The 57,671-nt window shown below is 69.8% G+C and carries 50 protein-coding genes, 1 pseudogene and 3 riboswitches (2 of these 54 cut by a window edge); of the genes and pseudogenes, 17 read left to right on the top strand and 34 right to left on the bottom strand.

Annotated elements, in window-relative coordinates; genetic code table 11:
* Positions 1-842, bottom strand: the 5' portion of a protein-coding gene (locus G6N56_RS03575; RefSeq protein WP_085257143.1) for an acetyl-CoA acetyltransferase. The gene continues 652 nt to the left of window position 1, outside the view; the window shows 842 of its 1,494 coding nt (coding positions 1-842); its start codon is at positions 840-842; its stop codon lies off the left edge, out of view.
* An 18-nt stretch (positions 843-860) separates the two neighbouring features.
* Entirely contained in the window at positions 861-3,278 is a 2,418-nt protein-coding gene (locus G6N56_RS03570; RefSeq protein ID WP_408632659.1) for a CoA transferase, read from the bottom strand.
* A 147-nt stretch (positions 3,279-3,425) separates the two neighbouring features.
* Between G6N56_RS03570 and G6N56_RS03565 the strand changes: the two genes are divergently transcribed.
* Complete coding sequence (locus tag G6N56_RS03565) at positions 3,426-4,340, top strand: undecaprenyl-diphosphate phosphatase (RefSeq protein WP_085257142.1); 915 nt, start codon at positions 3,426-3,428, stop codon at positions 4,338-4,340.
* 146 nt (positions 4,341-4,486) lie between these two features.
* On the opposite strand, the gene G6N56_RS03560 is transcribed toward G6N56_RS03565, so the two are convergent.
* Together G6N56_RS03560 and G6N56_RS03555 are read right to left on the bottom strand one after the other, a co-directional pair.
* Positions 4,487-5,704 carry a sodium-dependent bicarbonate transport family permease gene (locus G6N56_RS03560; protein ID WP_085257141.1) on the bottom strand — a complete coding sequence of 406 codons (1,218 nt, stop codon included), beginning with the start codon at positions 5,702-5,704 and terminating at the stop codon, positions 4,487-4,489.
* 650 nt (positions 5,705-6,354) lie between these two features.
* Positions 6,355-6,858 carry a GNAT family N-acetyltransferase gene (locus tag G6N56_RS03555; protein WP_085257140.1) on the bottom strand — a complete coding sequence of 168 codons (504 nt, stop codon included), beginning with the start codon at positions 6,856-6,858 and terminating at the stop codon, positions 6,355-6,357.
* A gap of 113 nt (positions 6,859-6,971) precedes the next feature.
* Here G6N56_RS03555 and G6N56_RS03550 point away from each other — a divergent pair, with 113 nt between their 5' ends.
* From G6N56_RS03550 to G6N56_RS03540, 3 genes are all read left to right on the top strand, one after another.
* Positions 6,972-7,820, top strand: a complete 849-nt coding sequence (locus tag G6N56_RS03550; protein WP_085257139.1) for an SDR family oxidoreductase — start codon at positions 6,972-6,974, stop codon at positions 7,818-7,820.
* A 46-nt stretch (positions 7,821-7,866) separates the two neighbouring features.
* Entirely contained in the window at positions 7,867-10,281 is a 2,415-nt protein-coding gene (locus G6N56_RS03545; protein ID WP_085257138.1) for a phosphoketolase family protein, read from the top strand.
* A gap of 111 nt (positions 10,282-10,392) precedes the next feature.
* Positions 10,393-11,151 (top strand): CPBP family intramembrane glutamic endopeptidase, encoded by a 759-nt coding sequence (locus G6N56_RS03540; RefSeq protein ID WP_085257137.1) that lies wholly within the window; start codon positions 10,393-10,395, stop codon positions 11,149-11,151.
* A 6-nt stretch (positions 11,152-11,157) separates the two neighbouring features.
* Here the strand turns inward: G6N56_RS03540 and G6N56_RS03535 are convergent, their stop codons facing one another.
* From G6N56_RS03535 to modA, 6 genes are all read right to left on the bottom strand, one after another.
* On the bottom strand, positions 11,158-12,186 hold the full coding sequence (locus tag G6N56_RS03535) for a zinc-binding alcohol dehydrogenase family protein (protein WP_085257136.1): 1,029 nt from the start codon (positions 12,184-12,186) through the stop codon (positions 11,158-11,160).
* Positions 12,187-12,241: 55 nt separating this feature from the next.
* Positions 12,242-12,544, bottom strand: coding sequence for a GlsB/YeaQ/YmgE family stress response membrane protein (locus G6N56_RS03530; RefSeq protein ID WP_085257135.1), 303 nt, complete (start codon positions 12,542-12,544; stop codon positions 12,242-12,244).
* 112 nt (positions 12,545-12,656) lie between these two features.
* Positions 12,657-13,676, bottom strand: a complete 1,020-nt coding sequence (locus G6N56_RS03525) for an alanine and proline-rich secreted protein Apa (RefSeq protein ID WP_163645079.1) — start codon at positions 13,674-13,676, stop codon at positions 12,657-12,659.
* A 96-nt stretch (positions 13,677-13,772) separates the two neighbouring features.
* Positions 13,773-14,867, bottom strand: coding sequence for a sulfate/molybdate ABC transporter ATP-binding protein (locus G6N56_RS03520; RefSeq protein ID WP_085256671.1), 1,095 nt, complete (start codon positions 14,865-14,867; stop codon positions 13,773-13,775).
* Between the two features lie 6 nt (positions 14,868-14,873).
* Positions 14,874-15,668, bottom strand: a complete 795-nt coding sequence (locus tag G6N56_RS03515) for an ABC transporter permease (RefSeq protein WP_085256672.1) — start codon at positions 15,666-15,668, stop codon at positions 14,874-14,876.
* Between the two features lie 8 nt (positions 15,669-15,676).
* Entirely contained in the window at positions 15,677-16,444 is a 768-nt protein-coding gene (modA, locus tag G6N56_RS03510; RefSeq protein ID WP_085256673.1) for a molybdate ABC transporter substrate-binding protein, read from the bottom strand.
* A gap of 231 nt (positions 16,445-16,675) precedes the next feature.
* On the opposite strand from modA, the gene G6N56_RS03505 reads away from it, so the two are divergent.
* The 3 genes from G6N56_RS03505 to G6N56_RS03495 all read left to right on the top strand — a co-directional run bounded on the left by G6N56_RS03505 (position 16,676) and on the right by G6N56_RS03495 (position 19,868).
* Entirely contained in the window at positions 16,676-17,353 is a 678-nt protein-coding gene (locus G6N56_RS03505; RefSeq protein ID WP_085256895.1) for an SDR family oxidoreductase, read from the top strand.
* A 35-nt stretch (positions 17,354-17,388) separates the two neighbouring features.
* Positions 17,389-18,306 carry an LLM class F420-dependent oxidoreductase gene (locus G6N56_RS03500; protein WP_085256674.1) on the top strand — a complete coding sequence of 306 codons (918 nt, stop codon included), beginning with the start codon at positions 17,389-17,391 and terminating at the stop codon, positions 18,304-18,306.
* 173 nt (positions 18,307-18,479) lie between these two features.
* Complete coding sequence (locus G6N56_RS03495) at positions 18,480-19,868, top strand: NAD(P)/FAD-dependent oxidoreductase (protein WP_085256675.1); 1,389 nt, start codon at positions 18,480-18,482, stop codon at positions 19,866-19,868.
* On the opposite strand, the gene G6N56_RS03490 is transcribed toward G6N56_RS03495, so the two are convergent.
* The 8 genes and pseudogenes from G6N56_RS03490 to G6N56_RS03455 form a co-directional block, all read right to left on the bottom strand.
* Positions 19,865-20,509, bottom strand: coding sequence for an urease accessory protein UreD (locus G6N56_RS03490; RefSeq protein WP_085256676.1), 645 nt, complete (start codon positions 20,507-20,509; stop codon positions 19,865-19,867). The genes G6N56_RS03495 and G6N56_RS03490 overlap by 4 nt on opposite strands.
* Entirely contained in the window at positions 20,499-21,188 is a 690-nt protein-coding gene (gene ureG / locus G6N56_RS03485) for an urease accessory protein UreG (RefSeq protein ID WP_085256677.1), read from the bottom strand. Before ureG ends, G6N56_RS03490 begins: the two co-directional genes overlap by 11 nt.
* 10 nt (positions 21,189-21,198) lie before the next feature.
* The gene (locus tag G6N56_RS03480; protein WP_085256896.1) at positions 21,199-21,840 is read right to left on the bottom strand and encodes an urease accessory protein UreF; all 642 of its coding nucleotides are present in this window, start codon (positions 21,838-21,840) and stop codon (positions 21,199-21,201) included.
* A 17-nt stretch (positions 21,841-21,857) separates the two neighbouring features.
* A complete protein-coding gene (locus G6N56_RS03475) occupies positions 21,858-23,579 on the bottom strand; it encodes an urease subunit alpha (protein WP_085256678.1) in 1,722 nt (573 codons plus the stop codon).
* The gene (locus G6N56_RS03470) at positions 23,576-23,890 is read right to left on the bottom strand and encodes an urease subunit beta (protein WP_085256679.1); all 315 of its coding nucleotides are present in this window, start codon (positions 23,888-23,890) and stop codon (positions 23,576-23,578) included. Before G6N56_RS03470 ends, G6N56_RS03475 begins: the two co-directional genes overlap by 4 nt.
* The gene (locus G6N56_RS03465; RefSeq protein ID WP_085256680.1) at positions 23,887-24,189 is read right to left on the bottom strand and encodes an urease subunit gamma; all 303 of its coding nucleotides are present in this window, start codon (positions 24,187-24,189) and stop codon (positions 23,887-23,889) included. The genes G6N56_RS03470 and G6N56_RS03465 overlap by 4 nt, the downstream gene beginning before the upstream one ends.
* A 463-nt stretch (positions 24,190-24,652) precedes the next feature.
* A pseudogene (locus G6N56_RS28750) lies at positions 24,653-24,718 on the bottom strand (hypothetical protein); the annotation flags it as partial.
* Between the two features lie 330 nt (positions 24,719-25,048).
* Positions 25,049-25,113: riboswitch (guanidine-III (ykkC-III) riboswitch) on the bottom strand.
* Positions 25,114-25,429: 316 nt separating this feature from the next.
* The gene (locus tag G6N56_RS03455; protein WP_142280683.1) at positions 25,430-25,852 is read right to left on the bottom strand and encodes a PaaI family thioesterase; all 423 of its coding nucleotides are present in this window, start codon (positions 25,850-25,852) and stop codon (positions 25,430-25,432) included.
* A 354-nt stretch (positions 25,853-26,206) separates the two neighbouring features.
* Here G6N56_RS03455 and G6N56_RS03450 point away from each other — a divergent pair, with 354 nt between their 5' ends.
* From G6N56_RS03450 to G6N56_RS03415, 8 genes are all read left to right on the top strand, one after another.
* Positions 26,207-26,626, top strand: a complete 420-nt coding sequence (locus G6N56_RS03450; RefSeq protein WP_085256898.1) for a BlaI/MecI/CopY family transcriptional regulator — start codon at positions 26,207-26,209, stop codon at positions 26,624-26,626.
* Between the two features lie 14 nt (positions 26,627-26,640).
* Positions 26,641-27,591 (top strand): M56 family metallopeptidase, encoded by a 951-nt coding sequence (locus tag G6N56_RS03445; protein ID WP_085256681.1) that lies wholly within the window; start codon positions 26,641-26,643, stop codon positions 27,589-27,591.
* A 97-nt stretch (positions 27,592-27,688) separates the two neighbouring features.
* Entirely contained in the window at positions 27,689-29,137 is a 1,449-nt protein-coding gene (gene gndA, locus G6N56_RS03440; protein WP_085256682.1) for an NADP-dependent phosphogluconate dehydrogenase, read from the top strand.
* 30 nt (positions 29,138-29,167) lie between these two features.
* Entirely contained in the window at positions 29,168-30,604 is a 1,437-nt protein-coding gene (locus G6N56_RS03435) for a GuaB1 family IMP dehydrogenase-related protein (protein WP_085256683.1), read from the top strand.
* A 187-nt stretch (positions 30,605-30,791) separates the two neighbouring features.
* A complete protein-coding gene (locus G6N56_RS03430) occupies positions 30,792-32,147 on the top strand; it encodes a hemolysin family protein (RefSeq protein WP_085256684.1) in 1,356 nt (451 codons plus the stop codon).
* Complete coding sequence (locus G6N56_RS03425) at positions 32,147-33,205, top strand: hemolysin family protein (protein ID WP_085256685.1); 1,059 nt, start codon at positions 32,147-32,149, stop codon at positions 33,203-33,205. Before G6N56_RS03430 ends, G6N56_RS03425 begins: the two co-directional genes overlap by 1 nt.
* Positions 33,206-33,495: 290 nt before the next feature.
* Positions 33,496-35,691 carry a malate synthase G gene (locus G6N56_RS03420; RefSeq protein WP_085256686.1) on the top strand — a complete coding sequence of 732 codons (2,196 nt, stop codon included), beginning with the start codon at positions 33,496-33,498 and terminating at the stop codon, positions 35,689-35,691.
* Positions 35,692-35,824: 133 nt separating this feature from the next.
* Positions 35,825-37,939: a substrate-binding domain-containing protein gene (locus G6N56_RS03415; protein WP_085256687.1), complete on the top strand. Its 2,115-nt coding sequence runs from the start codon at positions 35,825-35,827 to the stop codon at positions 37,937-37,939.
* A gap of 35 nt (positions 37,940-37,974) precedes the next feature.
* Here G6N56_RS03415 and gcvP read toward each other — a convergent pair whose 3' ends face one another.
* The 12 genes from gcvP to G6N56_RS03355 form a co-directional block, all read right to left on the bottom strand.
* Positions 37,975-40,800, bottom strand: a complete 2,826-nt coding sequence (gcvP, locus tag G6N56_RS03410) for an aminomethyl-transferring glycine dehydrogenase (protein ID WP_085256688.1) — start codon at positions 40,798-40,800, stop codon at positions 37,975-37,977.
* 43 nt (positions 40,801-40,843) lie between these two features.
* Positions 40,844-40,955: riboswitch (glycine riboswitch) on the bottom strand.
* A riboswitch (glycine riboswitch) is annotated at positions 40,956-41,053 on the bottom strand.
* A gap of 139 nt (positions 41,054-41,192) precedes the next feature.
* Positions 41,193-41,819 (bottom strand): MerR family transcriptional regulator, encoded by a 627-nt coding sequence (locus G6N56_RS03405; protein WP_085256689.1) that lies wholly within the window; start codon positions 41,817-41,819, stop codon positions 41,193-41,195.
* Positions 41,820-42,245: 426 nt separating this feature from the next.
* Entirely contained in the window at positions 42,246-42,740 is a 495-nt protein-coding gene (locus tag G6N56_RS03400; RefSeq protein ID WP_085256899.1) for a bifunctional nuclease family protein, read from the bottom strand.
* A gap of 116 nt (positions 42,741-42,856) precedes the next feature.
* Entirely contained in the window at positions 42,857-43,606 is a 750-nt protein-coding gene (gene ftsR / locus G6N56_RS03395; protein ID WP_085256690.1) for a transcriptional regulator FtsR, read from the bottom strand.
* Complete coding sequence (gene garA / locus G6N56_RS03390) at positions 43,606-44,091, bottom strand: glycogen accumulation regulator GarA (protein ID WP_085256691.1); 486 nt, start codon at positions 44,089-44,091, stop codon at positions 43,606-43,608. Before garA ends, ftsR begins: the two co-directional genes overlap by 1 nt.
* 334 nt (positions 44,092-44,425) lie before the next feature.
* Positions 44,426-44,824: a glycine cleavage system protein GcvH gene (gcvH, locus tag G6N56_RS03385; protein WP_085256692.1), complete on the bottom strand. Its 399-nt coding sequence runs from the start codon at positions 44,822-44,824 to the stop codon at positions 44,426-44,428.
* A gap of 26 nt (positions 44,825-44,850) precedes the next feature.
* Positions 44,851-45,681 (bottom strand): DUF881 domain-containing protein, encoded by an 831-nt coding sequence (locus tag G6N56_RS03380; protein ID WP_085256693.1) that lies wholly within the window; start codon positions 45,679-45,681, stop codon positions 44,851-44,853.
* A gap of 28 nt (positions 45,682-45,709) precedes the next feature.
* Positions 45,710-46,042: a small basic family protein gene (locus tag G6N56_RS03375; RefSeq protein WP_085256694.1), complete on the bottom strand. Its 333-nt coding sequence runs from the start codon at positions 46,040-46,042 to the stop codon at positions 45,710-45,712.
* A 31-nt stretch (positions 46,043-46,073) separates the two neighbouring features.
* Positions 46,074-46,988, bottom strand: a complete 915-nt coding sequence (locus G6N56_RS03370; protein ID WP_085256695.1) for a DUF881 domain-containing protein — start codon at positions 46,986-46,988, stop codon at positions 46,074-46,076.
* Positions 46,981-47,607, bottom strand: a complete 627-nt coding sequence (locus G6N56_RS03365) for a CDP-alcohol phosphatidyltransferase family protein (RefSeq protein ID WP_085256696.1) — start codon at positions 47,605-47,607, stop codon at positions 46,981-46,983. The genes G6N56_RS03370 and G6N56_RS03365 overlap by 8 nt, the downstream gene beginning before the upstream one ends.
* Before the next feature lie 104 nt (positions 47,608-47,711).
* Complete coding sequence (gene secA2 / locus G6N56_RS03360) at positions 47,712-50,036, bottom strand: accessory Sec system translocase SecA2 (protein ID WP_142280685.1); 2,325 nt, start codon at positions 50,034-50,036, stop codon at positions 47,712-47,714.
* A gap of 51 nt (positions 50,037-50,087) precedes the next feature.
* Entirely contained in the window at positions 50,088-51,731 is a 1,644-nt protein-coding gene (locus G6N56_RS03355) for an acetolactate synthase (protein ID WP_142280686.1), read from the bottom strand.
* A gap of 104 nt (positions 51,732-51,835) precedes the next feature.
* On the opposite strand from G6N56_RS03355, the gene G6N56_RS03350 reads away from it, so the two are divergent.
* Complete coding sequence (locus G6N56_RS03350) at positions 51,836-53,761, top strand: vitamin B12 ABC transporter pemease/ATP-binding protein BacA (protein WP_085256697.1); 1,926 nt, start codon at positions 51,836-51,838, stop codon at positions 53,759-53,761.
* Positions 53,762-54,120: 359 nt separating this feature from the next.
* Here G6N56_RS03350 and G6N56_RS03345 read toward each other — a convergent pair whose 3' ends face one another.
* From G6N56_RS03345 to G6N56_RS03335, 3 genes are all read right to left on the bottom strand, one after another.
* Positions 54,121-55,581 carry an FAD-binding protein gene (locus G6N56_RS03345; protein ID WP_085256698.1) on the bottom strand — a complete coding sequence of 487 codons (1,461 nt, stop codon included), beginning with the start codon at positions 55,579-55,581 and terminating at the stop codon, positions 54,121-54,123.
* A 49-nt stretch (positions 55,582-55,630) separates the two neighbouring features.
* Positions 55,631-56,131, bottom strand: a complete 501-nt coding sequence (locus G6N56_RS03340; RefSeq protein ID WP_085256699.1) for a VOC family protein — start codon at positions 56,129-56,131, stop codon at positions 55,631-55,633.
* A gap of 100 nt (positions 56,132-56,231) precedes the next feature.
* Positions 56,232-56,930 (bottom strand): TetR/AcrR family transcriptional regulator, encoded by a 699-nt coding sequence (locus G6N56_RS03335; RefSeq protein ID WP_085256700.1) that lies wholly within the window; start codon positions 56,928-56,930, stop codon positions 56,232-56,234.
* Positions 56,931-57,046: 116 nt separating this feature from the next.
* On the opposite strand from G6N56_RS03335, the gene G6N56_RS03330 reads away from it, so the two are divergent.
* Entirely contained in the window at positions 57,047-57,487 is a 441-nt protein-coding gene (locus tag G6N56_RS03330; protein WP_085256701.1) for a nitroreductase family deazaflavin-dependent oxidoreductase, read from the top strand.
* 9 nt (positions 57,488-57,496) lie between these two features.
* On the opposite strand, the gene G6N56_RS03325 is transcribed toward G6N56_RS03330, so the two are convergent.
* Positions 57,497-57,671: the final stretch of an Rv1815 family serine proteinase gene (locus tag G6N56_RS03325; RefSeq protein WP_085256900.1), read on the bottom strand. 497 nt of this gene lie beyond the right edge of the window; 175 of the gene's 672 nt are visible here — the last part of the coding sequence; its start codon lies off the right edge, out of view — the gene reads right to left on this strand; its stop codon occupies positions 57,497-57,499.

The following is a 57,671-nucleotide window of genomic DNA, read 5'->3' as shown; positions in this document are numbered from 1 at the left end:
GGGGTGTCGTGGGCGTCCGCGCCGGCGTGCGGGAAGACCCAGCGCTCCTGCGGCACCCGCAGGCGCGTGGCCTGCTCGACCGACGTCAGCACCAGGGCGGCGCCCTGGTCCACCATGTTGTTCGAGTTCATCAGCTTGGTGTAGGGCCAGCTGATCATCCGGTTCCGGGGGCCGGCTTGCCGGATCTCCTCGGCCGTGACGGGCTTGCGGATCCAGGCGTGCGGGTTGTCGACGGCGACGGCGCTGAAGCGCGCCCACAGCGCGGCGATCCGGTTGAGATGGTCCTCGATCGACTCGCCGCGGGCGATGCGAAGCGCCTCTTCGAACAGCGGGTACACGTACGCCGGCCGGTCGAGCCCGATCCTGATCTCGGCGTCGCCCGCCATCGGGACGTCATCGCCGCTGACCTCCGCCATCGGCACCGACTGATCCTGGGCCGTCCACACCAGCTTCGCGCCGCGTGCCCGCAGGCCCCGCCGCGTGCGCCATGTCTCGGCGCCCGCCAGCAGCACGACGCCCGCCCGTCCCCGCTGAATGTCCAGGCAGGCCTGGTTGACCAGGGACTGCGGGACGTTGCCGCCGACGGGACTGTACAGCGTGGTGAAGTCGGCGGCGCCGAGGCGCTGCCCGAGCAGCAGGCCCGGGTCGCGGTACTGGGCGGACAGGATGTTGACGACGCGGATGGAGTCCACGGCCTCAATGACGCGGCCGTCCGCGGCCTCCCGCGCCGCGGCTTCCATCAGGTCGACCGGTTCCACCGACCGCGCCGCCGGGTCGATGTCGTCGCGGTGGTTGACCTGGCCGCAGCCGATCAGCACCGGCGTCCTGGGGTCGACTGTCATGGGACGAATTTAGCGTGGCTATGAATCAGAACCGGCCCGCGGGGGACCGAACAGCACGCGGTCGGCGAGGAGCCGCTCGGTTTCCGCGGGGCTCATGCCCAGCACGTCTCGGCATATCTGCCGGGTGTCCTGGCCGGGCAGCGGCGCCGGGCGCTGCGGGGCCGGCGGGATGTGCCGAAAGGGCGCCGGGCCGGTCTCGGCGGGGAGCGGCCGCTCGATCAAGGGATGCGTCATGTCGCTGAACAGCCTTCGCCCCAGCAGCTGCGGGTCCTCGAGAATGTCCGGCGGCCGGTTCATCGGCCCGGCCGGGACGCCGACCGCCTGCAGCAGTTCGGCGGTCCGCACGGGCGTGCGCGTCCGGGTCCACGCGGACACCAGGCCGACCAGGTCGCGCCGGTGGGCCAGCCGGGCCTCGCCGGTGGCGAAGCGAGGGTCGTCGGCCCACTGCGGGTGATCGAGCAACCCGGCGACGTGCCGCCAGTCGTCATCCGACGGGATCGAGATGACGCACCACTCGTCGTCGCCGGCGCACGGGTAGACGGCGTGCAGGGCGGTGTCGTCGCGGATGCGGCTCAGGCCGGCGGCGACCGCGGCCTGGGTGACGTACAGGGTGTCGAGCTGGTTGACCACGGCTTCGGCCTGGGAGATGTGGACGTGGGCTCCCCTGCCGGTATGGTCGCGGCGGATCAGCGCGGCCAGCGCGGCGATCGCGGTGATCCGCCCAACCACGTGGTCGGGAAAGATCGTCGTCGCGTCGTAGAAGGCGTGCCGCGCGTCGTCGGCCCGATCGTTCCCGTCGTCCGGGTCTGCCGGCGTCCACAGCCGGGTGACGCCGGTGGCGGCGCGGACCAGCGGGCCGTAGCCCATCCGGGTGCTCCACGGCCCCCGGTCGCCGTAGGCGCTGCTCTCGGCCAACACGATGCGCGGGTTCGCGGCTCGCAGCGCGTCGTAGGAAAACCCAAGCGAGGCAAGGGTTCCCGGTTTGAAGTTGGCGAAGACGGCGTCGGCCTCGGCGACCAGCCGGCCGAAGACCCGCCTGCCCTCGGCGCTGCGCAGGTCGAGCCCGAAACCGAGCTGGTTGCGGTGTGTCCAGGCAAACGACTCGCTCATCGCGTCGCCGGCGCGGGCCTGCCGCAGGCCGTCGGGATAGTCCGGGCTCTCCACCTTGATGACCTCGGCGCCCAGGTCGCCGAACAGCCGGCCCAGCTCGCCGCCGGCCACAATGATGCCGAGGTCGAGGATGCGCAGCCCACGGAAGGGGTAGTCGCCGACCTTGCCCGGTGTGGCCGGCGCGACCGGCGGGCCGCCGAGCCAGTACGGCTGGTCCTCCCCGATGGCGGGCGCCGGGGTGCGGAAGCCCAAGCGCTGTCCGTCGACGACGAAATAGCCGGTAGGGATGCGGGTGCGCACGCCCGGGACGAGCTCGGCCTCGGTGATCGCGCCGACGGCCTGGAAGTGCTCGGAGTCCAGCACCCAGGACGGCGGCAGCACCGCGGCGATCGGCACGCCGTGCGCCTGGCCGGCGGCCACCAGGTCCTTCATCGTCTGCCCGGCGAACAACTCCCGGACCAGCGCGCCGATCTCGGGCCACGCCGCCATGCGCGCGCCGATCACGTCGTACTTCGGATCCTGGAACTCCTCCGGCTCCCCCAGCCACCGCCGCAGCCCGCGCCACTGCCGCGGCGCCATGACACACAACCGCACGAAGCCGTCCCGGCACGGCAGGATCGGGTAGGCGTCCTGATTCTTCGGCCGCCCCCGCCAGCGCGCGGCGCTGCGGGCGCCGGCGGCGGCCTGCCCGTGCGACCCGAACGCCGGGTCGAGTGCCATCACGACGGCGTCGTACCGCGAGAAGTCGATGAAATCTCCTGTGCCGCAACGTAACCGGTTGTAGTAAGCGGCCAGCGCGGCCCACGCCGCCTGAACCGCGGCGGTCGCCGACGCGATGCCGTCGGGCGGCAGCACGGGTGTGCCCGTGGTGGGGCCGGACCGCGACAGGGCCCCGCACATCGCGTACAGCACGGGGTCGGTCGCGCACCACGACGCCCGCGGGCCGGTCGCACCGAAGTCGGTGACCGACAGCACCACCAGGTGCGGGTAGCGGGCGGCCAACTCCTCGCCCGACGTCCCGAAGGCGATCACACCGTCGGCTCCGCTGTCCACCACGATGTCGGCCTCCCCGGCGAGGTCGAAGAAGCGGACGCAGTCGTCCTCGTCGAACGGGTCCAGCACCGTCGCGCGCTTGTTGGCGTTGTGGACGGCGAACGGGATGCCGGCACCGGCGAGGGTCGGCGGAGCCGCGCGCGCGGGGCTTCCACCCGGAAACTCCACCTTGAGCACGTCGGCGCCCAGGTCGGCGAACAGGCGGGTCACGGCGTCGGCGTTGCCCGTCGACAGGTCGAGGACGCGGACGGCGTCGAGCAACCGGTCGGGCATCAGCACACCGTACCCGGCGGGCCGGCGGCAAACCCGCCACGCCGAGCCGTCGGCCAAATGCGCAGGCCCGCAAGCCGGTTCGCGCCCGGATCGGGACCCGTTACGCTCGGTACTTCGTTGTCCCGAAGGGAAGGAACTTCAAGACCCGTGAGCGCGCACTTGAGCTACGTGGAGGCCGTGGTCGTCGGCGCGTTCCAGGGCGTCACCGAGCTGTTCCCGGTGTCCAGCCTGGGCCACTCGGTGCTGGTGCCGGCGCTCATCGGCGGGCAGTGGGCCCGGGACCTCGACGTGTCCGCGCCAAAATCGCCCTACCTGGCGTTCATCGTCGGCCTGCACGTCGCCACCGCCGCCGCCCTGCTGCTGTTCTTCTGGCGCGACTGGTCGCGCGTGCTGGCCGGCTTCGTCTCCTCGGCCCGGTACCGCCGCGTCGAGACGCCCGACGAGCGGCTGGCCTGGCTGCTGGTGGCGGCCACCATTCCCGTCGGGCTGGCCGGGCTGGCGCTCGAACAGCTGTTCCGCACCACCCTCGGCAAGCCTGTCCCGGCCGCGGCCTTCCTGCTGCTCAACGGGATCGCGCTCTACGCCGGGGAGGTGCTGCGCCGGCGGGTCGCGCCGGCGGGCGCCGAAGCGGTTCCCGACGGGCACCCCGACCACTCCGACGAGGCCATCGACCACCGGCTCGCCCAGCTGCCCGTTGGCCGCGGGGTGCTGATCGGCGCGGCGCAGATCCTCGCCCTGCTGCCTGGCATCAGCCGCTCGGGCATCGCGATCGTGGCCGGCCTGTGGCGCGGCCTGTCCCACGAGGACGCCGCCCGCTTCTCCTTCCTGCTGGCGACGCCCATCATCCTGGCCGCCGGGCTCTACAAGATCCCGGAGCTGTTCGGCCCCCTCGGGGCGGGGATCGGCGGCCAGGTGTTGGCCGGGAGCGTCGCCTCGTTCGTCAGCGCCTACCTCGCCGTCCGGTACCTCACCCGGTATTTCCAGACCCGCACGCTGACGCCGTTCGCCGTCTACTGCGCGCTGATCGGGGCCGGCAGCCTGCTGTGGCTGACGCTGCGCTAACTTTCGCGCTGGCTCCGGGCCCGGCCGCGACGCCTCCACGCGAAGCGCAGCTTCGGGCTGTGAGTCGTCGAACCGTCGTCGAGCTCGGCCGGGCGGTTCGGATTCACGGCGATGTGGCGAGTCGGTTGTGGCTGCCCAACGGTGGATCAACTGAACAGACGCGCAATTTCGATGTAGACCGGAATCCCGATGGTGACGTTGTAGGAAAAGGTCAGGCCCAGCGATGCGGCCAGAGGCAACGTCGGACTCGCTTCCGGAATCGCCAGCCGCTGCACCGCCGGCACGGCGATGTACGACGCCGCGGCACACAGGACGGCGAACAGGACGTATGTGCCCGGCTTGAAATCGGCGTGCGTGAGCAACTGATAGCCGTGGGCAGCGGCGATCCCGAGCGTGGCAAAGACGTTGGGCATGAGCAGTGCGAAGACGACAAAGCCGCGACCGGCCGACCTGAGGTCCCTCAGCTTACGGGAGGCGGTCATTCCCATCTCGAGCAAGAACAGGCACAGCGCACCCTGGAACGCCGAGATGAAAAAGGTGTCGTCGTCGTGAACGACCTTCTGGCCCTGCAATCCACTCACGAAGCCGACGATGATGCCGCCGATCAGGAGCGCCAGCCCAGGGTTGAGGAAGACCTCCTGCAGCAGCGCCCGGACCGAGAGCGGCTTCTTACCGCCCTGGCCTGGGTTTGGCGCGGACGTCCATTGCGGATGAGCCCTTTTCTCCAGGGAGAACTCCAACTCCTGCTCGACGCCGCGCTCGGCGTCGTCGAGGCTCGCGCCGACCGCCGGCCGGGCGGCCGTGCCGGGCCCCGCCGCGGCCCTTGCGGGCAAGGCATACCCCGGCTCGTCGGGCATGAGCCCCGCCGCATCCATTTCCCTGCGACGCAGCCGGCCGACGAGGTACAGCGCTACCAGACAGCCCGGAATTTCCATGACGGCCAACATGACTGGCATGTAGGCGTTGAACGCGATGCCGAGGCTGGTCAGGACGCCCACGCAGGTGGCGAAGGTGCCTGCCGAGTCGGATCCGTAATAGCCGGCCACCGTGGCCCTGTCGATGCGGCGCATTTTCGTCATGCGGTCGAGTAGGAAATAGGCGAGTATTCCGATGCAGAAGTTCACCACAAAGCCCAGGACCATGAATCCGACGGTGCTCCCGATGTCCGCCGCGTTGACCCGAGCGAGCTCCTCGCCGCCATGCCAGCCGATCGCCAGCAGCAGGTACATGGTCAGGCCCTGATAGATCACGTACGGAAACTCGAACCTCACCTTCAAGATCGGAATCAAGAACCCGAGGTAGAAGAACAACAACAACGGCTTGAAGAGGTTGTGAGTAAAGTTCTGCCAGAACTCCTGCAGCATTGAGCACTCCTTGACCAGACGCCGAAGGCCGAGCCGTCGAATCGTCCCGGCGCCGCAACGATTACCTGCGACCAAGCCCTGTCCGGCACGCTGCGCCATTGCACCGGCCGGGAACACACCGCAACGCACCAAACCCGGACCAGGCAGTTAGGACCTGCCCGCATCGGTGTTGGACCGGTGGTTCATAAGCAGTTGTCATGTTGCTCTCGTGGCGCGGGTGCCGGCGAGAGCCCTAAGGCCGGGAAGTGTGCGCCATTGGCACAATGATTAGATGTCCAAAGTCCCTCGTAATCTCGCACCCGACTCGCTTGCGTTGGATCCGCGCGGTGGGCGCAGATCCTCGACTTCAGCGGGAGTCGCCGCGGACCGCCACGTCGATTGGCATGGCCTTCGTGCTTAAGTCCTTGTGGCAAAGCCTGACTGAGCGATCTGGCTGCTTCGATGACGGCCGATCTGGCCAAAGGCGTTGAGGGTCAGTAGTTCCCGCCGATTCGGCCGTGCAGACGGCGGAAGTCGGTCATCGCACGAAGGGGCCGGCAATCGCCGATGAACTGCGGAGTGCATCGCGCGAGAGTCTCTCACCGGAGTGAGGGGACGGAATCACTTTGCGGGAACGACCTTTTCGGGTTTCGGGGTTCCTGCGCCGCGACTCAGACGGGCGCGCACCGGTAGCGCAGCAGCTGCGCCTGACTGTCGCCGTAGCTCTCGGTGCGGCGCGCCCCGTCGAACCGCCACCCGTCGCGCTCGTAGAACCGCCGGGCGCGGGTGTTAAGGTCCAGCACCCACAGCAGGGCCTCCGCCACCCCGAGGCCCCGCAGCCGCTCCCGCGCCGCGGCCATCAGGAGCCGCCCGACACCGGTCCCGGTGCACGCCGGGTCGACGTAGAGCGCCATCAGCTCCCCCGCGTTCGGCCGCTCGCGGCTCAGCCCGGTGGTGACCAGCCCGCGGATCACGGCGCCGTCGACCGCCACCAGCGTCGACGGCAGCCCCAGCCCCACCCGCTCGAAGGCGTAGCGGGCCGCCCACGCTTCGGGCCTCAGGCCGTCGAGGTAGTCCGGCGCGAGCAGCCCGCGATAGGCCGACTGCCACGCACGGACGTGGACCCGGGCCACGGCGTGCGCGTCGGCCGCTACGGCCGGCCGCACGTGCGTCATCGCTGCAGTATCGACGGAGTGGGCCCGCGCAGGCCACCCGGTTATTGCGCCGCCCGGCCCCGAGTGCTGTGCTTACCCGAGTTGACACCCGTCAAGAAACCGGAGGGACGGCAATGGCAGACACGGCATCGATCGGGCTGAAGGTCCGCGGCAAGGTAATCGTGATCACCGGCGGCGCGCGCGGGATCGGCCTGGCGACCGCGACCGCGCTGCACAACCTCGGCGCGAAGGTGACGATCGGCGACATCGACGAGGTGAAGGTCAAGGAGTCGGGCGCGGCCCTGGGGCTCGACGTCTACCGGAAGCTTGACGTCACTGATCCGCACTCGTTCGCGGACTTCCTCGACGAGGTCGAACGCCAACTCGGCCCGATCGACGTGCTGGTCAACAACGCCGGCATCATGCCGCTCGGCCGGGTCGTCGACGAACCCGACGTCGTCACCCGGCGCATCCTCGACATCAACGTCTACGGCGTCATCCTGGGCAGCAAGCTGGCGGCGCAACGCATGGTGCCGCGCGGATCCGGGCACGTCATCAACATTGCCTCTCTCGCCGGGGAGACCTACATCGCCGGGGCGGCCACCTACTGCGCCAGCAAGCACGCCGTGATCGGCTTCACCGATGCCGCCAGGATCGAATACCGCACGACCGGCGTGAAGTTCTCGGTCGTCATGCCCACGTTCGTGAACACCGAGCTGATCGCAGGCACCACCGGGGCCAAGGGCATCAAGAACGCCGAACCGACCGACATCGCCGACGCCATCGTGGGACTGGTGGCGCATCCCCGGCCACGGGTCCGCGTAACGAAAATGGCCGGCGCCATCATCGCGTCGCAGAAGTTTCTGCCGCGCGCGCTGTCCGAGGGGATGAATCGCCTGCTCGGCGGCGAACACGTCTTCACCGACCAGGTCGACCCCGCGCAACGCCGGGCCTACGAATCCCGGGCCCGCGGCGAAGAGTGACCTTCGTTTCTGGCGACGTTCACCCGCGCACCGGAGAATCGGCGGGGTGACCGCAGAAACCGCAGCGACCCCGACAACCGCGACCCTCTCCGACGACGAACTCGACCTGCTCAACGCCTACTGGCGCGCAGCCAACTACCTGTCCGTGGGACAGATCTACCTGCTGGACAACCCGCTGCTGCGCGAACCGCTCTCGTCCGACCACGTCAAACCCCGGCTGTTGGGACACTGGGGCACCACGCCCGCGCTCAATCTGATCTACGCGCATTTGAACCGGATCATCCGCCGCCGCGACGCCAACGTCATCTACGTCACCGGCCCGGGCCACGGCGGCCCCGCCCTGGTCGCCAACGCCTACCTCGAGGGCACCTACAGCGAGGTCTACACGGGCATCGAGGAGGACGCCGAGGGGCTGCGAAAGCTGTTCCGGCAGTTCTCCTTTCCCGGTGGCATCCCCAGCCACGTCGCCGCCCAGACGCCCGGCTCGATCCACGAGGGCGGCGAGCTCGGCTACGCGCTGGTGCACGCCTACGGCGCGGCGTTCGACAACCCGGACCTGGTGGTGGCCTGCGTGGTGGGCGACGGCGAGGCCGAGACCGGCCCGCTGGCGGCCAGCTGGCACTCCAACAAGTTCCTCAACCCCGCGACCGACGGCGCGGTGCTGCCAATCCTCCAGCTCAACGGCTACAAGATCGCCAACCCGACGGTGCTGGCGCGCATCCCGCACCAGGAGCTGGAGTCGCTGCTGCGCGGATACGGCTACCGGCCCATCACGGTCGCCGGGGACGACCCGGCCCACGTCCACCGGCAGCTGGCCGCCGCGCTGGACGACGCCTTCGACGACATCGCGGCCATCCAGGACGCGGCGCGCCGTGGCGACCGGGCGCAACGGCCGGTGTGGCCGATGATCGTGCTGCGCACCCCCAAGGGCTGGACCGGGCCGAAGGTGGTCGACGGCAAGAAGGTCGAGGGCACCTGGCGGGCGCACCAGGTGCCGCTGGCCGAGACGCACGACAATCCCGAGCACCGCGCCCAGCTCGAGGAATGGCTGCGCAGCTATCGGGCCGAGGAGTTGTTCGACGGCGACGGCGCCCTGCGGCCCGAATTGCGGGCGCTGGCGCCCGCCGGCGATCGCCGGATGAGCGCGAACCCGCATGCCAATGGCGGGCTGCTGCTTCACGATCTGGACCTGCCGGACTTCCGCGACTACGCGGTGCAGGTGGCGCGGCCGGCCGCAGAGATGCACGAGGCCACCCGGGTGCTCGGCACGTTCCTGCGGGACGTGATCGCCCGCAACGCGGATCGGTTCCGGCTCATGGGTCCCGACGAGACCGCGTCCAACCGGCTGGACGCCGTCTACGGGTCGACGGCCAAGGTATGGCTTTCGGAGATCGGCCCCGATGACGAGAACCTCGCACCGGACGGGCGCGTGATGGAGGTGCTCTCCGAGCACCTGTGCCAGGGCTGGCTGGAAGGCTACCTGCTGACGGGCCGGCACGGCCTGTTCAATTGCTACGAGGCGTTCGTGCACATTGTCGACTCGATGTTCAATCAACACACGAAATGGCTGTCCATCAGCCGCGACCTGCCGTGGCGGCGGCCGATCGCCTCGCTGAACTACCTGCTGAGCTCCCACGTCTGGCGCCAGGACCACAACGGCGCGTCGCATCAGGATCCCGGGTTCATCGACCTGGTCGCCAACAAGCGGCCCGAAGTGACGCGGGTATACCTGCCGCCGGACGGCAACACGTTGCTGTCGGTCGCCGACCACTGCCTGCGCAGCCGCGACTATGTCAACGTCATCGTGGCCGGCAAGCAGCCCGCGCTGGCCTACCTCGACATGGATCAGGCCATCGCGCACTGCGCCCGCGGCGTGGGCGTGTGGCAGTGGGCGAGCACGGCCACCGCCGAACCCGATGTGGTCTTGGCCTGCGCCGGGGACGTCCCGACGCTGGAGACCCTTGCCGCCGCCGACATCCTGCGTCGCGAGCTGCCCGACCTGGCCGTCCGGGTGGTCAACGTTGTCGATCTGATGCGGTTACAGCCGGAGTCGGAGCACCCGCACGGCCTGCCGGACCGGGAATTCGACGCGCTGTTTACGCGCGACAAGCCCGTCATCTTCGCCTACCACGGCTACCCCTGGCTGATCCACCGGCTCACCTACCGCCGCACCAACCATGGGCACATCCACGTGCGCGGCTTCAAGGAGCGCGGCACCACGACCACGCCGTTCGACATGGTGATGCTCAACGACCTGGATCGGTTCCACCTCGTCACGGACGTGATCGACCGGGTCGACGGGCTGGGCAGCCGGGCGGCCGTGCTGCGCCAGCGCATGGTCGACGCCCGGCTGGCCGCGCGCAGCTACACCCGCGAGCACGGCGAGGACGATCCGCAGATCGCCGGCTGGACCTGGGAGTTGAGTGATGCGAGCGAGGCAACCCATGTGAGTGGGAGCTGAGGGAGCAGCGGCGCCGAGATTGCCGCGACGGCTGTGCTTCGGGCGAGGATGCGACCGCGGCGGCGATTTCGGCGAACCGGCGGCGGCCGGGTCCACGGGTAAACTGGTCGGATGCCCGACGCGCTCGCTGCCGCTGACACCCACCACGTGGTCGCGCAGCTTTCGGCGCTGCACCGGTTCCGGGTCCGCCTCGATATCGCCGTCGTCGTCGTCGTGCTCGTGCTCACCAACCTCGTCGCGCACTTCACCACACCGTGGGCGAGCATCGCGATCGTTCCGGCCGCCGCGCTCGGCCTGGTGGCATTGATGCGCGCCAACGGCCTGGACTGGGTCGACCTCGGCCTGGGGCGGGAGCACTGGAAGTCCGGGGCGGGCTACGCGCTGGCCGCCGTGGCGGTCGTGGCGTCGGTGATCGCCGTCGGCGTGCTGCTGCCGATGACCCGGCCCATGTTCCTGAACCACCGGTACGCCACCGTCTCGGGAGCGCTGATCGCCTCGATGGTCGTCATCCCGCTGCAGACCGTCATCCCCGAGGAGCTGGCCTTCCGCGGCGTGCTGCACGGCGCGCTGCACCGGGCGTGGGGCTTCCGCGGCGTCGCGCTGGCCGGCTCGCTGTTGTTCGGGCTCTGGCACGTGGCCACGTCGCTGGGGCTCACCAGCAGCAACGTTGGCTTCACTCACATACTCGGCGGCGGGATCGCCGGGATGCTGGCCGGCGTGGTTGGCGCGGTGCTGGCCACTGGCGCCGCCGGGTTCGTCTTCAGCTGGCTGCGCCGCCGCAGCGGCAGCCTGATCGCCCCGATCGCGCTGCACTGGTCCCTCAACGGGCTCGGCGCCCTGGCGGCGGCGCTGGTCTGGCACCTGTCGTAGGGCCGATCACACCAGCAGCACGGCCGCCCCGGCGATGCGCCCGGCGCTCAGATCGCCCAGGGCCTTGTCGGCCTGGTCGAGCGAGTATTCGGGCGTCGTCACCTCGATGTGGTGCTCCCGCGCGAAATCCAGGAACGCGCGCGCGTCGGCCCGCGTGTTCGAGGTGACCGAGCGGACCTGGCGTTCCTGGAAGAGGTGGCGCTGGTAGTTCAGCGGCGGGATGTCGGAGAGGTGAATGCCCGCGATGGACAGGGTGCCGCCGCGGTCCAGCCCCTCGAGCGCGGGCAGCACCAGTTCGCCGACCGGGGCGAAGAGGATCGCCGCGTCCAGCGGCACCGGCGGCGGGTCGGCGGCCCCCTGGGCCGACGCCGCGCCCAGCTCGAGCGCCAGCTTGCGGGCGTCCTCCCCCCGGGTCATGACGTGCACCTCGGCGCCCTGCGCCAGCGCGACCTGGGCGGTGATGTGGGCGCTGCCGCCGAAGCCGTAGAGGCCCAGCCGGCCGCCCGGCGGCAGGTCGGCGCGCAGTAGCGACCGGTACCCGATGATGCCGGCACACAGCAACGGCGCCAGCTCGCTGTCGCTGTAACCGCTCGGCAGGTGATGCGCGAAGGCCGCGGGGACCGTCGCGAACTCGGCGTAACCGCCGTCGGCGTCCCAGCCGGTGTAGCGGGAGTGCGGGCACAGGTTCTCGTCGCCGCGCCGGCAGTACTTGCACACCCCGCAGGTGTGGCGCAGCCAGGCGATGCCCACCCGGTCGCCGACCCGGAAGCCGTCACCGGCTTCCGAACCCACCTCGACAACCTCCCCCACTACCTCGTGGCCGGGCGTGACCCGGTCGCGGTGGACGGGGAGATCGCCTTCGGTGACGTGGAGGTCGGTGCGGCACACCCCGCACGCGCGCACGGCCACCAGCAACTCCGACGGCGCGGGTCGCGGAACCTCCGCGGTGACCCGCTCGAGCGGCTCGGTGGCCATCGGCCCGGGCTGGCGCACGCGCCAGGCGCGCATTGTCGTGGCGGTCACCGTTGCGGCCATCACTACATCATGCCGCGCGTGCAGCGGTCGGGCACCGCCACAACGGATCAGGCGGTCAGGTGCGTCGCACCATCCCGACGACCCACAGCAGCAGCAGCAGCGAGCCCAGCAGCGCCGTGAAGAAGGTGAAGATGTAACCGCCGCTGCCCGTCTTGAGGAAGAAGCTCAGGATGAAGCCCCCGATCAGGGCGCCGACAACGCCGATGACGATATCCATGAGGATTCCGGCTCCGCTGCCGCTCATGATCTTGCTGGCGAGCGCGCCCGCCAAACCGCCGATGATGATGTATCCGATCCAGCCGACGCTGGTCAACGTGGAGGAGCGGGCGAGGAATTCGGTCGCTGCCATGACGTCCATGCGGGTCTCCTTGCAATCGCTGGCAAAGCCCGGCGGGGCCGCCGGGCATGAATTCCGTATACCCGCTTTGTTTAATTAATCGCGTGTCAAATTGACGACGATTGCGCAGCCGTCAGGCCGGCACGGTTCGCTGCGGCGCCGGCGACGGCGTGGGTGTCACCTCGCCTGCGGGCGCCTGACCCGGGACCGGGGCGGGCGCCGGGGCCGGAGCCCCGGGGGCGGGGGCCGGAGCCCCGGGGGCGCCCGGGGCCGGCGGCGCCGCGGGTGCCGGCTGTCCCGACCAGGGCTGGATCGACTCGGCCAGCGCCTTGGCGGCGCCCTTGTCCACCGGGTCGTTCCCGGTACCCAGCCACACCACGAACCAGCGCTGGGGAGGCGTCCCGGTGGACGCGTTCGCCGGCGTGCCGACCACGCCCGTCCAGATCTGGCCGTTCGGCTTGCTCGCGTCGGTGAACTTCACCTCGTAGAACGACGCGCTGCCGGTGATCCCGTTGGCCCCGGTGAGGGGCGTGGCTTCCTGGTTGATTCGGGTCCCGGGATACGGCATGAAGAACTCGCCCATGTCCGAGCCGAGCCGCAGCGCGGCCTTGGCGTTGTCCGGTTCGGCGCTGGCGTAGAGCTTCTGGTCCAGCCGGCCCATCACGATCCGCGTGTCGTTGGCGACCGGCGGCGCCTGCCCCGGCAACGGCGGCTGTCCGGTGGTCTTGCTGAGCAACTCCGAGCCGTAGTCCAAGTGGGAGGCGTCCGACTGCACCCAGCCGGCGGGTAGCACATAGCTGAAGCCGCCGACGGCGTTGCCGATTCGGCCGGCGTTCGGGTCCGCCACCGGCGGCGGCGGGGCGTTGGGGTCGACGGGAGGGGGCGGCGGGGCGTTCGGGTCGACCGGTGGGGGCGGGGTCGCGTTGGGATCGCCCGGCTGGGGGCTCGGCGACGCCGCGGGCGGAGCCGTCGTGGTCGCGGGGGCGGGCGGCGGCGCCGTCGTCGTCGCCGGCGCCGGGGGCGCGGGCTCGGGGTCGGCGCTCGAGGTCGCCGGCAGTGCGATCGTGGCGGCGAAGGCGCCGGCCACGGCGGCGATCGACAGCGTCGCCCACGGTCGTTTGCGACGTGTCGAGTTCGGGTCCAGCTGGGCCATGGCGACGAACCTACCGTGTTAAAGCTGTGACGCAAGGGTGCCGTGCTGACGGTGCGCCGGGGATTTTCCGATGTTGCCGATGTGTAACCCGCCTGCTCACGGCGGGGCCGGGTAGAGCTTGACCTCGTGGGCCTTGACGGTGAACCAGACCCGCTCGCCGGGGGTGATACGGAGTTCCCGGGCGGCCTCCACGGTGATCTCCGCGACCAGGCCGGGTGCGCCATCCGGCTGCTCGTGACCCCGCACCAGGACCGCCGAACCGCGGACGTCCAGCTCGGCGACCGTCACCTCGATGGTGTTGCGGGGGCTGCCGTGCGGCCGCTGGCGATACACGGCCACCGCCGCGGGTGAGAACACCGCGACCGCGTGCTGCCCGGCCGCCGGCTGCGCGCCCGGGGCGGCGTGCCAGCGAACCCCGGACCGCGTGGTCAACGAGCCGTCCGGGTTGGTCGCCCCGGCGACGAGGTTGATGCCGGCGATCCGCGCACCGAAGTGGCTGCGGGGCGCGGTGAGCACGTCGGGCACCCGCCCGATCTCGGCGCACTTTCCGGCTTCCAGCACCAGCACCCGGTCGGCGAGTGTGAAGACGTCGAGCAGGTCGTGGGTCACCAGCACCACCGCGCAGCCGGTGCGCGAGACGGTCGCGCGCAGCACGGTGCGGATGGCCGCGGCCGCGGCGACGTCGAGGCCGGTGAGCGGCTCGTCCAGCAGCAACACCTCGGGCTCGGCCGCCAGCGCGCGGGCGATCGCGACGCGCTGGGCCTGGCCGCCGGAGAGCTGCCGCGGTTTGCGATCGGCGAAGCGCTCGGCGTCCACCTCGCGCAACCACCGCAGCGCCGTCGCGCGCGCCGAACCGCGCCGCGCGCCGAATCGCGCCCCACGGCTGTGGGGGCCGAAGGCGACGTTGGCGGCGACGCTCAGGTGCGGGAACAGCAGGGGATCCTGCAGGAGCAGTCCCACGCGGCGGTCGTGCGTCGCCACGTTCACTCCCGCCGCCGTATCGGTGAGGGTCCGGTCGCCCAGCCGCACCACGCCCTCGTCGGGAAACAGAAGCCCGGCGACGACGTGTAGGGCCGTCGACTTGCCGGCCCCGTTGGGGCCCAGCACCGCCAGCACCTCGCCCGCGGACACCGAGAACGCCACGTCCAGGTCGCGGTCCGCGACGACGGCACGAAGCTGTAACTGGCTCACGACGGGCTACCTGGCGTCGGGGCCGGCGAGCCGGCGCGCACCCAGGCCGAGCACCACGAGCGCCGCCACGGCCACGAGCAAGAGCGACAACGCCACCGCGGCGTCCGGATCGTCGACCCGCTGCAGGTAGATCTCCAGCGGCAGGGTTCGCGTCACGCCCTGCCGGGACCCGGCGAACGTCAGCGTCGCCCCGAACTCCCCCAGGGAGCGGGCGAAGGCCAGCACGGCTCCCGACACCATGCCCGGCAGCAGCAGCGGTAGGGTCACCCGCCACCACACCCGGCCGGGCCGCGCCCCGAGGGTCGCCGCGACAATCTCGAAGTCGGCTCCGGCGGTGCGGGCCGCCCCCTCGAGCGAGATGACCAGGAACGGCAGCGAGACGAAGGTCTGCGCCAACACCACCGCGGTCGTGGTGAACGCGACGCTGATGCCGGCGGCCTCCAGGTAGCGCCCGATCAGCCCCAACCTGCCGAAGGCGTAGAGCAGCGCGATGCCGCCGACCACCGGCGGGAGGACCAGCGGCAGCAGGATGAGCGGTCGCAGCAACCGCAGCGCGCGGGCCCGCCCGCGCGCCAGCACCAGCGCCATCGGGACACCCAGCAGCACGCACAGGGCGGTGCTGGCGGCGGCGGTCCGCAGGCTGAGCATCAGCGCGGTCCGCGACGACGGGCTGGCGACTAGGGACCAGAAGTCCGGCCAGTCGACCTTGAGCGCCACCGCCAGCAGGGGCAGCGCGACGAAAGCCGCGCCCGCGGCGGCGGGGAGGTACACCCAGCGGGGTAGGTCCGTCGGACGGTACACGTCGCGGCTCAGGGTTTGGCGAAGCCGGACTGGGCCAGGATTTTTCGGCCGGCGTCCGACACCACCAGGGCGACGAATTTCTGGGCCAGCTCCGGCCGCGGCGCCCGCTTCAGCACCGCGATGGGATAGACGTTCACCGCGGCGGCGGCCTCGGGGAAGTTCACGGTGGTCACCTTGTTGCCCGCGCTGATCGCGTCCGTGACGTAGACGAGGGCGGCGTCGGCCTGCCCGCTGGTCACCTTGTTCAGGACATCCGTCACGCTGGGTTCCTCGCTGACCGGGCTGAGACGCACTCCCGTGCTGTCCTCGATTCGCAGGGTCGCCGCCCCGCACGGGACCGGCTTCTGGCAGGTCACCACGCTCAGCCCGGGCCTGGCCAGATCGCGGAACGACCCGACGTTCTTCGGGTTGCCCGGCGTCGTGACGATCACCAAGGTGTTGGAGGCGAAGTTCGTGGGATCGGCGGCCAGCAGCCCGGCCTTCGCGACGGCGTCCATCTGCGCGGTGTCCGCCGACGCGAACACGTCGGCCGTGGCGCCCTGCGTCAGTTGCGTCGCCAGCTCCGAGGAGCCCGCGTACTCCACATCGACTCCGCTGCCGGGGTTCTCGACCTTGAACTCCTGGCCGATCTGGGTGAAGGCGGTCTTGAGCGAGGCCGCGGCGAACACGACGAGCGATCCTGAACCCGGGGCCGGTTTGGGACCGCACGCGACCAGCGTCGCGGCGACCACGCACACAGCGGACAGCAGAGCGGCCAGGACCCCGATCCGACGCATGGGTGAACCGTAGCGTGTGTCGCCCGCGTGCGCGGACCGCCGTCGGGTGTTTGAGCCGCAGACGAGAAATCGTCGACCGAATAGTTACGCAAATCGTCCGCGCGTCGCGCCGTTTGCAATTTCGCCGAATAGCTACTCTCCAGTAACATTGATGCGGCTGAGTGCTTGGGCGTCGGTGCGGTGCCAGGTCCGGATGCACTCGCTGATTACGGCGCCGATTACGAGGAGGTCATGGCCGTGGAAGTGCTGGTCACCGGCGGAGACACGGAGTTGGGACGCACGGTGGCCGAGGGCTTCCGCGATGACGGTCACAAGGTGACCCTCGTCGGTGCGCGCCGCAGCGACTTGGAGATCGCCGCCAAGGAACTCGACGCAGACGCGATCGTTTGCGACACCACCGACGCGGCCAGTCTCGACGAGGCCCGCGGGCTGTTCCCCCACCACCTCGACACCATCGTCAACGTGCCCGCCCCGTCCTGGGACGCCGGCGACCCCCGCACCTACTCGATGTCCGACACGGCCAAGGCGTGGCGCAACGCGCTGGATGCGACGCTGCTGTCGGCGGTGCTGACGGTGCAGGCCGTCGGCGACCATCTCCGCTCGGGCGGGTCGATCATCGGCGTGGTCACGGAGAACCCGCCGGCGGGCAGCGCCGACGCCGCGATCAAGGCGGCGCTGTCGAATTGGGTGGTCGGCCAGGCCGCCGCGTTCGGCACCCGAGGGATCACGGTCAACACCATTGCGACCGGGCGCAGCGTCCAACCCGGCTACGAGGGCCTGTCCCGCACGCCGCCCACGGTGGCGGCGGAGGTCGCGCGCCTGGCGCTGTTCCTGACCACGCCCGCCGCTCGTCACATCACCGGCCAGACGCTGCACGTGAGTCACGGGGCCCTCGCGCACTTCGGCTGAGCGTCTGCGCCGTAGCCGCACTACGGTGGATAGCCGTGGCTATTCGACTCGGTTACCAAATCCCCAACTTCTCCTACGGCACCGGGGTGGAGCAGCTCTTCCCCACCGTCACCGCCCAGGCCCGCGAGGCCGAATCGGCGGGATTCGACTCGGTTTTCCTGATGGACCACTTCTATCAACTGCCGGTGCTGGGCTCGCCCGACCAGCCGATGCTGGAGGCCTACACCGCCCTGGGTGCGCTGGCGACCGCGACCGAGCGGGTGCAGCTGGGCACCCTGGTGACCGGCAACACCTACCGGAACCCCGCGCTGCTCGCCAAGATCATCACCACGCTCGACGTGGTCAGCCAGGGCCGGGCGATCCTCGGCATCGGCACGGGCTGGTTCGAGCTCGAGCACGATCAGCTCGGCTTTGATTTCGGGACCTTCACCGATCGGTTCAACCGGCTCGACGAGGCGCTTCAGATCATCCTGCCGATGATCAAGGGAGAGCGGGCGACCTTCTCGGGCAAGTGGTATCACACCACCGATGCGATCGCGAATCCCCGCTTCCGCGAACATATTCCGCTGATGATCGGCGGCAGCGGCGAGAAGAAGACCATCCCGCTGGCGGCCCGGCACTTCGATCACCTCAACGTGATCGCCGGGTTCGACGAGGTGCCGCGCAAGCTGGGCGTGGTGCGGAAGCAGTGCGAGGAGATCGGCCGTGACCCGGCCACGCTCGAGACCAGCATGCCGATCACCGTCCTCATCGACGACAAGGCCACGCCCGATTCGATCCCCGCCGAGATGGCGCAGCGCATGGTGGTCGGCAGCGCCGACTCCGTCGCCGACCAGATCAAGACCAAGGTGCTGGACGCCGGCATCGACGGCGTGATCATCAACATGCCGTTCTACACGCCCGGGATCCTCACTGCCGCAGGCGAAGCGCTGCGTCCGCTCGTGGGTCTGTAGCCGCCCCCCGGTTGCAACATGACGAGCATCACGTCGCTCGACCAGGCGTGACGCAGCGGTGTGGTTGATTACACACGCTTAGTAATTAGGCGTCGGGTATCAGCCTGAGTAGCGTTGCAGGTAACGCTAACCGAAGTCGCGTGTCCAGGAGCCCCCGTCAGGAGCAGCCCACAATGAGTCCCCAGCCAGAAGCGACAGCTGGAACGGAGCGCCGCCACCAGGTCGTCATCATCGGTTCGGGATTCGGTGGCCTCAACGCGGCAAAGAAACTCAAGCACGCGAACGTTGACATCAAGCTGATCGCCCGCACCACCCACCACCTGTTCCAGCCGCTGCTGTACCAGGTGGCCACCGGCATCGTGTCCGAGGGCGACATCGCCCCGCCCACCCGGGTGATCCTGCGCCGGCAACGCAACGTGCAGGTGCTCCTCGGCGACGTCACCCACATCGACCTTGCCGGGCAGTACGTCGTCTCGGATCTGCTCGGCCACACCTATGAAACCCCTTACGACACACTGATCGTCGCCGCCGGAGCCGGCCAGTCCTACTTCGGCAACGACCACTTCGCCGAGTTCGCCCCGGGGATGAAGTCGATCGACGATGCGCTCGAGGTGCGCGGCCGCATCCTCAGCGCGTTCGAGCAGGCGGAACGGTCCCGGGATCCGGAGCGGCGCGCCAAGCTGCTCACGTTCACCGTCATCGGCGCGGGCCCCACCGGCGTCGAAATGGCCGGGCAGATCGCAGAATTGGCCGAACACACCCTGAAGGGCGCCTTCCGGCACATCGACTCCGCCAAGGCCCGGGTGATCCTGCTCGACGCCGCGCCCGCGGTGCTTCCGCCGTTCGGTGAGAAGCTGGGCCGGCGGGCGGCCGAGCGGCTGCAGAAGATGGGTGTGGAGATCCAGCTCGGCGCGATGGTTACCGATGTCGACCGAAACGGCATCACGGTCAAGGACTCTGACGGCACCGTCCGGCGCATCGAGTCGGCGTGCAAGGTGTGGTCCGCGGGCGTGCAGGCGAGCGGGCTGGGCCGGGATCTGGCCGAGCAGTCCGCGGTCGAACTCGACCGCGCCGGCCGCGTCAAGGTGCTGCCCGACCTCTCGGTTCCGGGCCATCCCAACGTGTTCGTCATCGGTGACATGGCCGCCGTCGAAGGCGTGCCCGGCGTCGCCCAGGGCGCCATCCAGGGCGCCAAGTACGTCGCCGGCACCGTCAAGGCCGAGCTCCAGGGCGCCGACCCGGCCGAGCGGGAGCCCTTCCAGTATTTCGACAAGGGCTCGATGGCGACGGTTTCGCGGTTCTCGGCGGTCGCCAAGGTCGGCCCGGTGGAATTCAGCGGCCTGTTCGCCTGGTTCGCGTGGCTGGTGCTGCACCTGCTCTACCTGGTCGGATTCAAGACCAAGGTCAGCACGCTGCTGTCGTGGACCGTGACGTTCCTGAGCACGCACCGCGGCCAGCTCACCATCACCGAGCAGCAGGCGTTCGCCCGCACCCGGCTTGAACAGCTCGCGGTGGCGGCGGCCGAGGCGAATCGCCCGGCGGCGGCGCGGAAGGCGAGCTAACCGGACAGTCGGTCGGCCTGCCACGTCGTCAGGGTTCCCCCGCCCGCCAGCGCCAGGACGGTCGTGTCGGGCGCCACGCAGCCGTAACGCGCTGCCGGGTAATGTAATTCGCTAATCATGGCGCGGGGCGCCGCGATTCCGTCGTCGGCCGGCGACCCGGCGCCGAGCTCGACCCGGTGCCGCAGCAGCGGACGGTCGTCACAGTCGGCGCGCAGCGACCCCGACCAAAAGCCTCCGCGCTCATCGCACCTGCCGATCTGCACCCGTTCGCGGAAGCGGACCGCCCCGGCGTCGCGCAGCCTCAGGGTCACCGTCGACAGGTGCCGCGCGTGAGCCGCAACCACGGTCGGCTCGAGGTCGACGTCCAGATCGCCGCACACCTCGATGTCCCACCCGGAGTACGACGCGGGGCCGGCCGGCCCGGGCAGGGCCACGGTCGCCGCGGCGCTGCGCAGCCGCAGCCGGGCGCCCGGCTCCACCACGACGCGGATCGCGATGGTGTCACCGCCCAGCGGGGTGGCCGCCGCGGATACCAGGTGGACGGTGTCGGGGGCGGTGCATCGCGCCTGCAGCCCGCCGCCGCGACACTCGATGCGCGGCAGCCGATTGCCGCGCGCGACCAGCAGCAGGTCAGACCGCACCGGCGCCCTCGCGCGCGGCGGCCACGTGGGAGCGCACCCACGCCGCCACCTCCCCCGCGGACGGGTCCTCGGTCAGCGATTGCAGCACCGTCGGACGGCCGTCGCGCACCGCCGCGGCGTCACGGGCCATCACCTGAAGATCGGCGCCCACCAGAGGTGCCAGGTCAATCTTGTTGACCACCAACAGGTCCGAGAATGTGACGCCGGGTCCGCCCTTGCGCGGCACCTTGTCGCCCCCGGCCACGTCGATGACGAAGATCTGAATGTCCACCAGGCCCGAGGAGAAGGTCGCCGTCAGGTTGTCGCCGCCGGATTCGACGAGGATCAGGTCCAATCCGGGGTGGGCGGCGATCAGGTCGTCGATCGCGTCCAGGTTCGCGGTGATGTCATCGCGAATGGCGGTGTGCGGGCACCCGCCGGTCTGTACGGCCGCTATCCGGGCGTCGGGCAGCACCGCGTGCCGGCGCAGGAAGTCCGCATCCTCGGTGGTGTAGATGTCGTTGGTCAGCACCGCCAGCGAGAGCTCGCCGCGCAGCTGGCGGCACAGCGCGGCCACGAGCGCCGTCTTCCCGGAGCCGACGGGTCCGCCGACGCCGATCCGCAGCGGCGCCCCCGGCTTCCGCGCCCGCCTGGGCCGGTCATGGTGCGCGTGCGGGTGGGAATGGACATGTGTTGACATGGTTGGCCTTTCACGATGCGAACAGGGGCCGCTCGCGCTGAGCGTGGCGCTGCGCCAGCGTGTCGAGCAACGGGTCGGACAGGTCGGCCAGCCCCGCGGTCGCCTCGGCGGCGGTGCTCTCGCACAGCCCGGACAGCGCGAAGGTGGCGGCGGCGACGGCGGCGGGATCGAGGGCCAGCAGGCGCTGGGCGGCGGTCGCCGAACCGGTCATCGTGGTGTAGACAACGTGCAGGGCGGTGTGTTGTGGGCGCAGGCCGCTGACCTCCCCGACGCGCCCCGCCACCACTCCGAGGTGCGGCCGGGGCCCGAGATCGTCCCAGCCGGCGTCCGGCCAGACTCGCCGCGCCAGCCGCGCCAGGCCACGGCCCTGGCTGCGCGACGCCTCCCGGGCGGCCGGAGCCGGGGTGCGCGCGTCGGTCTCGAGGTCGGCGTCGTCGAGGCCGATATCGCCGCGGTGCACGGCGGCGGCCACCGACGCGGTGACCAGACCGTGGGTGCGAATCCGGCGCGCCAGGAACGCTTTCAGCGTGTCCAGGTCGGTCACGAGGGCCGAGGCGATGGCTTCCTCGACCCCGCCGGAGTGCACGTGCGCGCCGGTGGGTAGCCGCGAGTCGGCCAGCGCGAGCAGCGTGATCAGCGCCGGCTCGGCCATCCAGAAAGGCTCGGCCATCAGAAGAGAAAGTAACGCTGGGCCATGGGCAGTTCCGTCGCCGGCTGCTCGTGCCAGACCTCGCCGTCGATGCGGACGGTGAAGGAGTCCGGGTCGATCTCGATCGACGGCATCGTATCGTTCAGCGGCAGATCGGTTTTGGTGACCGAGCGGACGTCCCCGACCGGAACCAGCCGCCGGTTGACGGCGAGCTTCTCGCCCAGCGCGGCGTCGAGAGCCACCGGGGCCACGAAGTGCACCGAGGTCGCGGCCGACGCTGTGGGCGCGGCGCCGAACATCGGACGCGGGAGCACCGGCTGAGGGGTGGGGATCGAGGCGTTGGCGTCGCCCATCGCGGCCCAGGCGATCATCCCGCCCTTGAGCACCAGGTGCGGCCGCACCCCGAAGAACGCGGGCTCCCACAGCACCAGATCGGCGAGCTTGCCCACCTCCACCGAACCGATCTCGTGGTCGAGGCCGTGCGTGATGGCCGGGCAGATGGTGTATTTCGAGACGTAGCGGCGCGCCCGGTGGTTGTCCGCGGGACCATCACCGGGCAGTGCGCCGCGCCGGCGTTTCATCACGTGCGCGGTCTGCCAGGTCCGGATCACCACCTCGCCGATGCGGCCCATCGCCTGCGAGTCGCTGCCGATCATCGAGATCGCGCCCATGTCGTGCAGCAGATCCTCGGCTGCCATCGTCGACGGCCGGATGCGGCTTTCAGCGAACGCCAGGTCCTCGGGCACCGCGGGGTTGAGGTGATGGCACACCATCAGCATGTCCAGGTGCTCGTCCAGCGTGTTCACGGTGTGCGGCCGGGTCGGGTTGGTGGAACTGGGCAGCACGTTGCGCTCGGCCGCGACCCGCATGATGTCCGGAGCGTGCCCGCCGCCGGCGCCCTCGGTGTGATACGTGTGGATGCAACGGCCGGCGATCGCGCCGAGGGTGTCCTCGACGAACCCCATCTCGTTGAGAGTGTCGGTGTGCAACGCCACCTGGACGCCCGCGGCGTCGGCGACGGTCAGGCAGGCGTCGATCGCCGCGGGCGTGGATCCCCAGTCCTCGTGCAGCTTGAAACCCGAAGCGCCGCCACGCAATTGCTCCCACAACCCCTCCGGGTTGACGGTGTTTCCCTTGCCGAGCAGCGCGAAGTTGAGCGGCCACGAGTCCAGTGACTCCAGCATGCCGGCCAAGTGCCATTCGCCGGGCGTGACGGTGGTGGCCTTGGTGCCCTCGGCCGGCCCGGTGCCGCCGCCGATGATCGTGGTGATGCCCGACCCGAGCGCCTCGGGCATCAGCTGCGGGCAGATCAGATGCACGTGGCAGTCGATGGCGCCGGCGGTGACGATCCGACCGTTGCCGCCGATGATCTCGGTGGACGGGCCGACCACCAGGTCGGGGTGCACGCCCGTCATGATGTCCGGATTGCCCGCCTTGCCGATCGCGACGATCCGCCCGTCCCGAATGCCGATGTCGGCCTTGATGATCCCCCAGTGGTCGATGATCACCGCGCCGGTGATGACGGTGTCGGGCGCCCCGGCGGCCCGGCTCGCCCGCCCCTGCCCCATCGACTCCCGCAGCACCTTGCCGCCGCCGAACACCGCCTCGTCGCCGGCGGAACCCGGTCCGCCGCTGCGGTCTTCGGTGATCTCCACCAGCAGGTCGGTGTCGGCCAGCCTGATCCGGTCCCCGGTGGTCGGCCCGAAGAGGTCGGCGTAACGCTCCCGCGACAGCCGCGTCATCGGTCGTCCAGCCGTCCGGGCGGGTTGCGGCTCAGCCCGTACACTTCCCGTCGTCCCCGCAGCGGAACCAGGCGGATCGTCTGCGGGATGCCCGGCTCGAACCGGACCGCGGTGGCCGCCGGGACGTCCAGGCGATAACCGTGGGCGGCGGCGCGATCGAACGACAGCGCGGCATTGGCCTGCGGGAGGTGGACGTGGCTGCCGACCTGCACGGGACGGTCGCCGGTGTTGACGACCTGGATCTCGAGCCGCTGCGCGCCGGCGTTGATCTCGATATCGCCTGGGCCATAAATGATTTCGCCGGGAATCATGCGATCGGGTGATGCACGGTGACCAGTTTCGTGCCGTCGGGGAACGTCGCTTCGACCTGGACGTCACCGATCATCTCCGGCACTCCCTCCATCACGTCCTCGCGGGACAGCACGTCACAACCGCTGGCCATCAACTCGGCGACGCTGCGGCCGTCCCGTGCGCCCTCGAGGATGTGGTCGGTGATGAGGGCGACCGCCTCCGGGTAGTTCAGTCGCAACCCCCGCGCCCGACGCCGGCGGGCCAGCTCGGCGGCGTAGGACAACAGCAGTCGTTCTTGCTCGTGCGGCGTGAGAAGCATGTCCTCTAGATCCTGCCATCCCCTGCGAAGGTCGACACCTCGAGTCAGGTTCGCACGGGGATCGCGTCGGCGTGCGGTGCGTCGTTGTTGGCGTGCGCCCGGGTGAACGCCATGTACAGCAGGCCGAAGCCGATGATCAGGCCCGCCATCAGCGGCACGACGTAGTTGTCATCACGACGTAGTTGTCATATTGAAAGGTTGTAGGGGGTTGGCGAGCGACCGGCGGCATCGCGGTCGGCAAATCCCTGCCGCGCAGAAGAGCTATAGCTGTAAATCACGTCCGCAAGCTCCGCCCGCCGCCGGTCGTCGCGCTCGGTCAGTCGCTGTACGGCCCCCGCGCGTGCCGCTTGGGGCTCGCCGGTTTCTTGCCCAGCTTCCCGGCGCGCACCATGACGGCCGGGCTGTCCCGGATGACCCGGCTGCTCATCAGCGCGGCCTGCTCCGCCCAGTCGTAGGACGGCGGTCACTCCACCACCCCGATGCCGTTGAGGCCGGGCTCGGAGATCATCCGAATCAGGTTTAGGGCCTCGCGCGGTAAGAGGCCGCCGGGCTCGGGCCAGCCGGTGCCGGGGCACGAACCCGGCGTCGATCACGTCGATGTCGAACGACAGGTGCACCGCCTTGGCGTCCTTGCACGCCGTCTCCAGCGCGATCTAGGCGACCTTCTCGATTCCGACGCGCTCGACGTCACCGACCGTGATCACGGTGCCGCCGCGCTGCCGGCCCACCTGGACCGCCGCCGCGCGGCGCCTGCCGCCCCTCGTCGCGAACCATTCACGGCGGAGGATGCCCGGCGACCGGCGTCTAAGCGAACGTAGGTTCTCGCACGCGTGGTGGTACCGGTGCGCAAGGCATCCCGCGGTCGCCGTCTTGTCGCATTCCGGGTACGGCGAACTCGTCCGGGCGGCCCCTACGGCGCATTCAAATTACCGGCTTCTTGCCGGCTTCGTCGACGACCGCGACTGTGCGCGCGCTAGCGTGTCGGCGGCGCTTGCCGGCAGGCCGCCATCGCGGAGGCGTCCACGACTCGCATGCCGAATTTATTAGGGTGCAAGGTTTTTGAGCGCCGTAATCATCCGCGTGATATCGGCGACGGGAGCCCGCCCGGGACCTGAGCGCGTGCCGCACCGCGATCCGCGGCGGATTGCATGATCCGATTTTTGCGATCCCGACAGGGGTTTTCAGGATCGTGACCCGGCCGGAAGGATGCTGGGAATATCTCCGCTCGGACCAGCGAGGGTTACGCCTCGAGGTTCTGCAGGCGCACCTGGCCGCGCGCCACCAGGCGATCCTTGTCGTCGGTGATGGTGACCAGCCACAGCTGCTGGCGCCGGCCGCGATGGATCGGTTCGGTCGCGCCGTACACCATCCCCGAGCCGATGGAACGCAGGAAGTCCGTGTTGTTGTTGACGCCGACGACGTTTCCGCCGCCGCCGTGGGCATTCAGCCACGTGTAGGCCGAGACGCTGGCCATGCTCTCGACCATCGAGCAGTAGACGCCGCCGTGTACCAGGCCCATCGGCTGCAGCAATTTCGGCTGGACCTCCAGCTCGGCGCGGGCACCGTCGGGGGTCACCTCGGTGAATCGCAGGCCGAGTTCGGTGTCGAACGGCGCGGTAAAATTCGGCGGCGGGACGGCGCCCGGTGGCGTTGGCACGCTCATGTGTCTACACGATGATCCGGCCGGCGCGAGCGTCCGCAAAATGCCGGCCTCATCGGCGTGTCGTCGTACAGACACGGGCGCTCGCGGTTGAATCCCGCGCCCCTTCCCGAGAAAAACGGGCGAGCCCCGTGCCGGGGCACGGGGCTCGCCGATCGAGTAGACCGGGGGTCGCTGCAGCCCTCAGGACTCTCCGCGGTCGTTATCGCTCGACCGCTCTCAGAATAGGCAAGGCTGCCCTAATTTCGCAAGCGGCCTTCGTGGGAAACTTGGCGGGCGCCGCGTTCGTTATTTGTCGGTACGACCGTCGGTAGTAAGCCGGAGTACGCTGGTTTCGACGCTCAGGAGATGGGAAACATGGCCAAGCTGACGCGACTGGGAGATCTGGAACGCGCGGTGATGGACCACTTGTGGTCCACGCCGGAGCCTCAGACGGTCCGCCAGGTTCACGAAGCGTTGTCGGCGCGCCGCGACCTCGCCTACACCACGGTGATGACGGTCCTGCAGCGCCTGGCCAAGAAGAATCTCGTCTCGCAGATCCGCGATGACCGGGCGCATCGGTACGCGCCGGTGCACGGCCGGGACGAGTTGGTCGCCGGGCTCATGGTCGACGCGCTGTCCCAGGCCGAGGATTCGGGCAGCAGGCAGGCCGCGCTGGTGCACTTCGTCGAGCGGGTCGGGGCCGACGAGGCGGAAGCGCTGCGGCGGGCGCTCGCCGAGTTGGAAACCAATCAGCGCAATAACACGCGGTCTGCTGGCGCGCACGCGGAGGACTGAGGGACACTGGCAGTGTGTCCGCGCCGGCCTTCTCCATCCTCGCGGTGCTGTTGGCCGGCCCGGCGCCGGCCCTCCTGGCACGAGCGACGTGGCCCTTACGCGCCCCGCGAGCGGCGGTGGTGCTGTGGCAGGCGATCGCCCTGGCGGCCGTCCTCTCGGCGTTCAGCGCCGGGATCGCCATAGCGACCCGGCTGCTCATGCCCGGCCGCGACGGGCGGCCCACGGCGAGCATCGTCGGCGCCGCGGCCCGGCTCGGCTGGCCGCTGTGGACCGCGTACGTCGCCGTCTTCGCGCTGACCGTGCTGATCGGCGCCCGGCTGATGGTCGCGGTGCTGCGCGTAGCGATCGCCAACCGCCGCCGCCGGGCGCACCACCGCATGGTCGTCGACCTGGTCGGGGTTGACCACGACGCGGCGCTCCCGCAGCCCTGCGCGCGGACCCGCGACCTGCGCGTCCTGCACGTCCCGCAGCCGCTCGCCTACTGCCTGCCCGGGGTGCGCAGCCGCGTCGTCGTCAGTGAGGGCGCGCTGGCCACGCTGACCGACGACGAGGTCTCGGCGATCCTCACCCACGAACGCGCCCACCTGCGCGCGCGCCACGACCTGGTCCTGGAGGCCTTCACCGCGGTGCATGCCGCCTTCCCGCGGCTGGTGCGCAGCTCGCACGCGCTGCGCGCTGTGCAGCTGCTCGTCGAGCTGCTGGCCGACGACGCCGCGGTGCGCGCGGCGGGTCGCACTCCCCTGGCCCGCGCGCTGGTCGCCTGCGCGGCCGGGCGCGCACCCTCGGGCGCGCTGGCCGTCGGGGGCACCAGCACGGTGCTGCGGGTGCGCCGGCTGGCCGGGCGCGGCAACAGCGCGATGCTGGCGACGACCGCCTACCTGGCCGCGGCGGCGATCCTCGTCATACCGACCGTCGCCCTGGCCGTTCCCTGGTTGACTGAGCTGCGACGCCTGTTCAACCTGTGACGCGGGCGGGGGCCGACTGGTCGGTGGTGCCACGGTGTGGTCGGATTTGCAGTGCAAGCTTTCCAGTGACCGTTCTGAAAACCTGAGAGGCGCAGACATGAGTTCCAGCACCGGCACCGCGCAGATCGGCGTCACCGGCCTGGCCGTGATGGGTTCGAACATCGCCCGCAACTTCGCGCACCACGGCTACACCGTGGCGCTACACAACCGGTCGATCGCCAAGACCGACGCGCTGCTGAAGGAGCACGGCGACGAGGGCAAGTTCGTGCGCACGGAGTCCATCGCCGAGTTCCTGGACGCGCTGGAGAAGCCGCGGCGGGTGCTGATCATGGTCAAGGCCGGCGACCCCACCGACGCCGTCATCAACGAGCTCGCCGACGCCATGGAGGAAGGCGACATCATCATCGACGGTGGCAACGCGCTCTACACCGACACCATCCGCCGCGAGAAGGCGATGCGGGAGCGCGGCCTGCACTTCGTCGGCGCCGGCATCTCCGGCGGCGAGGAGGGGGCGCTCAACGGGCCGTCGATCATGCCCGGCGGACCGGCCGAATCGTACAAGTCGCTGGGCCCGCTGCTCGAGGAGATCTCGGCGCACGTCGACGGCGTGCCGTGCTGCACCCACATCGGACCCGACGGCGCCGGGCACTTCGTCAAGATGGTGCACAACGGCATCGAGTACTCCGACATGCAGCTGATCGGCGAGGCCTACCAGCTGCTGCGCGACGGGCTCGGCAAGACCGCGGGCGAGATCGCCGACGTCTTCGACGAGTGGAACAAGGGCGACCTGGACAGCTTCCTCGTCGAAATCACCGCCAAGGTGCTGCGCCAGACCGACGCCAAGACGCAGAAGCCGCTCGTCGACGTCATCCTCGACGAGGCCGAACAGAAGGGCACCGGCCGCTGGACGGTGAAGTCGGCCCTGGACCTGGGCGTCCCGGTCACCGGCATCGCCGAGGCGGTGTTCGCCCGCGCGCTGTCGGGCTCGGTGACCCAGCGCAAGGCGACGACCGGGCTGGCCTCGGGCGAGTTAGGCGAAAAGCCAAGCGACAACGAACAATTCGTCGAAGATGTCCGGCAGGCCCTCTATGCGTCAAAGATCATCGCCTACGCGCAAGGCTTCAATCAGATCCAGGCGGGCAGCGCCGAGTACGACTGGGGCATCACCCCGGGAGACCTCGCGACCATCTGGCGCGGCGGCTGCATCATCCGGGCCAAGTTCCTCAATCGGATCAAGGAGGCGTTCGACGAGGACCCCGAGCTGCCGACGCTCATCGTCGCTCCCTACTTCCGCCGGGCCATCGAGGCCGCCATCGACAGCTGGCGCCGCGTGGTGGTCACCGCCACGCGGCTGGGCATCCCGATCCCCGGCTTCTCCTCGGCGCTGTCCTACTACGACGCGCTGCGCACCGAGCGGCTGCCCGCCGCGCTGACGCAGGGGCTGCGCGACTTCTTCGGCGCACACACCTACGGCCGCATCGACGACGACCCGGACAAGCGCTTCCACACTCTGTGGAGCGGGGACCGCAGCGAAGTCCCCGCATAGGCGAACCGCACCAGGGGTAGACCCAGACCGATGAGATTTCTGGACGGGCACCGGCCCGCGCACGACCTGACCTACAACGACGTCTTCGTCATGCCGAACCGCTCGGAGGTGGCGTCGCGGTTCGACGTCGACCTGTCCACCACCGACGGGTCGGGCACCACCATTCCCGTCGTGGTCGCCAACATGACCGCGGTGGCGGGGCGGCGGATGGCCGAGACGGTGGCGCGGCGCGGGGGCATCGTGATCCTCCCGCAGGACCTGCCGATCACGGCGGTGCAGCAGACCGTGGAGTTCGTCAAGAGCCGGGACATGGTGCTCGACACCCCGGTGGTGCTGGCCCCCGACGACGCGGTCTCCGACGCCATCGCGCTGATCCACAAGCGGGCGCACGGGGTGGCCGTGGTGGCCTTCGAGGGCCGCCCCATCGGCTTGGTGAGCGACGCGTCGTGCCAAGGCGTGGACCGCTTCACCAGGGTGCGCGCCGTCGCGGCCACCGACTTCGTGACCGCCCCGGCGGGCACGGAGCCACGCAAGATCTTCGACCTGCTCGAGCACGCCCCGATCGGTGTGGCGGTGGTGACCAACGCCGACGGCGCGCTCGCCGGCGTGTTGACCCGCACCGGGGCGATCCGCGCCGGCCTGTACACCCCGGCCACCGACGCCCACGGACGGCTGCGCATCGGCGCCGCCGTCGGCATCAACGGCGACGTGGGCGGCAAGGCCCGTTCGCTTGTCGAGGCCGGTGTCGACATCCTGGTGATCGACACCGCCCACGGCCACCAGGTCAAGACGCTCGAGGCGATCAGGACCGTCGCCTCCCTGGACCTGGGCGTGCCGCTCGCGGCGGGCAACGTGGTCTCCGCCGAAGGCACCCGGGACCTGCTGGACGCCGGCGCGAGCATCGTCAAGGTCGGGGTCGGCCCCGGCGCGATGTGCACGACCCGGATGATGACCGGCGTCGGCCGCCCGCAATTCTCTGCGGTGCTCGAATGCGCTTCGGCCGCAAAAGAACTCGGTGGCCACGTGTGGGCCGACGGCGGCATCCGGCACCCGCGCGACGTGGCCCTGGCGCTGGCCGCCGGGGCGTCGAACGTCATGATCGGGTCCTGGTTCGCCGGCACCTACGAGTCGCCCGGTGACCTGATGCGCGACCGCGACAACCGCCCGTACAAGGAGAGCTACGGCATGGCCTCCAAGCGGGCCGTCGTCGCCCGCACCGGTGGCGACAGCGCGTTCGACCGGGCCCGCAAGGCGCTGTTCGAGGAGGGCATCTCGACGTCGCGGATGGACCTGGACCCCGATCGCGGCGGCGTCGAGGACCTGCTCGACCACATCACCTCGGGTGTGCGCAGCACGTGCACCTACGTGGGCGCCTCCACCCTGGCCGAACTGCACGAGCGGGCCGTCGTCGGCGTGCAGTCCGGCGCGGGCTTCGCCGAGGGCCATCCGCTGCCGTTGGGGTGGTGACCGTCCGGGGTCGCCCCGGCCGCGTTGGCTAGCATATGAATTCACGCGCAGCAAAGCGCTGCGCGGCACCGAGGGAAAGGGATGACGTGCCGCAGGCACGCGCCGGGGCCCGGATGGCGAGCCGGGCCTTTCGCAGCGGACGGCGACCCGCGCGCCCCGCACCGGACCCGTCGTCACGAACGTTCCCGTGACCCTGATCAGCGTGGTTGCCATCGCGCTGCTGATCTTCGGCAACGCGGTCTTCGTCGCCGCCGAGTTCTCGCTGACCACGCTCGACCGCAGCACGGTCGAGGCCAACGCACGCCACGGCGGGCGTCGGGACCGCTGGATTCTCAGCGCCCAGCGCCGGTTGTCTTTCCAGCTGTCGGGCGCCCAGCTGGGTATCTCCGCCACCACCCTGGCGGCCGGCTACCTGACCGACCCGATGGTGGCCGACCTGCCCCACCCGTGGTTCGACGCGATAGGGATCCCCGACCGGGTGGCCGACGGGATCATGGCCTTCCTGGTGCTGGCGGTCGTCACGTCGGTGTCGATGGTGTTCGGCGAGCTGGTGCCCAAGTATGTCGCCGTGTCGCGGCCGATGTCGGCCGCCCGGGCGGTCGTCGGCGCCCAGTTGCTGTTCTCGCTGCTGCTCACCCCGGTGATCCGGCTGACCAACGGCGTGGCCAACTGGATCGTCCGCGAGCTCGGCATCGAGCCGGCCGAGGAGCTGCGGTCGGCGCGGTCGCCGCAGGAACTGCTGTCGCTGGTGCGTTCCTCGGCGCGCAGCGGAGCCCTGGACGCGGCCACGGCCGCCCTGGTGCGCCGGTCGCTGCAGTTCGGCACACTGACGGCGGAGGAGCTGATGACGCCGCGGTCCAAGATCGTCGCGCTGCAGACCGACGACACGGTCGCCGACCTGATCGCCGCGGCCGCGGAGTCCGGGTTCTCCCGGTTCCCCGTCGTCGACGGCGACCTCGACGAGACCGTCGGGATCGTGCACATCAAGCAGGTGTTCGCGATCCCGCCCGCGGACCGCGCGCACACGCTGTTGACCACCGTCGCCCAACCGGTGCCCGTCGTGCCCTCCACGCTCGACGGTGACGCGGTGATGGCCGAGATCCGGGCCAACAGCCTGCAGACGGCGATGGTGGTCGACGAGTACGGCGGCACCGCGGGCATGGTGACCGTCGAGGACCTGATCGAGGAGATCGTCGGCGACGTGCGCGACGAGCACGACGACGCCACCCCCGATGTGGTGCCGGCCGGCGACGGCTGGCGGGTGTCCGGCCTGCTGCGCATCGACGAGGTGGCCACGGCCACCGGCTACCGGGCCCCCGAGGGGCCTTACGAGACGATCGGCGGCCTGGTGCTGCGCGAGATCGGCAACATCCCCACGGCCGGCGAGGTGGTCGAGCTCCCCGCCCTGAACCAGGACGGCCTGCCGGACACCGCCCTGCACTGGCAGGCGCGCGTCGTCCGGATGGACGGGCGCCGGATCGATCTGCTCGAGCTCACCGAACTCGACGGGAGCGGTCACCTGCCCGCGGGACGGGAGCACTGATGGACAATCCGCTGGGAGTGCTGCTGGCCCTCGCCCTGATCGGGGTCAACGCGTTCTTCGTCGGAGCGGAATTCTCGCTGATCTCGGCGCGGCGCGACCGCCTCGAGGCGCTGGCCGAGCAGGGCAAGGCGAGGGCCGTCACCGTGATCCGCGCCGGGGAGCAACTCCCCGCCATGCTGGCCGGCTCCCAGCTTGGGGTCACCGTCGCCTCGCTGCTGCTCGGGCGGATCGGCGAGGCTGCAGTCGCCGATGCGCTGCGTGCGGCGCTCGGCCTGACCGGCATCAACGCGACCCTGCTGCACACGCTGTCGTTCGTGATCGCGCTGGCGATCGTGGTCACCCTGCACGTGCTGCTGGGCGAGATGGTGCCGAAGAACATCGCGCTGGCCGGTCCGGAGCGCACGGCGATGCTCCTGGTGCCGCCCTACCTGGTCTATGTGCGGGCCGCCCGGCCGTTCATCGTCTTCTACAACAAGTGCGCCAACCTGGTGCTCCGGGCGGTGGGTGTGGAGCCCAAGGAGGAGCTCGACATCACCGTCTCCCCCGCCGAGCTGAGCCAGATGATCGCCGAATCCACCTCCGAGGGCCTGCTGGATCCCGAGGAACACACCAGGCTCACCCGGGCGCTGCAGCTGCGCACCCGCATGGTCGGCGACGTGGCGGTGCCGCTCGCCGAGGTCCACGCGATCCCGGTCGCCGCGGCGGGCTCCGGGCCGAGGGTCAGCGCCGTCGAGCAAGCCCTGGCCCAGACCGGCTATTCGCGCTTCCCGGTCGCCGACGTCGACGGCCGATTCATCGGTTACCTGCACATCAAGGACGTGCTGACGCTCGTCGAGGATCCCGAGACGGTGATCGACCTGGCGGTGGTACGACCGCTGCCGCGCGTCCCCCGGTCGCTGCCCCTGGCCGACGCCCTGTCGCGGATGCGCCGCAGCAACAGCCACCTGGCACTGGTCACCGCGGACGGCTCGGACGGCGGCGGGGGCGCCGTGGTGGCGATGGTGGCGATGGAGGACCTGGTGGAGGACCTGGTCGGCACCATGCGCGAGGCGTCCTGACGGTCGGCTGATCGTGGGCTGGTCGTCCTGCGGGTCGGGTCGAGCCCGTATGATGCCAACGGCTACCAGTCGAGCAAGGGCTGGAGAGCGGAATGCCGGGCGCGCGGAACATGCGACGCCGGGGCGGCCCGCACCGCTTGCCGAATCGGCATCGCTTGCGTTGTAACGGGGTCTGACCTGCTATTGCCGGTCGGCCGGATGACGTTCGCCCGATTGCCGGTCGGTAGGCTGAGAAGGATGTCCGTTAGGGGGCCTGCGACGTGTGGCGCGGCCCATTGTGGAGGAGAGAGATGACTGATCGCGTGTCGGTGGGGAACTTGCGGGTCGCCCGAGTGCTCTACGACTTCGTGAACAACGAGGCCCTGCCCGGCACCGATATCGACCCCGACACCTTCTGGGCGGGCGTCGACAAGGTCGTCGCCGACCTCACCCCGAAGAACCAGGACCTGCTGAACCGCCGGGACGAGCTGCAGGCCCAGATCGACAAGTGGCACCGCCAGCGGGTCATCGAGCCGTTCGATATCGATGCGTACCGCCAGTTCATCACCGAAATCGGTTATCTGCGGCCCGAGCCAGAAGACTTCACGATCACGACCTCCGGGGTCGACGACGAGATCACCACGACCGCCGGCCCGCAGTTGGTGGTGCCGGTGCTCAACGCCCGCTTTGCGCTGAACGCCGCGAACGCCCGCTGGGGCTCGCTGTACGACGCCCTCTACGGCACCGACGTCATCTCCGAAGAGGACGGCGCCGAAAAGGGCACCGGCTACAACAAGGTTCGCGGCGACAAGGTCATCGCGTATGCGCGCAACTTCCTCGACCAGGCGGTGCCGCTGGAATCCGGCTCCTGGGCCGACGCGACGGGACTGTCCGTCGAAGACGGCCGGCTCCAGATCGCGACCGGCGACGGATCCGTCGGCCTGGCAAGCCCGGAGAAGTTCGCCGGCTATGACGGCGAGCTCGGTTCCCCCAACTGGTCGGTGCTGCTGGCCAACCACGGGCTGCACGTCGAGATCCTGATCGATCCGGAATCGCCGATCGGCAAGACCGACCGCGCCGGCATCAAGGACGTGGTCCTGGAATCGGCCGTCACCACGATCATGGACTTCGAGGACTCCGTGGCCGCCGTCGACGCCGACGACAAGGTGCTCGGCTACCGCAACTGGCTGGGGCTGAACAAGGGCGACCTGTCCGAGGAAGTCACCAAGGACGACAAGACGTTCACCCGGGTGCTCAACCAGGACCGCACGTACACCACGCCCGACGGTGAGGGCCAGCTGACCCTGCCGGGCCGCAGCCTGCTGTTCGTCCGCAACGTCGGGCATCTGATGACCAACGACGCCATTGTCGACGCCGACGGTGGCGAGGTTTTCGAAGGCATCATGGACGCCCTGTTCACGGGGCTGACGGCGATCCACGGCCTCAAGACCGGTGATGCCAACGGTCCGCTGCAAAACAGCCGCACCGGGTCCATCTACATCGTCAAGCCCAAGATGCACGGGCCCGACGAGGTCGCGTACACCTGCGAGCTGTTCAGCCGCGTCGAAGACGTCCTGGGCCTGCCGCAGGCCACCCTCAAGGTCGGCATCATGGACGAGGAACGACGCACCACCGTCAACCTCAAGGCCTGCATCAAGGCCGCCGCCGACCGCGTCGTGTTCATCAACACCGGCTTCCTGGACCGCACCGGAGACGAGATCCACACGTCGATGGAGGCCGGTCCGATGATCCGCAAGGGCGCGATGAAGAACACCACGTGGATCAAGGCCTACGAGGACGCCAACGTCGACATCGGCCTGGCCGCCGGCTTCAAGGGGAAGGCGCAGATCGGCAAGGGCATGTGGGCGATGACCGAGCTGATGGCCGACATGGTCGAGCAGAAGATCAGCCAGCCGAAAGCGGGCGCTACCACGGCGTGGGTGCCCTCGCCGACGGCGGCCACCCTGCACGCGATGCACTACCACTACGTCGACGTGGGCGCGGTGCAGGAGGAGCTCGCGGGCAAGAAGCGCACGACCATCGACGAACTGCTGACCATCCCGCTGGCCAAGGAACTGGCCTGGGCTCCCGAAGAGATCCGCGAAGAGGTCGACAACAACTGCCAGTCGATCCTCGGTTATGTGGTGCGCTGGGTCGCCCAGGGCGTCGGCTGCTCGAAGGTGCCCGATATCCACAACGTCGCGCTCATGGAAGACCGTGCCACGCTGCGAATCTCGAGCCAGCTACTGGCCAACTGGCTGCGCCACGGCGTGATCACCGAGGAGGACGTCCGCGCCAGCCTGGAGCGGATGGCGCCGCTGGTCGACGAACAGAACGCCAAGGACGCGGCCTACCTGCCGATGGCGCCGAACTTCGACGACAGCTTGGCGTTCCTGGCCGCCCAGGACCTGATCCTGACCGGGACGCAGCAGCCCAACGGCTACACCGAGCCGATCCTGCATCGCCGTCGCCGCGAAGTTAAGGCCCGCGCGGCCCAATCGAGTTGAGCTCGAGCCCGCGTCGTAATCGCGCTCAACCATGGGTTATCGCGGCCGATGGCTAAAATCGGCGCCGGGTTCACGCACAACGCGCGTCACGGACAGCGCGTGATGGACAGACGGAAAGGCGGCGGGCACCACTATGGGTAGGCACAGTTTGCCCGACCCTGAGGACTCCGTCGACGAGCCCGCTGGCGCCGCGACCTTCGCCGACGAACCGGAGGCGGGCGCCCAGAGCCACCGCCGCTATTGGGACGACGAGCCGGCCGTTACCACCGACTCGACAGGCGACTTCGGCTATCCGACCGGCGAGGCGGGTCACCACGTCACCGACGAGGACCTCCCCGACGAGGACCTTGCCCACGAGGACACCGACGAGGACCGCTACCCGGCGGACGCCTTCGCGGGTGGCACGGCCGACGAGTACCCAGAGTTTCCCCCGCGGCAGGCTGGGCCGGCGACCTCGGAGCCGCCGACCTCCCCGCCGTCCCTGTTCCGCCGCGCCGGGCATCGCGGCCTCGGCGACTGGCGCGGTGGTCATCGCAGCGAGGGCGGCCGCCGCGGCGTCAGCATCGGCGTGATCGTCGCGCTCGTCGCCGTCGTCGTGGTCGTAGCCGGCGTGATCCTGTGGAGCTTCTTCGGCGACGCGCTGTCGCACCGCTCCCACCAGGCCGCCGGCCGGTGCGTCGGGGGCCAGGAACCGGTCTCGGTCATCGCCGACCCGTCCATCGCGCAGCCCATTCAGCAGCTGGCGGAGAACTTCAGCTCGTCGGCGAGCCCGGTCCGTGACCACTGCATGGTGGTGGCCGTCAAGCCGGCGAACTCCGACGCGGTGCTCGGCGGTTTCATCGGCAAGTGGCCCGCGGAGCTGGGCGGCCAGCCCGCGTTGTGGATTCCGGGCAGCTCGGTCTCGGCGGCGCGGCTCTCGGCGGCGACGGGTCAGAAGACCATCACCGACAGCCGCTCGCTCGTGACATCGCCGGTGGTGCTCGCGGTGCGGCCGGAACTCCAGCAGGCGCTGGGCAACCAAAACTGGGCGGCGTTGCCGGGCCTGCAGACCAACCCGAACTCGTTGACCCCATTGAACTTACCGGCCTGGGGATCGCTGCGGCTGGCGCTGCCGACGGGTGGCAATGGCGACGCATCGTTCCTGGCCGGCGAGGCGGTGGCGGCTGCCTCGGTCCCCGCGGGCGCGCCGGCGACCCAGGGCACCGGCGCCGTGCGCACCTTGCTCGGCGCGCAGCCGAAGCTGGCGGACAACTCGCTCACGGAGGCCATGAACGCGCTCGTCAAGCCCGGCGACGCGGCGGCGGCGCCGGTGCATGCGGTCATCACCACCGAACAGCAGGTCTTCCAGCGTGGCCAGTCGTTGTCGGACGCGAAGACCACCCTGGGCTCCTGGTTGCCGCCGGGGCCGGTGCCGGTCGCCGACTACCCGACCGTCCTGCTCAGCGGCAAGTGGCTCACCCAGGAGCAGGCGTCGGCGGCCAGCGAGTTCGCTCGCTTCATGCACAAGCCCGAGCAGCTGGCCAAGCTCGCCCAGGCCGGTTTCCGGGTGAACGGTGTCAAGCCGCCGAGCAGCCCGGTCACCAATTTCCCGGCGCTGCCGGGCACCCTGTCGGTGGGTGACGACGCGACGCGCGCCACGCTGGCCGAGGCGATGGCCGCCCCGTCGAGCGGGCTGGCCGCGACCATCATGCTCGACCAGTCGATGCCCGGCGACGAGGGCGGGAAGACGCGGCTGGCGAACGTGATCGCCGCGCTTCAGGACAAGATCAAGGCGCTGCCGCCGTCCGCCGTCGTGGGGCTGTGGACCTTCGACGGCCACGAGGGCCGGTCCGAGGTGGCCAGCGGGCCGCTTTCCGATCCCGTCAACGGGCAGCCGCGCACGGCCGCGCTGGCGGCGGCGCTGGACAAGCAGTACTCGTCGGCCGGCGGGGCGGTCTCGTTCACGACGCTCCGCATGATCTACCAGGGAATGCAGACGAATTACGTTGCCGGTCAGATCAATTCGATACTGGTGATCACCGCGGGGCCGCACACCGACCAATCGCTGGACGGGCCCGGCCTGCAGGACTTCATCCGCAAGAGCGCCGACCCGGCCAAGCCGATCGCCGTCAACGTCATCGACTTCGGCGCCGACCCGGACCGGGCGACGTGGGAGGCCGTCGCCCAGCTCAGCGGTGGTGGCTACCAGAACCTGTCCACGTCCGCGTCGCCCGGGCTGGCCGCGGCGATCAACAACTACCTGAGCTGACGTCGACCCGCGCCGCGGCCCCGACGGCGGCTTCCCTAGGCGAAAGCCTCCACCGGAGGGCACGAGCACACCAGGTGCCGGTCGCCGTAGGCGCCGTCGATGCGCCGCACCGGCGGCCACACCTTGGGCCGGAAGGCCTTGCCGAGCGGGTAGGCGGCCTCCTCCCGGGTGTACGGGTGCTCCCAGTCGGCGACCAGCAGGCAGTCGGCCGTGTGGGGCGCACCGCGTAGCGGGTTGTCGTCGGCCGGCCACTCCCCCGCGCCGACGCGGTCGATCTCGCGGCGGATCGCGATCATGGCCTCGCAGAACGCGTCGACCTCGGTCAGGGTCTCGCTCTCGGTCGGCTCCACCATGAGCGTGCCGGCCACCGGGAAGCTCATCGTCGGCGCGTGGAAACCGTAGTCGGCCAACCGCTTTGCGACGTCGTCGACCGTCACGCCGGTCGACTTGGTGATGCCGCGCAGGTCGAGGATGCACTCGTGGGCGACCATGCCGTTCTCGCCGGTGTAGAGCACGGGGAAGTACTCGTCGAGGCGCCGGGCGATGTAGTTGGCCGAGGCGATGGCCGTGAGCGACGCGGCCCGCAGGCCGCCGGCGCCCATCATCCGGATGTAGGCCCAGCTGATCGGCAGGATCGATGCCGACCCGTAGGGCGCCGACGACACCGGATGGCCTCCGGGCAACTCGGGCGCATAGGGGTGGCCCGGGAGGAACGGGGCCAGGTGCGAGCGCGCGGCCACCGGGCCCACCCCGGGACCCCCGCCGCCGTGCGGGATGCAGAACGTCTTGTGCAGGTTCAGGTGGCTGACGTCGCCGCCGAACTTGCCCGGGCGAGCCAGGCCCACCAGCGCGTTGAGGTTGGCGCCGTCGACGTACACCTGGCCGCCGGCGTCGTGCACCGCCGCGCAGATGTCGGCGATGTCGTGCTCGTAGACGCCGTGGGTGGACGGGTAGGTGACCATCAGGGCCGACAGCCGCTCGCCGTGCTCGGTCACCTTGGCACGCAGGTCGTCGAGGTCGACGTCGCCGTTATCGTGGCACGCCACCACGACCACCCGCATGCCGGCCAACGCGGCGGATGCCGCGTTGGTGCCGTGCGCGCTGGACGGGATCAGGCAGATGTCGCGGTGCGGTTCCCCGCGGCTGGCGTGGTAGTCGTGGATGGCCAGCAGGCCGGCGTACTCCCCCTGCGAGCCGGCGTTGGGTTGCAGCGAGACGGCGTCGTAACCCGTGATGTCGACCAGCCAGTTCTCCAGATCGCTAATCAGCCGGCGCAGACCCGGGGTGTCCGAGGCCGGGGCGAACGGATGCTGGCGCGCGAATTCCGGCCAGGTGATCGGCTCCATCTCGGCGGCGGCGTTGAGCTTCATCGTGCACGACCCCAGCGGAATCATGCTGCGGTCCAACGCCACATCCTTGTCCGCCAGCGTGCGCAGGTAGCGCATCATCGCCGTCTCGGTGCGGTACTGGGTGAAGGCGGGGTGGGTCAGAAACTCCGACGTGCGGGTCGCGATGTCCGCGCGGGCCGGTTGCGCGGCCCTCAGCCCGAAGGCGCGCAGGACCGCGGCGACATGGTCGTCGGTCGTCACTTCGTCGCAGGCGACCGACACGTGGTCGTCGTCGACGCGCCACAGGTTGATGCCGTCGGCCTGCGCGGCGGCGATCACCTCGTCGGCGCGGCCGGGCACCCGGGCCAGCACCGTGTCGAAGTAGGAGTCGTGCACCAGCGCGTCACCCAGCGCGCCCGCGATGGTCTCGGCGTGCGAGTGCACGCGGCGGGCGATCCCGGCGAGCCCGTCGGCCCCGTGGTAACTGGCATACATGGCGGCCATCACCGCCAGGAGGACCTGCGCGGTGCAGATGTTGCTGGTCGCCTTGTCACGCCGGATGTGCTGCTCGCGCGTCTGCAGCGCCAGCCGGTAGGCCGGGGACCCGTCGGCATCCAGGGACACCCCGACGAGCCGGCCCGGCAGCTGACGGGCGTGCTTGGCGTGCACAGCGAGGTAACCCGCGTGCGGACCGCCAAATCCCATCGGGACGCCGAACCTCTGCGTGCTGCCGAAGGCCACGTCGGCGTCGATCTCGCCCGGTGGCGTGATCAGCGTGCACGCCAGCAGGTCGGCACCGACGGCCACCAGCGCCCCGCGGTCATGAGCCTGCGCCACCAGCGCCGACCAGTCGGTGATCTGGCCGCTCGCACCCGGCAGCTGGGTGATGACACCAAAGAACTCGCCTTCGGGCAGGCCCTCGCGCAGGTCGGTGCTGACGATCTCGATGCCCAGCGGCCGGGCCCGGGTGGCCAGCACGGCCGCGGTCTGGGCGAACACGTCGACGTCGACCGCGAGCCGGTTCCCCGCGCCCTTGGCCGCGCGGTGCATCAGCGTCATCGCCTCGGCGGCCGCGGTGCCCTCGTCGAGCATCGACGCGTTGGCGACCTCGAGCCCGGTGAGGTCGGACACCATCGTCTGGAAGTTCAGCAGCGCCTCGAGGCGGCCCTGGCTGATCTCCGGCTGGTACGGCGTGTAGGCCGTGTACCAGGCGGGGTTTTCCATGATGTTGCGCAGCAGCACCGGCGGAGTGAGCGTGTCGTAGTAACCCTGCCCGATCATCGACACGGCAACGGTGTTGGCGTCGGCCAGCGCCCGCAGCTCGGCGAGCGCCTCGGCCTCGGTGGCGGCCGGCGGCAACCGGTCGAGGCCCGGCGCGGCGCCGGTCCCGGTGAGCTTGTCGAGGATGCCGTTGGGGACGGCCTTGGCCGCCAGCTCGTCGAGCGAGTCGACTCCGATGACGGCGAGCATGGCCGCAACCGCTCGGCTGTCCGGGCCGATGTGGCGGGCGGCGAAAGTGGATTGGTCGGGCACGGCACTCCTGAGGTGAGCAGCAGGGGCAGAGGACTTAGCGGCCCTCTCCCTCTGTCTTCACCCGTTCGCCGGGCGCCTGAGAGATTCGGTGCCGCCTAGTGCCCGGCGCCTTTCCCCATCGGCGGGTGTGTCACCACCGCTTTCCAGAGGCGTCGTTTACTCGCGCGGTCCGGGTGCCTGAGAGGTTGACGGAGAGGTGTTGCTCCTTCGGCGTCCGTGACTGGCAGCCACGGAACTCTCCCGCTCGAATGCGACGCGTCGTCCAGCTTACCCGCCGGCCCCCCTAACCCGCGGTCCCCATTCCCCGCGAGCATGCGTGTCGGCACGGCGACACGCCGTACGGCGCGTACATTCGCGCGCGCTCGCGCCGACGATTTGCTCGGGGCCCTCGGCTAGCCGATCTTGCGGTCGCGGTGCTTACGCCGCGAGGCCAGCTCGTCCTCCGGTGCCGCGATGGACTCGCCGCCGTCGGCCCGCTCGCCCGGGAAGTCGGCGATCACGCCGGTCAGTTCCCGCATGGCGCCCGACACGGCGATGCCGAACACGCCCTGCCCGCCCTGCAGCAGGTCGACGACCTCCTCGGCCGACGTGCACTCGTAGACCGTGGTGCCGTCGGAGAACAGCGTGATGTTGGCCAGATCCTGCACGCCACGCTGGCGCAGGTGGTCGACCGCGACCCGGATGTTGTGCAGCGAGATGCCGGTGTCGAGCAACCGCTTGACGATCTTGAGGACCAGGATGTCCTTGAACGAGTAGAGGCGCTGGCTGCCGGAGCCGGCCGCGCTCCGGATCGACGGGACCACCAGCGACGTCCGGGCCCAGTAGTCCAGCTGGCGGTACGTGATCCCGGCGATCTGGCAGGCGCTGGGCCCGCGATAACCGACGAGCTCGTCGGGGACGGAATCGTCGGGGAACAGGCCGGGCTGCACGGGCACGGTCGCCGCGGTGACCGGGGAGTCACCGCTCGCGTGCGCTTGGCCGGCTAGGTCCAGCTGTTCTTGACGTGGCTGCTCGCTCACGGTGGTTCCTCTCGCCGATCGCGCTCTCGTTACTAGCTGCGTGTCTGGGCTGCGACGCAGCCACGTTTGCTCAGGCCCGAGTGCTTGAGAGCTTACGCTTTTCGATAGCCGCCGCGCCTTAAGTCGTCATCAAAGTATGGCCGTCGCCGGGCTGAGAGGGGGCGCTATCCGCCAGGCGTGTCGACATCCCGGGACCAGTTGAGACGGATCCGTGATATCGACGTCCAGAGTAGTGGCCGCGCGCCTCGACGTCGCGGCCACACCGACCTTCTCCTCGCGCCGCTGGCGCGGCGCGCATCGTCAGAACGCTAGGTCGTATGGCGTTCTTCCTCCTCGCGCCGCTGGCACGGCGCGCATCGTCAGAACGCTAGGTCGTATGGCGTTCTTCCTCCTCGCGCCGCTGGCACGGCGCGCATCGTCAGAACGCTAGGTCGCCTTGAAATCGTCCGGCGAGACGCTGTCGAGAAATTCCTTGAACTTCTCCACCTCGTCCTCCCGCACCGCGGTGCCGCCCTCTTCGTCGCTCTCGTCCGGGATCAGCAAGCCGGCTTGGGCCAGGACGGCCTCCTCGACGTAAATCGGGACGCCCACCCGCAGGGCGATCGCCACCGAGTCCGACGGGCGCGCCGACACGGTGATGTTGCGGTCGAAGATCAGGTCCGCGTAGAAGGTGCCCTCCTGCAGATCGACGATCCGCACTTCTTTCAGCGAATGCCCAAGCGCCGCAATGATGTCCCTGATCAAGTCGTGCGTCAACGGGCGCGGCGGCTCGACGCCTTGCTGCTCGAGTGCGATGGCTGCAGCCTCGGACTGGCCGATCCAGATCGGCAGGTAACGGTCACCGTTGGTCTCGCGCAGCAACAGCACCGGCTGGTTCTGCGGCTGCTCCACGCGAATGCCGACAACACGAACTTCACCCATCTGTGTCTGCCCTCCGCACACGCTGCCGTGGCCCCATGCCCCGTACGACGACACGGTCGAACACCATCACTTCCCCTCGTCGCCGAAACCAAGCCCGTCCGAACGAAGTCTAGTCCTCAGCGATGGAGAACGTCGCGAACGGCGGATTTGACCAGCGAGGTGTGCAGCGTGATGGCGAGCGCCGCCACCTCACGGGCCAGGTCGTCGGCGCGGTCGCGGGCACCGGCCTTCCCGGCTTTGACTACCGGGCCGGCGATTTGCGCGATCAGGTCGGACTGTCTGTCGGCCGCCGAACGGAAGGCGCGCAGGTGCCGCGGCTCCACGCCGTACTCCGCCAGCGCCCGCGCGCACTGCAGGATCACGACGGCGTGCTCGTCGAAGAACCCGCCGGGGCCGGTGGTGATCACCCCGGCCTTCAAAAGCGACGTCAGCAGGGCGTCGTCCACCCCAGAGCGCTCCAGGAGGTCTTCGCGGCTCAGCCGGACATGGGCGGGCGCCACCGCCGCCGCGTCGGACCCGGCCTCCGGCCCCACCTCCCCGGTTCCGGCGACGGAGACCAATCGCGGTACGCCGTAAGGCGATCCGAACGGGGGTAGTTCGCCGTCAGGCTGGGCGTCCAACTGCGCCCTGATCACCTTCAACGGCAGATAGTGGTCGCGCTGCGCGGTGAGGATGAACCGCAGCCGCGCGCAGTCGTACGCGGTGAACCTGCGATATCCCGAGGCAGCACGCTGCGGCGTCACCAGTCCTTCGGCCTCCAAGAATCGGATCTTGGAGATCGTGACATCGGGGAAATCCGGCCTCAGCAGCTCGAGGACGGCCCCAATCGACATCCCGGCCAGCGCCGGGCTATCGGGTGCGCTCACTACCCTGAGGATCCTCCCTCGTCGTCACCCTGCTTCGGCCCGGTCAGAAAGACCAGGCGGAACTTGCCGATCTGGACCTCGTCGCCGTTGGCCAGCACCGCCGAATCGACCGGCTCACGGTTGACGTAGGTACCGTTCAGGCTACCGACGTCGACCACGTGGAATTCGTTGTTCTCCAACCTGAATTCGGCGTGACGGCGGCTGACCGTGACATCGTCCAGGAAAATGTCGCTGTCGGGATGCCGACCGGCGGACGTGACCGGCTGGTCGAGCAGAAAGCGCGATCCGGCGTTCGGCCCGCGTTTGACGACCAGCAACGCCGAGCCCGCCGGGAGGCCCTCAACACCGGAAACGGCGCTCTCGGCCCCCGACTGTGCGGGGGCGTCCAGTTCGTTCAGGAAGTCGGCACGGAAGACGGAGGTCGTCTCCACGGTAACTTCGTCAGAAGTCTGGTCTTTCCCAAAATCGGAGTCCATGTCCGTCACGCGCTGCTCCTCACTGGCCGCTGTGGCGTTGTCTGACCGGGCCGCTCGGCCGGCTGCTTCACTAGGTCCTCTTCGCGGTTCGTCTTCGCCCGGTATCGCCGATCTTCGCTTATCCGCTGCTCTTTAGTGTCGTTCTGTCGACCGTACCGCGCACCGGTCGGAATTGTGTCCGCCGCGGGAGGATGAGAAGCCCGATTGTCTGGCTCCCCCACCCGTGGCCGGGAAACCCCCCTCTCGGCGTGAATCCCCGCCCCCCGCAACCGGGCGGCACCCCCGCGGGCCGGCCGGACCGTTCGTGTGGCCGTGCGGGGGCTGGCAGGGACATTAGCAATCGTCATTCGGTCAGTGTTCCGCGGTACGCCTCTGCGTCGAGCAGCCCCGTGATCGCCGACTCCAGGTCGGCAGGGTCCGAAACCTGGACGTCGAGAAGCCAGCCAGCCTCGTACGGGTCCGAATTCACCAGCTGGGGACTGCCTTCCAGCTCGCCGTTGACCGCGGATACCGTGCCCGAGACCGGCGCGAAGAGGTCCGACACCGACTTCGTCGACTCGACTTCGCCGAAGGACTCGCCCGCGGTGAGTTCGGTGCCGACGTCGGGCAGCTGAACGTAGACGACGTCGCCCAGCGCCGACTGTGCGAAGTCGGTGATCCCCACCCGCACGGTGTCATCACCGCTTCGCCGAACCCATTCGTGTTCGGCGGTGTAGTACAGGTCGGCCGGGATTTCGCTCACAAGTAGTCCTGTCTGGTCGGGCTGGTTCACTTGACGGGCTGAGCGTATTGGTGCGGTTTTGGTTGCCGCAAGGTGACGATGTCCACCCGGTCGGCCTGCTGCACCGACATTCGCGCGCCCACCCGCTTGATGCTGTCCTCCGCGCCGCCCGGAATGTTCATCGCCGCGGCCAGTGTCGGCGGATCGCCTATCGCCAGAACCGAATACGGCGGCGACAGCGTCTTGGTGTCGACGGTTAGCGAACCCGGTGTACCCACCACCCACGTGTCGACACCCACCCGCACCGACTCGTGCGCGTCGTTGACCTCGATCGCCTCGGCGCCGGCGGCGCGCAGCTCGTTGATCACGTCGAGCATCGCCTCCGGCGATACCCCTGGGCCGGGATCCTCGATCGTGACGGTGACGCCGGGCCCGGTGGCGCCCACCGAGCCGACGAGGATGGACAGGGCGGCCAGCCGTGCCTGGGCCCTTTGGATCGCGGCCTGATCGGTGTTGCCGGACGCCTGGAGCGAGTTCAGCGTGTTCTGCAGTTCGCTCACTTCGGTGTTCAGCGTGGCCTCGCGCTGCCGCAGTGAATCCAGCAGCACCAACAGGTCCGCGGGCCGCGCAGTGTCCAGCGAGTCCCCGCTCTTGGTCTGGCGCACCTGGGTGACGATGGCGACTCCCAGTAGGAGGCACAGCAGGACCGCCAGCGCCCCGAACGCCATCCGGGAACGACCGCCGCGCAGCAGCGCGGACGAGCCTCTGAACGGGCGCGGTCTCGTAGGTAGTTCGTGGCGGCCGTGCGGCGCGGCTTCGTGCCGGGTTGGCGCGTCGCGACTTTCGTCGCCCGCGGACTCCGCCGGTTCCCCGCCCACCGAAGAACTCACCTCGACTCCACGGCCGTCATGCCCCGAACAACCGGCGCCGCAGGGCGGCGGCGTTACCGAAGATGCGGATGCCCAGCACCACGATGATGGCCGTCGACAACTGGGTGCCGACGCCCAGCTGGTCGCCGACGTAGACGATGAGGGCCGCCACGAAGACGTTGAACACGAACGACACTACGAAGACCTTGGGGTCGAAGATCTGTTCGAGATACGCACGCAGCCCGCCGAACACCGCGTCGAGCGCGGCGACCACCGCGATCGGCAGGTAAGGCTGGATGACCTCGGGGACCGCCGGGTGGAAGATCAGGCCCAGCACGATGCCGATCGCCAGCGCGGCGATTCCGATCATGTGTGGCGTCCCGTCCGAGTAACGACCGTTGTCACTGGGGCCCAATCTGTTTGGCGAACTTGACTTCGCGGACCGATCCGGCGGGCAGTGACAGGCCGTCGGCCACGTTGACGGTCACACCGACACCATAGGAGACCTCCAGTAGCCGCAGGCGCTGCAGTCCCGGGCTGCGGTCGAAAGTGTCCCGCATGGCGTGCGGCGGCCCGATCGCGAGGATCGCGTACGGGCTGGCGGTGGGGTTGTTGTCGACCAGGATCGAGCCGCCGGCCTGCCGGATGGTCACGCCCGGGCCGATCCGGACGCCCCCGACGGAGACGGCCTCGGCGCCGCTGGCCCACAGCGAGTTGACGACCAGTTGCAGGTCACGATCCAGGATGATCTGCCTGCTCCCGCTGACCCGCTGCTTGGAGACGTCGGAAAGGTTCGGTCCGGCACCGGGATCGGTGACCGTCACGGTCAAGCCCGGGCCGATGACGGGTGTGCTGGCCGCCGCCAGGCTGAGCGCGTCGAGACGGCTCAGCAGACGCTGCCCTTCCGCGTCGTCGGCCAGCGCGAGCCGCTGGACGTCGTCGACCCGGGCCGACAACTCGGCGCGCCGCTGAGCCAGCTTGCCGGCCGTCGCTTCCGTCGACCGGACGCTGCGCACGAGTAGCTGCTGCGCGCTGTGCACGCCGGGCTCCACGGAGCGCGCCTGCGCGACCGCGGCGGCGAACACGGCGGCGATGAGCAGCGCCGCCAGCGCCTGCCACAACCAACGGGAGGCACGCCGTTCGGGACCGCCCGAGTCGGCCCGCCGAGCCGACGCAGCCGCGTAGCCGGGATCGAGGTGCTCCGACAGCAGGGCGCGCAGCAGCGAGGGCACCGGGATGTGCTTCGGGCGCGCCGCGTGCGGACGGTGGCCGGCATTGGGGTCGTAGCCGCCGAGCAGGCGGTCGGGCTCAGCCATGCTCGACGACTTTGCCGGTGACGGGTTGGGCATGGCGATTGAGCTTGGGCAGGCGGCGCAGCACCAGCGTCATCTGCACCGCGTAGAGCACGAACGCCCACAGGTACGCATACATCCCCCAGCCCAGGAAGCCCCATCCGCAGGCCCGCATCACCCGGCTCCACACCGCGCCTCCCGTCCCCAGCAGGACCAGCGGGAAACCGGACATGAGCGCGAAGGTTGCGGCCTTGCCGACGTAGGTCACCGGCAGCGCCGACAACCCGCGGCTCCGAAGCAGCGGCAGCGTCGCGGCCAGCAGGCCGTCGCGCGCCAGGAGCACGACGACGAACCACCACGGCACGATGTGGTCGAGCGCCAAGACGACGGGAACGGTGACCATGTAAAGGCGGTCGACGGCCGGGTCGAGCAGCACGCCCAGCCGCGAGGACTGGTCGAGCAGCCGCGCGATCTTGCCGTCGGCCCAGTCCGAGGCGCCGCTGAACATCAGGATGGCCACCGCCCAGCCGTTGGCGTGGGCGAATAGCAGCGCGTAGGCGAACACCGGGATCAGCGCCAGGCGGATCACGCTCAGGGCGTTGGGCACCGTCAGCACCCGATCAGGCGGAAGCACCGGCTCCATGAGCCGTGACCTTAGTCCGGCCAGTCGACGAGCGCCCGGCTGGCCGCGCACTCGTGCTCGGGCGCCCGGATGGCCGGGCGCCCGGCGGGAGGAGCCCAACCGGCCTAGCGGAACACCCCGGGCAGGCTGAGCGTGGAGAGCGTGTCGTCGGACAACGGGTTGTCGTTGACCATGTAGGTCCACGTCGACGTCGGCCGCGCCAGCTTGGACAGGTCCAGACCCTGCTCCTCCTCGAGGACGTTCGCCGTTTCGAACGTCTGCTGAGCCGCCTCGATGGCGTCTGCGGCGAGCGACGCGAACGCGTCGACCGCCAGCCGGTGGAACTCGTCCAGCGGGTTTTGCCGGCCCAGCGCGCGCAGGTGAATGCTCTCGCGAATATCGGCCAGGTAGGCCAGGTGGTCGGCCCAACCGCGGTCGAGATGGTACAGCATGATCTGCCGGCAGATCCTCTCCAGGCGCTCCTCGGAGATCTTTTCGGACAGTTCCTCATACCGCTTCGGCGCCAGCTCGGCGAGCTCCTCGCGCGCCGTCGGGGTGCGCAGCAACGTATTACGCCGGTCCACGATGATGGCCCGCTGCTGGGCGGTCAGCTGGTTGTACCGCCAGGTGTTCGCGTGCACGTCCAACATCCGGCCCTCGGCGACGCGCTGGGCGTGGTCGAGCAGGCCGGCCGCCTTGGGGCTGACGATCCGCCCGTCCTCGTCGGTCTGCATGGGCAGCTTGTTGTGGTCGAGGTTGGCCGCGACGACGTCGTCCTCCCAGCTCGAGAAGAACACCGAGGACCCCGGGTCGCCCTGACGTCCGGCGCGGCCGCGCAGCTGGTTGTCCAGCCGCTCGGTGTGGTGCCGGCCGGTGCCGACGACGTGCAGCCCGCCGAGCTCGGCCACCCGGTCGTGGTCGGCCTCGTCGGAGCCGCCGAGCCGAATGTCGGTGCCGCGCCCGGCCATCTGGGTGGAGACGGTCACCCTGCCGAACTCACCGGCCTCGGCGATCACCTTCGCCTCCTCCGCGTCGTTCTTGGCGTTGAGGACGACGGCGGGAACGCCGCGGCGCAGCAGCCGCTCGTGCAACTCCTCGGACTCGGCCACGTCGCGGGTGCCGACCAGCACCGGCTGACCGGTCTCGTGCATGTCGGCGATGTGCGCCACGATGGCGTCGTTCTTGGCCGCCGCGGTGATGTAGACGCGGTCGGACTCGTCCTCGCGGATGTTGGGGGCGTTCGGCGGGATCGGGGACACGCCGAGCTTGTAGAACTGGCGCAGCTGCTCGCCGGCGGCCAGCGCGGTGCCGGTCATGCCGCACACGGTCGTGTAGCGGTTGATCAGCGCCTGCACGGTGATGGTGTCGAGCACCTCGCCGGTCTCGGTGGTCTCGATGCCCTCCTTGGCCTCGACGGCGGCCTGGAGGCCGTCCGGCCAGCGCTGCAGCTGCGCGATGCGGCCGCGCGAGGCGTTGATGAGGTGCACCGCGTCGTCGCGAACGATGTAGTGCACGTCGCGTTGCAGCAGCACGTGCGCATGCAGGGCGACGTTGACCTCGGTCAGCGTGGTGCCGACATGCTCCTCGGAGTACAGGTCGATGCCGCCCAGCGCCTTCTCGACCTTGCGCGCCCCGACGTCGGTCAGGTGGACGTTGCGGCTGTCGGAGTCGGTGTCGTAGTCGACCTCTGGGGTCAGCTCCCCCACCAGCTTGATGATCTCCACTCGCGGCGTCTCGCGATGCGTCGTGCCCGCCAGCACCAGCGGCACCAGCGCCTCGTCGACGAGCACGGAGTCGGCCTCGTCGATCAGGGCCACATCCGGGTTGGGCGACACCAGGTCGTCGACGTCGGTCACCAGCTGATCGCGCAGCACGTCGAAGCCGATCTCGTTGACCGAGGCATACGTGACGTCGCAGCCGTAGGCCGCCCGGCGCTCCTCGCTCGTGGACTCCGCGGTGATCCAGCCGACCGTCAGGCCCATGGCCTCCAGCAGCGGGCCCATCCATTCGGCGTCTCGGCGGGCCAGGTAGTCGTTGATCGTCACGATGTGGACGTGCCGCCCGGCCAACGCGTATCCGGCCGCCGCGATCGCGCCGGACAGCGTCTTGCCCTCGCCGGTCGCCATCTCGATCACGTCGCCGGCCAGCATGCGCAGCGCCCCGAGCAGCTGCACGTCGAAGGGACGGAGGCCCGTCGACCGCTCTGCCGCCTCCCTGGCGATCGCCAGGAACTGCGGAATGTCGTCGGACTCCGCGAGATCGTCGAGCTTGAGCAGCCCCGTCGCCTTGAGCAGCTTCTCGTCGGTGAGGTCGGCCGCCTCCTTCTCGTACTCCGACGAGGAGGTCACCTGCGAGAGCGAACGGTTGCGGTTCTTTTCGGTGCTGGCGCCCAGCAACCGCCAGAAGCGGCTGGTCAGGCGGCCGGATTGGGCGGAGGTGGTCTTCGGCACAGGTCAACGGTACGCGAACCGCCCACCGGCGCGGCCGGTCGCGACACGCGGTTATGCCAAGTTCGAGCGGCGGGGGTAGGCGACGTTCGGGTCGGTGAGCACGTTGACGACGGCGGGCATGCCGCTGGCGAAGGCGCGTTCCAGCGCCGGCCGGAGCTCGGCGGGGGCGGAGACCAGCTCGCCGTGGCCGCCCAGCGCGCGCACCACCTCGTCGTAGCGCGTGCCCGGCCGCAGCTCGGCCACCACGGAATAGCCGTACAGCGCCTCCATCGGGTGCTTCTCGAGGCCCCAGATGCCGTTGTTGCCGATCACCGAAACGACCGGGACGTTGTGCCGGACCAGCGTGTCCCACTCCATGCCGCTGAAGCCGAAGGCGCCGTCACCCTGCAGCAAGACCACCTGGCGCTCCGGGTGCGCCAGCTTGGCGGCCAGCGCGTAGCCAGGTCCCGAGCCCAAGCAACCGAACGGGCCGCTGTCCAGCCAGCAGCCCGGCAGGTAGCTGTCGATCACCCGGCCGGCGTAGGACCCGAAATCGCCGGCGTCGATGACGACGATCGCGTCGCGGTCCAGCAGCGGCACCAGCTCGGCGTACACCCGCATGGGGTGCAGCGGGACGCGGTCGTCGGCGAGCTCGGCCTTCTCCTTGGCCCGCGCCGCGGTCTCGGCGGTGCGCAGTTCGTCGATCCAGTCCCGATGGTCGGTCTCCCCCGTCGCGGCCAGCGCCGCGAAGATCGTCAGCAGGTCGCCGTACAGCTCGGCCTCCACCGGTCGGGGATGCTTGCGCTCCGGCTTGACCCGGTCGATCACGACCAGCTGCGTGTCCGGGCCGAACACCGCGCCGAAGCCCAGCCGGAAGTCCATCGGCACGCCGACGACGAGCGCAACATCGGCCTCCCCCAACGCCTTTCCCCGCACCCGGGAGAAGGCGAGCGGGTGGTCGGCCGGCACCGCGCCGCGGGCCATCCCGTTCATCAGCACGGGGATCTGCCGCTGCTCGGCGAGGCGCAGGAGTGCGGCCTCGCCGTGACCCCACCACAGGTTGGTGCCGGCCATGATCACCGGCCGGCGCGCCTTCGCCAGCAGGCCGGCGGCCCGGTCGAGGGCCGCGCCGGCGGGACCCGGGCCCGGCGGCACATCGGTGAGGGCCCCTGGCCGCCCGTCGTCGTCGGCCATCGAGAACACGTAGTCCATCGGGAAGTCGACGAAAGACACTCCCGAGGGGGCGGCGACGGCCGTGCGCAGCGCCCGATCGACCAGCGGGCCGGCGTCGTCGGCCGACTGCGCGGTGGCGGCGAAGCGGGCCAGCGGCGCCACGAACGGCACGTGGTCAATCTCCTGCAGCGAACCCATGCCCCATCGCCCGGCCGGCGCCCGGCCGCCCAGCACCACCAGCGGCGACTGGTTCTGCTGTGCCGCCGCCATCGCGCTCATCCCGTTGGTGACGCCGGGGCCGGCGGTGAGCGCGGCGACGCCCGGCACCCTGGTGACCTTCGACCAGCCCTCGGCGGCGAAGGCCGCGGTCTGCTCGTGCCGGGTGTCGATCAGCCGGATACCCTCCTCACGGCAGCCGTCGTACAGGGAGAACAGGTGGCCGCCGGATAGCGTGAAGATGGTGCCGACCCCGCTGGCCTTGAGCCGCCGCGCGATCAGCCGGCCGGCGTGCAATGTTTGGGTGGGAACGGCGTCGGTTGTCATAACCGCAGCCTATCCACCGCCTTCGGGTACCCTCGCCGGAGGATTTGAAGTCGCGGAGAGCCGGACAACCCGGCCTTGAACCTCGACCTGAAGGAGAATCGACCTTGGGCCCCAAGCCGTTCAAGCCATCGATCGATTGGTCGGCGGCACCCATGGAATCGTTGCGGTGGGTCGCGATCGCGTGGGTGATCAGCGCCGTCTGCCTTGTCGTGGCGCTCGTCGTGTTCCGGTTCTCGACGCCGTGGGGTCAGCAGTTCTGGCGGATCACCCGGGGATACTTCTCCGGCATCCGCAGCTTCGGCGTTTGGCTGATGCTCGGCGTGCTGTTGCTGTCGGTGCTGCTCGGCGTGCGCCTCATGGTGCTGTTCAGCTACCAGAGCAACGACATGTACACGGCGGTGCAGAAGGCGGTTCAGGGCATCGCCTCCGGTGACGACGTCGTCAAACAGTCTGGGATCCATGGCTTTTGGGTGTCGATCGGCATCTTCGTCCTGCTGGCGACGCTGTACGTGATCCGGATCCTGGTCGACCTCTACCTGACGCAGCGATTCATCATCGCCTGGCGCATCTGGCTCACCGCCCATCTGACCGACGACTGGCTCGAGGGGCGGGCGTATTACCGCGACCTGTTCATCGACAACACCATCGACAACCCCGACCAGCGCATCCAGCAGGACATCGACATCTTCACCGCGAACGCGGGCGGCACCCCGAACTCGCCGGGGAACGGGACGGGCAACACCCTGCTGTTCGGGGCCGTCAATGCCGTCGCCTCGGTGATCTCGTTCGCCGCGATCCTGTGGAACCTGTCCGGGAACCTGACGGTGCTGGGCGTCGACCTGCCGCGCGCCATGTTCTGGACCGTCCTGGTGTACGTCTTCATCGCCACGGTCGTCGCGATCTGGCTGGGCCACCCCCTGATCTGGCTGAGTTTCAACAACGAGAAGCTGAACGCCGCATTCCGCTACTCCCTGGTGCGCCTGCGGGACGCCGCCGAGGCGGTCGGGTTCTACCGTGGCGAGCGGGTCGAGCGGGCGCAGCTGTGGCAGCGGTTCACGCCGATCATCGACAACTACCGCCGGTTCGTCCGGCGGACCATCATCTTCGGCGGCTGGAACTTCTCGATGTCGCAGGCCATCGTGCCGCTGCCGTGGGTGATTCAGGCGCCGCGGCTGTTCGCCGGCCGGATCGACTTCGGGGATGTGACCCAGAGCGCGCAGGCGTTCGGCAACATCCAGGACTCGCTGTCGTTCTTCCGCAACAACTACGACGCCTTCGCCGCCTTCCGCGCGGCGATCATCCGGTTGCACGGGCTCGTCGACGCGAACGCGCAGGGCCGGGCGCTGCCGACCATGCTGGTCAAGCCGAGTGAGCAGGCGACCGTCGAGCTGCGCGACGTCGAGGTGCGCACGCCCGGTGGGGACCGGCTGATCGACCCGCTCGACGTCTCCCTGGATGACGGTGACTCGCTGGTGATCACCGGGCGCTCGGGCGCGGGCAAGACCACGCTGCTGCGCAGCCTGGCCGAATTGTGGCCCTACGCCTCGGGCACCCTGTGCCGCCCGGAGGGCGACCACGCGACGATGTTCCTGTCGCAGTTGCCGTACGTGCCGCTGGGCACGCTGCGAACCGTGGTGTGCTACCCGAACGCGCCGGACGGGTTCTCCGACGACGAGCTGCGCGAGGTGTTGACCAAGGTGGCGCTGGCGCCACTGATCCCCCGCCTCGACGAAGAGCAGGACTGGGCCAAGGTGCTTTCGCCGGGTGAGCAGCAACGCGTCGCTTTCGCGCGCATCCTGCTCACCAAGCCCAAGGCCGTGTTCCTCGACGAGGCCACCTCAGCGCTCGACGTGGGGCTGGAATTCGCGCTGTACCAGCTGCTCCGCGCCGAGCTTCCGAACTGCGTGGTGGTCAGCGTGAGTCACCGGCCGGCCGTCGAGCAGCATCACGCCCAGGAGCTCCGCCTGCTGGGGGGAGGCGAGTGGCGGCTGGGTCCGGTCGAGGAGGAGAAGGAACCCGCGGGCGTCTAGCGCTGCGGCCGTCTCGGCGACCGAGATCGACGTTAGCGTGCGGTTCACTCACACTTTTTCGCGTTAACGACGATCTCGACGCGCCTACGCGCCCCCGGCCCGACGGGCCGCGTGCGCTCCGGCTGGGACGCAGACGCGCCTACGCGCCCCCGGCCCGACGGGCCGCGTGCGCTCCGGCTGGGACGCAGACGCGCCTACGCGCCCCCGGCCCGACGGGCCGCGTGCGCTCCGGCTGGGACGCAGACGCGCCTACGCGCCCCCGGCCCGACGGGCCGCGTGCGCTCCGGCTGGGACGCAGACGCGCCTACGCGCCCCCGGCCCGACGGGCCGCGTGCGCTCCGGCTGGGACGCAGACGCGCCTACGCGCCCCCGGCCCGACGGGCCGCGTGCGCTCCGGCGCGGCGCCCGAAGAACGACCCCTCCCCCAGCTGCGTCCCGCTGGCGTAACCCTTTCCGTCCTGGGCGATGTTGGACGCGCACGCGCCTGCCGCGTACAGACCCGGCACGACGGTCCCGTCCTCGCGTAATACCTCGCCGTCCACCGACGTCGCCAGGCCGCCGATGGTGAAGCCCGCATACATCGCCTTGCCCAGCGACATGTCGAACGCACCCCACGGTCCCTTGTCTTGTGCGGCAAGGAATTCCGGCTGCTTGTGGAAGTCGGGGTCCTCACCGCGCGCGGCGTGCGTGTTGTACCGGTCCAGCGTCGCGACGAGGTTTCCCCGGGGGATTCCGAGCGCGCTCTCCATCTCGCCGACGGTCTCCCAGCCGTCGATCAGCGGAACCAGCGGCATTTTCGGGTGCTCCAGGTGCGCCTCGTCGACGATCAGGTACGCCGCACTGTCCGGCTGGTCCATGATGAAGCCGGCGGTCCGGGAATGGTAGGAGTCCTCGGCCACGAACCGCTGCCCGAGCTTGTTCACGATGATCCCGGTCAGCAGGATCGACGGCGGGTAGGGCGGCGCCGTGATGAAGATCTGGTCCATGTGCTGCGTGGCGCCGCCCGCGGACACGCCTATCCGGATCCCGAGGCCGTCGTCGTAGGTGTTGCCGAGCACGAACGGCTTCTCGGCGAGTTTCGGGGTGTGCGCGGCTACCATCTCCGGGTTCATCACGAATCCCCCGGCGGCGACGATGACCGACTTTGCTTTGATCGCACCGGTTTCGGAGAACTGCTTCCACATCACCCCCGTCACTCCGGAGTCGTCCACGACGAGCTGGGTGGCGCCCGTCTCGTACCGGATCTGCACGCCCAGGCCGGCGGCGCGCTTCAGCAGCAGCTCGATGACCATGCTGGCGCCGCCGGTGTCGCCGGGGACCGGGACCTTGTGGCCGCGGGGCGCAGGCACCGCCTTCTCCAGGAACGGCCAGACCTTCTCGTTCCCGGTGAACATCAGCCCCTCCGTGTTGGGCTGGATCACGGCCTTACCCGGAAAGTAGCTGCGCTCGAACTGAAATCCAAGCTCTTCCAGCCAGTCGAAATGCTCGACGCTGCCGTCGCAGTAGGCGCGAATTTTCGCGTGGTCGGGCTGCCGCGACACGGCCACCAAATACTTGTACATCTCGTCGGGCGAATCCGGATGGCCGGTCGCCTGCTGCACGGCGGTTCCGCCGCCGAGGTAAAAGTGGCCTCCGGCAAGGGAAGTCGTGCCGCCTGCGGCGGCGGCTCGCTCCAGCACCAGCACGCGGGCGCCGGCCGCGGCCGCGCTGACCGCCGCGCAGCCCCCCGCGATGCCGAAGCCGATCACCACGACGTCAAAGTCGTCCGACCACGACGTCACGTCGTCGGCACGGACCGTGGCCGGTATCTCGGTGCTCATTGGCGCCACTCCTCCACATCGCTGTGTTCTGCATCGTCCTTGACGTGAGTCACCGCTGCTCCTGTTTGATGTAGTCGTAGAAAGCGCGCATCTCGGGCGCGATATAGGCGATCTCCAGGTACGGCACCCCCGCCTCCGGTGCGGACACGTACGCGAATTGAATGCCGCCGGGCATCACGCCCTGTTGCACCACCGCCGCGCCCCGTTCGGCGGCGTCGGCGAGGGCCGCGTCGAACCGCTCCGGGGTTGGCGCCTCGATGCAGATGTGGTGGAGCCCCGGCCCGGAATCGCGCAGAAAGTCACGATAGATGTTCTCGCCGCGGACTGGTGAGATGAGCTCCAGCTGCATATCGCCGAGATAGCTCAGGGAGATGCTGGCAACGAAGTCGGCCCGCTTGCCGCGGTAGCTGCACGTCTGCGGAGCAAAGTGGACGTCGGGTATGCGCACCCACTTTCGAACGCCTAACAAGCCGCTCAGGGCCGTTTCGGTGGCGTCCAGGTCCGGCGTGACCCATGCGATCTGTGTCGGCGATTGAACGGGGACGGTCATCGTCTCGCAGGATAGCGGAGTGCGCCCGCAGTCAGAAGGGGTCCCGGAAGCTTTGCCGAGACCGTCCGATCGGCGCGCCTCTCAGCCGGATGAACACGTTCTAATTCGCAGTGGGCGAGTGCTGGCCCAGCACCTCGACCAGCAACTGAAGCTGCGCCTCGAACACCGCCTCGGGATCGGTCAGCGTATCCGCACCGTATTGCCCGAACACCTCGAGGCTGATCGCTCCCAGCACTCCGGCCCACAGCAGAAAGCACTTGGTGACCACCCGGTCGTCGCCGGGAAAGCCGAACTCCTGGCGAAGCCGCTCGAAGTCGGACGAGAGGGGTTGCGGCACAACGTCGTTGGTCAATCGGATGTCGCCGGTGGTGATGCCGGCGGCCACCGCGTCGAAGAAAGCCCCGACCACGCGGGTGCCGGGCTGGACCGTGCGATCGGCCGGGGCGTGATAACCGGGGACCGGCGTGCCGTATAGCAACGCCCAGCGGGCCGGATGCTGGACGGCCCAGTGCCGCGCCGCCCGCGCGATGGCCATGACGTCGTCGCTCCACAGGTCGCCCACCGCCTCGCGCTCCCGGTCTACGGCGTCGGCCAGGTCGGAGTAGGCGTCCACCAGCAGCAGGGTCAGGAGTTCGTCGCGGCTGGCCACGTAGCGGTACACGGCCGAGGACACCATGCCCAACTCGCGGGCGATCGCGCGCACCGACAACCCGGCCGCGCCGCGGTCCACCAACTGCCGCCGTCCGAGCTCGATGATCTGACCTTCGATCTGTTCCCGCGACAACTGGCGTTTGCCCACGTCGTCAGTCTGACACGAGGGAGAACACTGCTCTTGATTTTCGCCGGACGGTGTGGCATGTTATGCGATAACGAGAGCGGTGCTCTCGAATCGGGTTACGAACTTAAGGACGGACGATGGCCGTGCGATACGAGGAACCGAGCCGGGTCACCCGGGCCGCCAACGCGCCGATCCGCTGGCTCGCCGAGGCGGGGATCGGCATCGCCGGGACCCGGGCGCTGCGCGTCCGCGGTCGCAAGACCGGGAAGCCGCGCAACGTGGTGATCAATCTCTTGACGGTCGACGGCGTCGACTATCTCGTTTCGCCGCGCGGCAACACGCAGTGGGCGCGCAACGTCCGGGCTGCGGGTGTCGTCGAGGTGGGCCCGCGCTGGCGGCGTCGACGCGCCCGGGTGAGCGAGGTCGACGACGCGGCCAAACCCGAACTGCTGAGGCGGTATCTGGCCCGGTGGTACTGGCAGGTCAAGGACCTGGTCGCCGGGCTGACGCCGGACAGCAGCGACGAGGAGCTGCGGGCGGCCGCCCCGACGATGCCGGTATTCGCCCTCGCGCGCTGAGGGGCCGCGTCAACGGGGGTTGTCGGTCACCCCTAGGTCCTGGCGGACCTGGTCGGAGGTGGCGCGCCACGACACCGCGGCGGGCAGATCGCCCCAGACGCTGTTGAAGATCCCGACGATCTGGCCGGTGCCTCCGCTGGGCAGGTAGACCGGCCCGCCGGAATCGCCGCGCTGGCTCTGCACG

It is taken from the genome of Mycobacterium saskatchewanense (assembly GCF_010729105.1).
Lineage (GTDB): Bacteria > Actinomycetota > Actinomycetes > Mycobacteriales > Mycobacteriaceae > Mycobacterium > Mycobacterium saskatchewanense.
This window is presented reverse-complemented; position numbering and strand designations above follow the sequence as displayed.

Excerpts from the sequence above, each read along its gene's own strand:
- ureG (WP_085256677.1), bottom strand. The coding sequence starts at position 21,188 with ATGTCAACACATGTCCATTCCCACCCGCACGCGCACCATGACCGGCCC.
- G6N56_RS03455 (WP_142280683.1), bottom strand. The coding sequence starts at position 25,852 with ATGAGCGTGCCAACGCCACCGGGCGCCGTCCCGCCGCCGAATTTTACC.
- G6N56_RS03375 (WP_085256694.1), bottom strand. The coding sequence starts at position 46,042 with ATGATCGGAATCGCCGCGCTGGCGATCGGCATCGTGCTGGGCCTGATC.
- G6N56_RS03365 (WP_085256696.1), bottom strand. The coding sequence starts at position 47,607 with ATGGAGCCGGTGCTTCCGCCTGATCGGGTGCTGACGGTGCCCAACGCC.
- G6N56_RS03415 (WP_085256687.1), top strand. The coding sequence starts at position 35,825 with ATGGGTAGGCACAGTTTGCCCGACCCTGAGGACTCCGTCGACGAGCCC.
- G6N56_RS03355 (WP_142280686.1), bottom strand. The coding sequence starts at position 51,731 with ATGACAACCGACGCCGTTCCCACCCAAACATTGCACGCCGGCCGGCTG.
- G6N56_RS03420 (WP_085256686.1), top strand. The coding sequence starts at position 33,496 with ATGACTGATCGCGTGTCGGTGGGGAACTTGCGGGTCGCCCGAGTGCTC.
- G6N56_RS03530 (WP_085257135.1), bottom strand. The coding sequence starts at position 12,544 with ATGGACGTCATGGCAGCGACCGAATTCCTCGCCCGCTCCTCCACGTTG.
- G6N56_RS03505 (WP_085256895.1), top strand. The coding sequence starts at position 16,676 with ATGGCCGTGGAAGTGCTGGTCACCGGCGGAGACACGGAGTTGGGACGC.
- G6N56_RS03370 (WP_085256695.1), bottom strand. The coding sequence starts at position 46,988 with ATGGCTGAGCCCGACCGCCTGCTCGGCGGCTACGACCCCAATGCCGGC.
- G6N56_RS03480 (WP_085256896.1), bottom strand. The coding sequence starts at position 21,840 with ATGGCCGAGCCGGCGCTGATCACGCTGCTCGCGCTGGCCGACTCGCGG.
- G6N56_RS03560 (WP_085257141.1), bottom strand. The coding sequence starts at position 5,704 with ATGCTGCAGGAGTTCTGGCAGAACTTTACTCACAACCTCTTCAAGCCG.
- G6N56_RS03475 (WP_085256678.1), bottom strand. The coding sequence starts at position 23,579 with ATGACGCGGCTGTCGCGGGAGCGTTACGCCGACCTCTTCGGGCCGACC.
- G6N56_RS03345 (WP_085256698.1), bottom strand. The coding sequence starts at position 55,581 with ATGAGCACCGAGATACCGGCCACGGTCCGTGCCGACGACGTGACGTCG.
- G6N56_RS03535 (WP_085257136.1), bottom strand. The coding sequence starts at position 12,186 with ATGGCCGCAACGGTGACCGCCACGACAATGCGCGCCTGGCGCGTGCGC.
- G6N56_RS03540 (WP_085257137.1), top strand. The coding sequence starts at position 10,393 with ATGCCCGACGCGCTCGCTGCCGCTGACACCCACCACGTGGTCGCGCAG.
- G6N56_RS03425 (WP_085256685.1), top strand. The coding sequence starts at position 32,147 with ATGGACAATCCGCTGGGAGTGCTGCTGGCCCTCGCCCTGATCGGGGTC.
- G6N56_RS03400 (WP_085256899.1), bottom strand. The coding sequence starts at position 42,740 with ATGGGTGAAGTTCGTGTTGTCGGCATTCGCGTGGAGCAGCCGCAGAAC.
- G6N56_RS03470 (WP_085256679.1), bottom strand. The coding sequence starts at position 23,890 with ATGATTCCCGGCGAAATCATTTATGGCCCAGGCGATATCGAGATCAAC.
- G6N56_RS03570 (WP_408632659.1), bottom strand. The coding sequence starts at position 3,278 with ATGCCCGACCGGTTGCTCGACGCCGTCCGCGTCCTCGACCTGTCGACG.
- gndA (WP_085256682.1), top strand. The coding sequence starts at position 27,689 with ATGAGTTCCAGCACCGGCACCGCGCAGATCGGCGTCACCGGCCTGGCC.
- G6N56_RS03330 (WP_085256701.1), top strand. The coding sequence starts at position 57,047 with ATGGCCGTGCGATACGAGGAACCGAGCCGGGTCACCCGGGCCGCCAAC.
- G6N56_RS03550 (WP_085257139.1), top strand. The coding sequence starts at position 6,972 with ATGGCAGACACGGCATCGATCGGGCTGAAGGTCCGCGGCAAGGTAATC.
- G6N56_RS03555 (WP_085257140.1), bottom strand. The coding sequence starts at position 6,858 with ATGACGCACGTGCGGCCGGCCGTAGCGGCCGACGCGCACGCCGTGGCC.
- G6N56_RS03465 (WP_085256680.1), bottom strand. The coding sequence starts at position 24,189 with ATGCTTCTCACGCCGCACGAGCAAGAACGACTGCTGTTGTCCTACGCC.
- G6N56_RS03450 (WP_085256898.1), top strand. The coding sequence starts at position 26,207 with ATGGCCAAGCTGACGCGACTGGGAGATCTGGAACGCGCGGTGATGGAC.
- G6N56_RS03525 (WP_163645079.1), bottom strand. The coding sequence starts at position 13,676 with ATGGCCCAGCTGGACCCGAACTCGACACGTCGCAAACGACCGTGGGCG.
- G6N56_RS03495 (WP_085256675.1), top strand. The coding sequence starts at position 18,480 with ATGAGTCCCCAGCCAGAAGCGACAGCTGGAACGGAGCGCCGCCACCAG.
- modA (WP_085256673.1), bottom strand. The coding sequence starts at position 16,444 with ATGCGTCGGATCGGGGTCCTGGCCGCTCTGCTGTCCGCTGTGTGCGTG.
- G6N56_RS03435 (WP_085256683.1), top strand. The coding sequence starts at position 29,168 with ATGAGATTTCTGGACGGGCACCGGCCCGCGCACGACCTGACCTACAAC.
- G6N56_RS03340 (WP_085256699.1), bottom strand. The coding sequence starts at position 56,131 with ATGACCGTCCCCGTTCAATCGCCGACACAGATCGCATGGGTCACGCCG.